The sequence below is a fragment of the Pseudomonas sp. ChxA genome, from assembly GCF_030263855.1.
Lineage (GTDB): Bacteria > Pseudomonadota > Gammaproteobacteria > Pseudomonadales > Pseudomonadaceae > Aquipseudomonas > Aquipseudomonas fluorescens_CB.
Window position 1 is genome coordinate 1,047,206 of record NZ_JARPMK010000001.1, and the last position, 57,671, is coordinate 1,104,876.

The following is a 57,671-nucleotide window of genomic DNA, read 5'->3' on the forward strand; positions in this document are numbered from 1 at the left end:
CCAGTTTCGCGTCTGCCCTGACCAGCAATCCGGTTTCATTTCCAGGGCTTGCACTTACAGTTCATGGCGTCGAGCTAAAATCTGATGATTCAGCCTTCGATGTCGCTCGGCGGGCGTCACGAAGCTGATTCGGCTATGGCGCCAAAAACCTTCGCTAAGGTAATTTGCTTTCTGGAATGCTTGAGCTCATTGGCGAGTATTTGTAGTTTTTAATGTAGGTCCAGCATTCTTCCTTTTTTGCCCACTCAGAGATCATCCTGCCTTGTGCTCCGCTATGTAAGGCCTCATCGACTTCTTTTGCCCAAACAACAATTTGCTTTGCCAATTCAGGTGATATTTTCTGATTTTGCCAGATCATTTCCAGATCGAAATTGGAGCCAACTTTGGCAGAGAAAAGTGACAGGGTATAAATCGTCACATTTCCTTGAAATGCAGGAAACAGGGGGCGTAAAAGCTTCTGAGCAGCTTTGAAGAGAATTACTTGTGCGATCATCCGCTTGAACTCTGTTGACTCAGGTACTTTTGACAGGCCCTTTTCTGCGCGGTTATCTACATCCAACATGAACGCGTCAAAATTCTTTTGTCCGCCAAGACTCGCCATGTGGGGGTTCTGTCCCCACGCGTTCAGGAACTTTGCAAAGTCTGTCTTGGTGATCTTGCGAGCAGGTGGAATAGCTGCTTGCAGCTTTTTGATCCGAGCAGGAGTTTTACCTTCTCGTTCAAGCATGACCTTATAGCTACCGCCAGACCGCTCGTAATACCAGCGTCCGACTCCATCCGGGCAATAGGTTCGGGCGGCCAGTGCTTCAATTTCCGTATGGAAGGGATGGTTTGCCGAAAGATCAGATGCTTTTACGGCGTTCTGACTGTTTGCATATTTAGAGATGTTGGAAATCAACAACTCTTCGCTTTCCGAGGAGCGTAATACGATGAGCTTGGCTGGTACTCGTACCTTGGACAAATCCGTATTTGGAAATTTTTTCTTGGTGAAGTAGAGAGATGCAGTGGTTTGTCCTCCATTGACAATCTGCATTCCTTTCAGCCAAAGGATACCAGGTGAACCATCTGCCGCTCGGTTCATTCCTATTTCATCGGCAACCAAAACAACACCGTTGTTGTAAGCCATGAATCGTTCCGGTTCTGTGCGTAGGCTGTCGCGAATGCCTTTATTGATTTTCCCGGTTGCACTTAAAAAGGAGCGCACGTTGGCTTCAAGAACTCGCGCGCCATATTTGTCGTAAATAAATCTTAGAGCCTCACCTGGAATCGCCGTCAAGGCATAATCATACTCACCTGCAACACCGGGGACCCATACACAAGGCAGAGCGCTTCCCGATATCTCATTGAAGTCAACTAAGACTTCATCCCTAGGGCGGTTCTGCTGGAGATGGTTGAACAACCGCTCTATATCCATCACTTCGAGCTGGATGGATTTTCCTTGGAATTCAGTGGGGGCAAATCCCCCCTTGTTCTTCAACCACAAATCGGTGATGACGAAGACCCTTAGTTTGACCAAGCCAGAGAAGAACTGTCTGACGCTGACAACTAGAGGATAAGCCTCATTTGTTTCATCCATGCTCTTCTCAAGCGTCCCATTGACGCAGTTCTTGAGAAAACGCATGCATTGGTTGGCGGATTTGACAATTTCCGTTTGTGGGAGCGGCTCAATTTCATCAACCCCCTTGTAGAGACTGACAAACAGGTCAAGCTGATCCGGAGCTTCGTCATCGTCTGAAGAACCGAACGAATAACCACTCAAACGCAGGGTAGAGGCGCCGGGTTGATCGTCGAAATAGCACAGTTGCGGCTCATTGGTCATGCCGATGTCGGACATGTGTTGCATGACCTTTTCGGCAAAAACTAATTCTGGATAGGGATATTTTTCCCCGGGTGAATCGAATGATAGCTCTGCCTCACGTATCTCAGCTTGTAGTTCTTTTAGATACTCAACAAGTTCCACTTTAAAAAACCCCTAATTCCTGCAATGCCTGATCTAGGCTAATTTTTTGAGATTGCACAAGTCCAAGGTCTATCTCATACCTTGCTCGCAACACACCCAGTGGTGTGTTGAAGGGAGTCAGGCGTGGAAAGTGTTCATCCACACGATGAATCACTAATTCAGTAAGTGCGAAGGCTCGTGTGTACCGGTTCTGGTGTGTGTCTAGGTAGCCGCCATGCACTAGGCAGTTGTCGAAGGCACGCAGGGCCGCTGGGTCTGAGGAAAATCCTTGGCGCAACAGATCAATATGCTGCACAAGATTTTTTCCTTCCTCGCTTAGATGCAACTTGACTCCCGCCAAAAAGAACGGGTAGCGCAACGAGTCGTCAAGTTGTTCCAGTGAGTCAATGCACGCTGGAAATCCTTCGCTTGCAATTGTTGTCTTGACCTCGATTGAACCGCTTCCCAGTTCAAAGTCATGAAGGCCGTCCAGCGGTCCTTTCCAAGCGTCTACTGAATTGAACAACGGCATTCCTGCTTCTATTAATTTGCTCAGAACATTCAGTTCCCCGACAAGTCCGAGCTCCTCTTCAGCAGAAAGACCTTCGTGTCCTCGGCGCATGAAGTCCTGCCATGCTCTGATTCTTCCCAGGTAGCGTTGGAATAGGAGTTCTTCCTTTGCATCCGAACTTGCTTGGACGGTGCTCAGTACATCGACCACCATGCTGCTGAACAGGTCTAGGCTGCCAGCAGGCTGGCGGACCAGCGCCAGCCAATTGAGCCCCCGGCCCACTTCACCCAATGTCGCCTTTTCCACCTTGAAACCGTGACCATTGGGCAATTGATTCATGGCGGGTAGTTTCAGGGATGGAAACCCAATCAGCAACGCTTCCTCATTACCCGGTGAGCTGCGTGCGGCGCGCAATCGACAGCCACCGCATTCGGCCATTGCAATGCTACGCCAGCCTTCATCGGGACTGTCACCTGCCAGAGGGCGCCAGATAGCTTGCATTTCTTCTTCAGTCACAAGCGCCATATTGCTGCTCCCAGCTTTGCCAATGAACGTTGTTGACCATGTATTCGACTTTGGTTTTGGAGTTACTGCCCGGGAAACTAATAGCGAAAGCAACTACAGGCGGAGTTCCTAGTGGGAAGTTTTCCTTCTCCGCTTTCTGAGGGTCCAGCAACGAGATAATCAGCAGCCCTGTCTCAGGGTGTGGGGCGACGCCGTCAGCGCCAAGCCCACGTACCCGTCGTATTGCGGCTCCACTCGGGACTGCTGGTAACTCATTCTTGTCTCGTCGCCCCTTGTCTGCTTGCCAAGCAGCTTGGGTCAACGCCAATGCTGCATTCCATGCGGAATCGTCCAGGTCCATTGCCTCATCCCGCGGGGATAACAAGCGTCCAATGGCATATCGGTCGATAAGATTTTTCCCTGTACGCTTCATCAGATTGACCGTTCTACCTCCAACTTGATGCGGGATCTCGCTGTCACCAGAGACGATTGCCACTGTCCATTGAGTTAGCTCCCCGTTGAGGCTCATCATTTCAATAAAACGGGCGAGCAACTTACTGTTGACCTTTAGCGACTCAGGATGGGTTTCGTATTCTCGGAGGAAAGTCGCAACCTTTTCGGCATCGATGTTTGCCCAATGAGCTCCTCGCCACTTATCAATTTTCCCTGTTCGTTTCTGTGCAGGTATCTCATTGGCCCCACCGAGTTTGTCCGTGAAGCGCTCGAACGCTGCAAGATTCTTGCTAAGAGCTTCACTCTCCTTGAAAAAGGCAACCGTTTCAGATATCTGCCCGCTGAATGACAGGTATAGAGGTTTCGCTGCCCGCATTTTCAGCCGTGAAGTTACCATGAGCACGGAGTGGGATTTGACCTTGAGTCCATAATCGATAGGCTTTCCGCCGCTTTCGCACATCATGTCGAATTCGTCACGTAGCTCCTCGGACGCGTCCGCAATATGCCCGAACCACTCGATCAGATCGCTGGTGGTGTAAAGGCGGCAGAGGTCAATATACCCATGACGGTAACCAAACCAGCGTCCCATCTGCATGAGCGTGTCGTACATTTTTGAGGCGCGCAGGAAGTAACTGACACTCAGTCCCTCAAGTGTTAGTCCCCGAGCGAGTTTGTCGCCACCGATGGCAATCACTTTTAGTCCCGTAGGTGTATCGGCGTAATCAAGAGCATCCTTGGCGGTGCCGTTGATCATTCGTACATCCACGCTCTCCAGTACATTGAGAAGCTGAGCACGAACATCAGCCCAGTCTGGAAGTTTGCATTCATCGGGGGTATCCAGCGACTCACTGACTTCGTTGCTGGTTGGTACAAAGTCTCTTTCCCATAAGGTCTTCAACTCAGAGAGCAATTTCTTTTCATCGATACCCAGCGACAGTCGCTGTTTAACATTGTTCACATAGGCTTGCACCTGTTCGTGCACGACCTTTTGTACCCTGTTGAATCGAGTTACATGCACCAGCATTGAGTTGTGCGCGTCACCTTGGCCTCTGAGTTGACGGGTAGCACAACTCAAAATGAAGGCGTTTATCGCTTCGACCAAGGAGTCCGGCATGCTATGTGGCCCTGAATGGACCGGGTGGAAGTTGCTCCTATGGCCATGCGGCATCCATCCCGTACGGCCATCCTCGTCGCAGTAATCCGAGACTGTTCGTACCAGCGGTAATCCACCCTCGCGCCCCTCTTCGGCTGAGAGGCCAAATACTCTTGTCGGCCCTACATACGAAGAAGGTGCGGCCAAGTTAGAGATGAACGCAGAGGGAAAGAGATCTGGCCCTTCTTCACCCGTCTCACCTTTGTCATGAATGAAAATATTGGCGAATGGGGTGGCGGTGTAGCCTACGTAGGCACTTCGGGTAAAGGTATGCAGGATTCGGCGAATCATCCGATTGATGGCGGTTGGTTCGTGTTCCAGATCAGGTAAACCGTCTGCACCAACAACTTGCTCGCCGGTATCGACAGAGGCTTGGTCCGACTCATCATCAATCACCAATACTGGCAGGTGAGTAATGAGTTTTCGACCGGTTTCATTATCCTGACTATTGGCTACATGATCGCGTAGCCAGACGAGCAGTCGTGTCAGCACTGACTTGTTTTTTTTGACAACAAACAGCCATGGCCGCTCTTCCGGGGATATGCCGAGGTTGCGGACGAATCCCATGTTGAAATCGCCGTTATTACTGCGATTTGTTGCATAGTGCGGTCGGATAGACGGGGAACCATCAATTTTTCCCACGCCGATCAAGCGGGTTGCACCCGGGGTGGGACCAGTCTCGAAGCCCAGGAAGCCCTCGTCCAGACGCATTTGAGTCTGTGAACGTAGATTGTTGTGCAGGCCTGCCAATACAATGATTATCTTGTAGCCCGCATCCGCTGCCTTGCAGACAAGCCCTGTAAAGTTCCCTGTTTTACCGGACTGTACGTGACCGACCACCAAGCCTCGTCGATCCCACGGACCATCTCGGGTTGGATCTTCCAGCATCGACAGAATGGAGTCGGTGGATTTGTCTACCGACTCGACCGCTGCCCAAGGCAATTTTCCTTCCTGCCACTCCCGATAGCGCTGCCAGTAACGCCAATCGGTTTTTCTTTCCTGGGTCAGCCACGGGACGTGCCCCGCGTTATCCATCAGCGTTGCATCTTCTCCCACCCAGATGCTGAAACGACGGATAAGCTCGTCGGTCACACCGTCCCGATCCAGTTCTTTGCCCCAATTAGGGTTCATGAATAGAACGCGATCAATCATTTCTCCAATCATGGACGGCGTTACGTCAGCGTCACCTTTTTGGGCGATCAGCAACTCCTGCACAATCTTGATGACACTGGTTTTGCTCTTTTCGGGGTCCGTCATTACTCACATCTCATCATTTAGAATCAAGGCTGATCGGGAAGAGCGGCTATTAATTCCGGGAAGTTATGGAAGGGTTCCATGTGCAAAAGCTTTTCACGCGCAGCCGCAGCCGAATATCCTTTGAGGCGTATTAGGTTGCCGTACATTATCTGAAGGATTGATTCGACTTCGGCTGCAGGCTCGCCAGCGAATCCCACCCGGGGAGTTTCCTTGTCTTCGGCGGTATCCACCCAGATGCGTTGTACCGGTACAGTCTCTTCGATCACCCTCAACATTGCTTTGATCTGAGGCATCAGTGCCCCCGCTTCGTCGAGGACTGCTCGCATGGCAGGATGTTCCAGATCAATCCGATATCGTGTGCCGCCGCTGAACTTGTCGGTTTTCCATGCTTCGATAATGGGCGGACCCTGAATTGCTCCAACAGGGCGTCCCCGGTGAGCGAACGCTCGTCGCGATCGCGAGCGTGTTTCCTCCGCTAAACGCGCGAGCCAGGATCGCAACGCGATAGGTGGGCGTGCGGTTGATTTACGAATGTCAATTTTCCAATCTACATCCGCATTGTTGGGGATATCCAAGCGGATGCGCGCCAGCCGATGGGCTTCATCCTTGGTCCAGGCTCGACCTGCACCCAGCCCCAGCCAGCTACCGGCGACAAGAAGTCGCTCGTTACGGTATATGTAAAAACCTTGTTGAGCTGCCCATCCTTCCGGGCCGGCCGCTTCTTCGTATTCTTTGTCCGTTAGGCGATCACGGTGGGGGAGAACATGGCACTGCGCAGAGATAGTTCGATTTATCGGGCACACGGCAACTGGGGGACTCCAGGCCTTCGAGGGATGCCCATTGAGGAAAGGGTCCCAAGCCTTAATCGGCTTGCCATTAAGCAGAAGACGTAAGCGGTTACTCGAAATATAGCGGTGAAAGACCATTCCCAAGTGCTGTTTGATTTGGGTCGCTAGGTCTAAGAATTCTTGAACCCTGAATCCGTTGGTAACGATGCGATCAAGTATTTCCCATAAAACCAGCGTGCCTTTGCCAGCTTCTACAAGAGGCTGAAAAAAAACCTCGGAGCCCTCGTGAGGCCCTTCCAAAAGATGCCAGCCCTGATCGGTACTGGCTGCCAGAACGTCAAGATCCCAACGTAGTGACTCCAAGCCGATTTCGTTGATCGTCGCAACTGTCAGGCGTCTACATTGAGAAAACGAGGCGGTTTTTAGTCCTAGTCCAAAACGCCCTAGGTCGTTTGAACCCCGCTCTTCAAGTGGATTACGCTCACCAAGACGCATGGCTTTGTCCAGCTCCGCTGACGACATGCCTCGGCCATTGTCGAGTACATAAATTCTACTGGCATTTTCTTTCCATTCGAAGTTTACATGAACTAAATCTGCGCCCGCGCCGATACTGTTATCTATGATGTCCGCTAGCGCAGTAGCAGTGTTATAACCTAGTCCGCGGAGTGCCTCGATCATCGCTCCCGCCCGGGGCGGGGCATGCCTTGATTTAGCCTGCATCACCTTCTCCTCGGTGATTTTCAGTCCATACAGATGACCATTCGCCCGTCGTGATAACATTCGCTACTACAGCGGCTATTTTTGATGCCAACAGAGGGGGTACAGCATTCCCGACCTGATGGAATTGTTGCGTCCGGTTGCCTTCAAAAAAATAGTTATCGGGGAACGTTTGCAGACGGGCCGCCTCACGTACCGTCAAACTGCGACACTGAAACGGATCGTAATGAATGAAGTAGTGCCCATCCTTGGATATGTGACTGGTGACAGTCGTTGATGGATAGTTCTCGAGCTGAACTCTGAAGCGATCACTGAACTTCCCTGATTCCCAGTTCTTATGCTCTGGAGCCAGCCCAGGCAGGCCGAAGTCTAGGTGACCTTTGGGGGAGCGTTTATGTGTCCGCGCGAAGATGGATGCGAATACATAGCGCTTGAGGTCTGATGGCATATGGCCTCTAGCTTCATGGTTCAGCCAGACGTCCAGCTTGTTATCCTTGTACCAGTGATCTAGATCAGTTGATTGCGTAGAGCCGTCCCCGGCGTTGCGCGGATAGCGTAATGCGCCAGTATTCAGAGAGCCGGTCATGAAGCTCGATCGGACTATTCTGATGTTTGCTTCGAGCCCGGGGTCTTTCTTGGGCAAGCCGGCTGCTGCATCCTGCAAGTTATCCAGTTGATTAATCAGTTCAAGATACCAAGACTGTGGGCTATCAGTGCTTCTGGAAAGACTACTGCGCAATCGCGGTAGTTTTCCAAGGATGCTGCCGGCAGATATTTCCGGGAAAGTTGGAAGTCGTTCGGGCTTTGGGGTTTGCCCTGCGGCGTCGATCGCGATGCCCAAGAGAATTACCCTGTGACGGGCCTGTGGAACACCGTGCTGCTCTGCACGTATGATGAAGTTTGTGGATTCTACTTCTGAGACATCATCGTCGGCACCAAAGGATTCATCACTCACAAGTGAGTAAATGCGGTATCGACGGCCAGAGCTTGGGTGGTTAAGTGCTACATCAGGATCGGACAAATCTTGAAGTATCTCGGGGAAGATTTCCTTACCCCCTACTTTGGCGGAAAGAATCCCTTTTACGTTCTCCATAACAAATATGGCAGGACGGTAGTGCTGGATGATTCGTAAGTAATCGCGATAGAGAAAGTGCCGATGGTCATCCTCAGGACGATAGTCGGTGTTCCCGCGGTTACGAGACCGGCCGACAAGCGAGTAAGCCTGACAAGGTGGACCTCCGATGAGCACCCAAGGACGGGTTCTGTCCAGCTTGTTAAGCAGGATTTCATCTAGCTCATCATCGCCCTCTTTGGAGCCCAGTGTTATGCACTTGGCCTCATCCCCAGACCGGATCCACTGTGCCTCACTGCGAGGGGACCAAGGGCGTTCGGAATGCCCGTTGCAGTAGTCATAGTAGTCATCCAGAGCACCGGGGTTGTGGCGTTTCAATAGGCGGTAGAACGCCCGAAGCCGCAGGGTCTTACGGGCTATTGGATCTTTTTCGGCCGAAACAATGATCTCGAAATCATTACCTTGGTTGTATGATGAGAACCCCTCACCCAAGCCTCCTGGCCCTGCGAAAAGATCTACTATCTGAATTGGTTGCACGCGATTCATGACGCCCTAACTCTGAGTTTCGCCCCTATTAAGCGGGAGAAGATGAAGATGGATACAGTCAGTAAGGAAATCCGCTCACGCATGATGTCCCAGATTGGGGGGAAGAATACCAGGCCCGAACTGAAAATTCGAAAATTGCTGCACGCCCAAGGCTTCAGGTTTCGACTCCACGTAAGGGCGTTGGTCGGGCAGCCAGATATTGTGCTCGCTAAGTACAAGGCATGCATCTTTGTACATGGCTGTTTCTGGCACCGCCATGAGGGTTGTCGATACGCCACAATGCCAGCTACTAGAGTAGAATTCTGGGCTGAGAAGTTCCGCGGTAATGTGATGCGCGATGCTCGGAACAGAGACCATCTGATTGCCGCGGGCTGGCGAGTCTTTGAAGTGTGGGAGTGTGATCTGAAGGAAGCAAATCCAAACCTTGAATGGTTATACCAAGCGATCAGACAGTCATGAGACAAATTAACCCCCGCAAATTACTAAATAATAGCCGCAAGTTTGAGGGCTTCTATCACGCCATTGTTCAAGCGCCAGACACTGTGAATAACGGAAACGTGCTCGCTTAGCGTGTGCAGGAGCATCTTGTTGACTTCGTCCACATCATGTTCAAGTTTGCGAGCCAGGTCTCGGCTATAGCCTTTGCCTGCAGATGCCAGCAGCGCGAGAATCTGCTTGCCGAGCGGTGGAAGACGAGATATTGCAGCAGCTTTGGCAAGATCTGCAACGGTAACGTCGGCATCTATCGTTAAATGCACAACTGGTTCTGCGAGAGGGTCAATTTGCTTGGTTCCGTGGGTCAACTGTGTCCGAATTTTAATTGTTGCGCTTCTGCTGAGTATTTCGTCAGTATCAGGCAATTGCAGTGTCGGTTTCGTAAGGGGTACGCCGGCCTCCTCTAAGCTGGCTTGCGGGCGAGGCCTTACTGCAAAAACACGGTCCCTTTCCAGATATTTCTCAAGGCAACCGTCCAACAAGGAAAGTAGGTCCATGTGATTGAGTTTCAGGGCATCCGCACCCTCATAGGTTTTTTGTCCTGGATTCTGGATGAAGTAGCGAAGCACTTGTTTTGCTTGGTCTGGCAAAGTAGGTATATCAGACAGCAGCGCCCAAACCTCTTTTTCGCCTTGGGAGGAGAGCATCTTGGGCATTGGGTCTATCGATTTCTTTCCCACCGCTGGATTGTGACTTTTAAACGCAGAATCAGACAGCAGGCTTAGCAGTTCCCGCTTTATAGAAAAGCCCCCCAAGCGGTCCCGCTCAATCCAATACCGCAGTCGTGTCCCTAGGGTACGATTCAAATCCGGTGGCCGCGTTTTCATAGCTCGCGCCAGTGTAGTGGCGTCACTTTTCGGATTAGCCCGAATAATACTGAGCAGTTCTTTGTCCTCTGGCTGTAATTTGAGGAGTTGGAAATCGAAATAACTTCTGCTTGCTTCTTGAGTCATCACTTCGAGACTTGATTGCCCCTCATTCAGATCAAGATCAATTGAGGGGCTAACATCGTTCGTTGAAAGGTCACCAATAGCGAGCTTTTCAGAGGCGGACGTCTGTGCTTCCGAAGAAAAAGAGCTGGAGAGGCGTTGCTCCCCATCATCCAGATCTATACACCACTCGATTGCCTTAGGTTCCACAGGCGTTGAACTGGAGATAAGCGCTTGGATCTCTACGGCTGCTTCGATGCATTCGTTATCATGAGTTGATTTTTGGAAGACGGGAGAGTCTTGCCAAACGAATAGGTCGAAATCACCTTCAGATCCAAAATTGTCGCTTTCCTGCGGGCTATCGTTTTGCGTAGTGACTTGCTTTTCGACCACTCCGGATATGTGAGTCTCGTGGGAGCATTGGAGCAGATAGACGCGACCAAGCAGTTCCAGAAGGTCGGAGTCTTGCTTCATTGCAATAGCCGCGTGAATGTTATCTATGGCTTCAGCAAAACGATCGGATGTGACCAAGTCACTTATCTTTTCGAGAAAAACAGTTCGTTCTTCGATGAGTGTTTGATGACCGTCTGCATGCGGGGTTTCGAATCGCAGCGACATCTGCAATCGGTGCTTGATTCGATCACTAAAAGGACTATTTTTCAGTGACTCGAGAAGCAGAGCTTGGAAGACATTCCTTGCATCAGCTTTATGAAGGACATCTAAAGCTTGAACAAGCCCATCGATAGGTTGATCTAATACACCAGACCTCAGATGAGCCTCGAAGGCATCACAGCCCTGTGAGTGGATGATTTCCCACAAGCTTTGAACAAGGGCTTCCCAGTCCATTCCAATTCCCGAACACGTAGGTGTTGCCAAGCCTTCAAATGGTCAGAATGCCATCATGGTGGCATAAATTTTAACACAGGCCATACATTTTTGTGGGCGTGAAAAAAGCACTTGTCAGGCAGGAACAGTGTTCCTAGTATGGCGCCAAGCCAAACGAAGCGGCACCCAACAGTGACGGAGCGGGACGACATGACCATCAAAAAGCAAGCCAAGCCTACTGAAGCACTTCTGAGCTTCGAGGTGTTCTATAACGGCGAGCTGTTTCAAACCGTCGAGTTTTCCAGCCTCCGCAAGTGCAACAACTGGCGCGAAAAGAACCTAGAGACACCGTTCCTTTATGTGATCAAAACGCCTAACTGCAACCGTGAGAGCTGCATCGAGCTGTCCAAGCGCTACTTCTCAACCAAACACCGCGTGTACCCGGATCTATTTGAACGCCCTGAGTGGGACGTCGTGACCGAGGCAGAACTGCAACAGCTTGCAGAGACTCGCATCGTGCGGGAAACCCGCGAACGCACAGGGGTACCGCTTTCTGTCCAAGTCGGCGGCGGTAAATACGACGTCACCATCGTCCACTTTGACAAGCCGATGCGTGACCGCGTTGAGATCATCAAGGGTAACCTGAGCCGCGAAGAAGCTTACGAATTCATTCGCAGCTATGGCAACGATGCCGTCACAAAAGTAGTGACACCAACCGAAGAGGAAGTGAGGCCGCTGACCAAAATGAATCAAGCCGAGCGCCAGCAGCTGATCCTTAGCACATTGCTGGACACCATCAAGCCAGAAAACACTGGCTGGAGAGAAATCGTCAAGGCCATTGAAGCACTGCACGTGGTCAAGCCAGGCGGCTGGCTGGAAGTGCGCGACGTGCTTCAATACGCCTTGGATCAAGGCCGCATCGCTCGCCCTAAGTTCGATCCGCATGCCGATGACGAGTATTACTTTGCAATTACCCCGGTTACCCCTGCCACCCCGAAAGCTGAGGAATAAGCACCGGTGGTAGGTGCTCGAAAAGAGAAAGAACCGGTGACGAATTTTGGTGTGTATCCGGGATACGGAACTGAAGACATGTACCCTCGAAAGCCAGACGCCTCATTGCACGACCCGTCCCCGGCCTACTTGCGTGGCCTTCTGGAGACGGCAGGCATCACTCAAGAAGCAGCAGCGACCGCGCTCGGCATCACTGACCGGGTTATGCGTTACTACTTGAGTAGCCAAGAGTCGGCCACCTACCGACCAGCGCCCTATGCAATCCAGTACGCGCTTGAACAGCTGGCGGCACACGCTGCGAATAAGCGAAGCGTTAAACGCACTTGAGTTCATAGATGGGCCGCCGGCCATCGCATACCCACCTGGCATTGGCAGCCGAGAGTTTCATGCGCACTTTTCAGCAGCTTCTTGCGCAGGTAAGTACGGAGGTCCAGAAATATACCTCGGTGCTGTTCTTGACCGGCGGCATGTCCCTAGAACCCTACGTGATTGAAGCGGTAAAGCAGGCCTTCCCGCAATGCGATATACACCCAGTGGAGCCTCACTGGGAGTCGTCGATGGACTGTCGGTGTACGCATCATTGACCCAGGATGTTCCGGTTCCCGAGCCCGCCTGAACACCCCGTAACTCTAAATGACCAAGGAACGTCATGATTGACTCAGTAGTTTCAATATCCGAACAAGCGTTTTTCAGTATCGTCACTTCAGCATTGGAGGCTTATAAACTGGAGCATGTTTTAACCTGCGGCGACTCTGCGGCGGGCGTAGAAACGTTCGGGCACCTGTGGGGGTACTGCCAGCCACTCATTGGCAGAAACATGATGCACAGGGTGGTATGGGCAGACACATCCACAGCCGTTGAAAGAGACCAGGGCTCAGTCTCCTATACCGATGAGGCGCAAGAACTGAAACAAGGCTTTATCGACACGTTTTTTCCTGAGGTCTGCTACCTGGGTGATTATCACAGTCACCCATACAGCCACGAAGATGACGAAATCAAAACCGAACTCGAGCTTGAGCGAGGTCACCTTTATCGATTTTCCGAAGGGGATTTCCGCTCGGTTAAATCTTTGCAGGATAAGGCACTGGACTACCGGGTTGGCCTTGTGGCCACCGTGTTCGAGCGTGAGCGGAAAGTGAAGCGATCACTGAAGAAACTGGACGGCGAAAGTTGCATCAGATTTCAGTACCTGAACATGACGATCTGGCTGAAGGCCTATGTCTGGACCTCGGACGACAACGATAACTATCGGCGCAAGGCGGACAAGATGGTACGTCTGGTGTGTCCAAGTTTGAATTTGTTGGCTGCGTGACGCGGTATGGGAGGTGTTCGGGTCGACAGGTCGGCAGCCTGATGCAGGTATTGCCAGGGCCGACCGCGTGTTCAAGGACTAGCAGGGCGGTTTGGTGGGGGCTACATCGGTATCCCGACCAACAGGTTTCGATGCTTGAGGCTGTAATTGACGTATGAAGCTTTGCCTTTCCCGCTAAACCCTCCGATCCAGCGATCTTTGATCGCGCCGATCGGAGGGTTCACTCGCTTTTTCTCGAAGCTACCGCGTTCCACTTTCTCCTTTCAGATTTGATTAGCGCAGCGCCTTCCTTTGCCCCTTAGCAACCGCCCGCGATCTCTATCGAGCGCAGCGCCTTTTCAGTGTCAGAGCGGATCTTTTCGTGGGGGTATGAATGTAGGTGTGGCGACAGCGGCGACAGCGGCGACAGCGGCGACAACGCACGTAGAACGTGGCGTGGAGCATGGCGACAAAACTGGCGACAGTCGCCACTTTTTTCACGCCTTGGTCGTGACGCTTGACCGCCTTTTCGAGTGGGTATAAAAATTGGCGCACGGATCGCTGTCGTTGACAGCACCTGCCCAGGTAGTCAGAACCTTTAAGGCTACGCCACTTGCGTGGTGGTTCTCCCGAAGTGCGATTAGCGTCCGGCGGCTCGCACGGTCACTCTCCAAGGGTGATGGATGCCTACTCGATTTATCTGCCCACTGCGGCAGACGATGGACCTTCCTCGCTGCGCTGCAGCAACCTCCTCCCTTGGCCTACCTCGCTGCGCCAGACTGCGCCCGTCTCTTTCTTCTGGAAAGAGACGGGCGCTCGTACCACTGCTGCAAGCCACGTCGTACAGGGCATTGCCGCAACTCTCCTCGTGACAATCGATCTGACAAATCCGACTCGTCGCCATCCGCAACGACATAGGCACCGGTGCCGCAGCCCATGGAAGTGCTGCACCTGACTGACAGTCAGGCATGCCCCAGGTGTCCATGTCTTTGCCTTCTCCTACCCAGGATCTCCAGGTGCCGAGTTCGTCAGTCGGCACAGCCTCCGCCCGCCCGCATCTTCGGATGCGCCAAGGAGGCCAGATTCATGGGTTCATGCCCTCGCTCCCGGTCGTAAGGAGCCGTTCGTTCCACGTCAGTGAACACCTCACAGGCCGCAGGGACCTTGATCCCTGATAACACTCAACAACCGTGGCGGGACTACGTGAGGACAACCAGCAATGAACGAGGAGAGGGCCCATGCAGCAGTTAGATCCGAAGCTTGTACTCCCACGACCGCCTCGACCGCTGATTGAGTCGAATCCAGTGGCCCAGCCTTATCCGGTGCACGCACTGGGTGGGATTCTTGGGCCTGCGGTGGAGCGCATGGCCGAGGTGATAGGCGTGCCCCAGGCACTGGCTGCGCAATCGGTGTTGGCTGCCTCGGCCCTGGCCACCCAAGGCCATGCGGGGTTACAACTCGACGGAAGAAATTATCCACTGTCGCTGTACCTGATCACCGTGGCCGCGTCCGGCGATCGCAAAACGGCGGCAGATCGATGTGCGTTACTGCCAGCACGGCAATGGGAGCGCGAGCAGTGGCAGCGCTACCGTGAACAGCTTGCCCGCTACCGCGCCGCACAGCGACAGGCGCAGCGTCTCAATCCTGCCGGTCCTGAGTCCGCGAACGGGGTGTCGCTCGAAGCAGAGCCCTCAGCCCCTAGGCTGATCACCACGGACCCGACTATCGAGGCCCTGATCAAGGGGCTCTGCCATGACTTGCCCAGCATGGGCCTGTTCTGTGACGAGGGCGGACAGTTCCTCGGCAGCAGCACCATGAGTCGGGATAACCGCTTGAAAGCGGTCACGACCTTATCGTCACTCTGGGATGGCAGCCCGATAGATCGCGCGCGCTCCATGGTTGGTGAAAGCCTGCGGGCTTATGATCGGCGCTTGAGCCTGCACCTGATGCTGCAGCCGTACTTGGCCATGCAGTTACTCAGTGATCCGTTGCTGCAGGGGCAAGGCATTCTCGGTCGCTGCCTGATGACCTGGCCCACCAGCCTGGCTGGACAACGCAGCTACCAGGCTGTCGACTTGTCCAAAGATGCCGCCCTAAAGCGCTATCACCACCGCCTTTCGGCGCTGTTTCATCAGCCCTGGTCACTTACCTCTGACGGTGCCTTGCGGCTGTCACCACTGAGCCTCAGTCCACTGGCTCGTCGTCGCTGGATTGATCTGCATGATGCCATCGAAGCCCAGTTGGGTGAGTTTGGTGAGCTGGCCAGCGTGCGCCCCAGCGGATCGAAGGCCGCCGACAACCTGCTGCGCGTCGCCGGCATCCTGGCCGTCGTGGAGGAGAGAAGTGCAGTGGAGGTCGACCATATCCAACGGGCCTCGGCCTTGGTTGGCTACTACCTCACCGAGATCCAGCGCCTGACCGAACAGGAACCGGTGTGCCGAGTAAAGGAGGAGGCGGACCGGCTGCTGCGCTGGCTGCAGGTCAAGGATTGGAAGCGCTTCAGTATTCGAGAGCTGAACCGCAACGGTCCCCGCTTTGCCCGTAAGAGCAGTCGTCATGCCGCCAAGCTGTTGGTCGAGTTGATTGATCATCAGTGGCTGATCACCGATGGCCACACCTTCGAGGTGCGCCATGTTCAATCTTGATGAAGCGCTGCGCCACCATCTGGCTCAGCGCCAAAAGGAGCCGAAAGCGCGGTTTGTCGCCGCGACTGTCGCCACTTTGTCGCCACGCTCAAAACCAGGCAGGACAAGGGTTGTCGCCGCTGTCGCCGATGTCGCCACCACCCGTAAAACTATCACCTCGACGACAGCCCTCATTCAATGGTTGGAAGAGGAGGGGGCGATCCTCTTCGTCATGAACAATTCGCTGTATTTTCGCCCGACTGATGGGGCCCAGCTCGCCATCGTGAGTGCGCACTGGCAAGCCCTCTTGCATGATCTCTCGGCAGTCGATCAGGAGCAGAGCAATGGCTCGGGTCGGTAAGCGAGCGGGGCGCAATTTCGGCTTTGGTCGTCAGCTCCGCTATGCCGGACCGCAGGCCCTGAAAGATCTGTTCGGCGACGGCCATTTTGCTACCGTCAAAGCCCATAGCGATCGCTGGCTGGCCTTCGTGCAATGGTGTCGATCCGAGGAAGGACCGGGACTCAACGACGCGCGACAGATCGACCGTGAGATCCTTATGCGGTACGCCTTCCATTTGCGCGAGCAGGTTGATCAGGGCAACGTTGGCATTGCCACCGCGCAGAACCGCCTGTCCAGCGTGAACCGAACGATGGCCGCGCTGCGCGGTGATCAGTACGTCAAAATCCCCAGTCCGAGCAAGGCGCTGGGCTTGCAGCGCTCAAGCGTGCGTAGTGAGGCCCCGCAAGGCCAAGACCGTGCGCAGGTCGAGTTGATCGCACGGGCACTGTCAGATCGTCAGCAATCGAGGGTAAGTGCCATTGTGCTCCTCGCCCGTGAGACTGGTATGCGCCTGCGCGAAGCGATCCTGGCCGATCTGCCCCGACTGCAACGTGAGGTTCGGCAACTGGGCAAGATCAACATCCAGGATGGCACCAAAGGTGGTCGATCAGGGGCCTCGGCACCGCGTTGGATTACGGTCACGGATCAAGTTCGCGATGCCCTGGATTGGGCCAGCGCGACCTCACCCAATGGCAGCCGGAATTTGTTGGCGGCCGACGAAAGCTACAAAGACTTTATGCAGGCAGTTGTGCGACCGGCACGGGACCTCCTGCATGAGCAGGGGTTGAAAGGTTTTCATGAGCTACGGGCGGCTTACGCCTGTGAGCGCTATGAGCAAATGACCGGCTTCCCTGCCCCCGTCAATGGCGGTCGTGTTCATCGAGAAGATCGGGAGCTTGATCAGCGTGCGCGACAGCAGATCAGCCATGAGTTGGGACATAACCGCATCGATGTGGTGAGTGCCTACATCGGAGGTCGGCGATGAAGTTTGAATTTGACATGGCGTTGTTTCTGAGCCCCGTGCTCAAAGGTGCGCATGCCACGCGGAAAAGGCACATCAGACAGGCAGAAAGGATGCACGAGGTAATTCGTGAGCGCTGGAGTTGCGCAACTCCTTGGTCCTGGAGGGACAAACACGTGAGATGGTTTCTGGAGCACTACTTGCGATGCTCAGCTCCAGCTACCGTCTACTACTACGAATTGACAGCAGGGTTGATCCGCCGCAGAAAGGCGCAACTCGTGGTTGCCTGATAGACCTTTTAAGCGTGAGCCCCTTAGTATGGGAACGCGGAGCCTTCCCATACTAAGGGGCTTGGCCGAAGAAGCGCAGGCATGCGAGAGATTTAGCGATAGTCGTCATTTCTGTCGTCATGCTCCACGACACGGATGGCATGGATTGTCGCCGGTGATGCTTAGCGTTTCGGCACCACGTTACGGTCCCTGGTTTGATTGATGGCAGATGCCGACAGGCTGCCGGTGGCCGCCTTCTGGATATGTTCACTCCACCAGGCCATCATCGGACGCCGGCGTTCGATGTAATCCGTCCGGTTGTAGGCGCTACGAACTTCGTCCTTGTCGACATGCGCCAGCGCGACCTCGATCAGCTCCGGATCCCAGCCATGCTCATTCAGGATGGTGCTCGCCATCGAGCGCAAGCCGTGGCTGACTAGACGGTCCTGAAAGCCCATGCGCTTCAACGCCATGTTGGCGGTCTGGCTATTGGCATGGGTGCGGGGGTTTCTATCTGAGGGGAACACGTACTCTCTGTTACCGCTGAGTTGCTTGAGCGTCTCCAGCAACGAAAGTGCCTGATCGGTAAGAGGGATTGTGTGCGGCCGACGCTTTTTCATGCGCTCTGGAGGAATGGTCCAAATGCGCTTGTCGAAGTCGATATCTGCCCATCGCGTGGTGGCTGCTTCGGCAGGGCGGGTCATCGTGTGCAGCTGCCATTCGATCAGGCAGCGGGTCGTGCGCTTGATGCTGGCGTTCGCGATTTCCATCATGAGCTCGGGAAGCTCCTCAGGTGGTAGCGCAGCCATGTTCTCTTTCTTGGGTTTCTTGAACACCGCCCGAATTCCATTGAGGGGGTTCGCAAATATCAGCCCGGAGTTGACCCCGTAGGTCATGATCTCGTTGAGTCGTTGGCTCAATCGTTTCACGGTTTCGAGGCTCCCTTTGGCCTCGATTGGGCGAAGGATCTTGATAACCATTGGAGCAGTGATTTGAGAGAGCGGCGTTGTTTTCATGCTTGGGAATACATGAAGCGTCAGCGATCGCCAAATGTCTTCGGCGTAGGCCTTGGTTACTGAGTCTTTCTTCAGCTCGAACCAGGCCGTGGCCACCTTCTCGAAAGTGTGTTCAGTCTCAGCAAGTTTGGCTTGCCTTACCTCATCACGCTGGGTTTTGGGATCAATGCCCAAAGCGAGCAACTCACGCGCCTCTGCGGCTTTCTTCCGGGCGTTGGCTAGCGAGAGGTCGGGGTACGGACCAAGCGCCATGTTGATACGGCTTCTGGTCAACGGCTCGCGGTAATTGAAATTCCACATCATCGAGCCGCTGGCGCGTACTCGAAGCTGCAAGCCATCGCCGTCGCTGAGGACGAAGTCTTTACCAGTTGCCTTGACTGCCTTGAGCTGGCGATCGGAGAGGCGGGTTGCGTTAGTAGGCATGGGGGCTACCTCCAGCACCGTTTTGGTATCCTGAAAATAGCATTTGGTAGTCCGGGATACCACCTGGGATACCAAAGCGCCTGGAACTCAGTAACTCTCCAAAGACCCCAAAGGCGCCTAACCCCCTGTATTCACTGGATTTCAGGCACAAAAAAAGACGTCCGTGGACGTCTTTAGATGATGAAGTGGTGGAGCCGGGGGGATTTGAACCCCCGTCCGCCAGTACTCCGCTGTCGGTACTACATGCGTAGCCGTTTCTATTAAGTTAACCCTCAGCGACCCGAAGGGCAGGGTGCTTTGGGCGAGTTGTGTAAGTTTTAGCCGCTTCGTCCACAACGTACTGCACGGCGATTCTGTTCTATATGACAATCACTTTGGGTTTACAGACATCCCCTGGTGATTGCTGGACCCGAAGGTACCAGAAGCTCAGGGCTAAGGCTGCTTACGCAGCGAGAGCGAATTCCTGGCCGTAGGTTTCGTCATTGGCAACTATAAGAAGTTGCAACAGTGGATTTACGAGTTCTGTTACCAACTCGGCATGCACCTAAAGTTTCGCGACCGGCGTCGAATCCTAAACGGCCCCGTGCTTGTAACTCGTTGTTTCTTAGTGAGTGACAAGCCTGTGCAGTGTACGCCAAACCGTCACGGAAGGCCAACCCGAAGGTTGGCCCTGCGTATCAGCAGCGCTTATTGGCCACCTTTCTCGCTGTTCTGCAGGTCTTGGATGGCCTTGGAGGTGATCTCGATGCATTTTTTGTCATCGCCAGCGGCGTGCGCGGCCTTGGCCTGGGACACGGCGGTGTCTATTTCGCCCTTTTTGCCACTGGTGTCGGTGGCGAGCAGGGCTTGGCCGTTGTTGATTTTGTCCAGGTTGATTTTGCACAGGTCCGGCTCGCCGGCAGCAAAAACAGGCGAGGCCAACATCGCAGCGGTGATGAACAAGCCAGCAAGAGCAGTACGCTTCATGGTGTATCTCCTTGAGCAAATAAGGCTCGATGCTGCGCCAAGGCGGGGCAGCCAGCGAGGTCACGGGTGAGCCTCGTTCGCCGAGGCCTATTCAAATGACTGCGCTGGCACGCAGGGGTTCTGTTTTATTTGCAGGTTTCATGTGCGCGGGCCTGGGTGACGCGGTCCACGAGGTACACCAGGCCGTGGTAATCGATACCGCCATGTTGGCTCAGGCCGATCTCGCAGGTGCGGCTGGTGGAAATGCCTTCGCTGCAATGTTGCACCGCGTCCTTGAGCGAGCGCAGTGAGTGGGCGTTGAGTTCCGGGGTGGTGAAGCCTTTGTCGCCGGCAAAGCCGCAGCAGTGAATGCCTTCCGGGATCACCACGGTAGTCGCGCAGCGCCGCGCAAGGTCGATCAAGGCCTGGCTTTCGCCCAGATGCTGGGTGCTGCAGGTGACGTGCACGGCGATGGGGGCTTGCTGTGGGGTGAAGTCGAGGCGGTCCATCAGGTGGGTGCGGATAAAGCGCACCGGGTCGTAGAGGTCCAGGCGGGTTTCGCCGAGGTCTTGCACCAGCCGCAGGGTGCAGGGGCTGGTGTCGCAGTAGATCGGGTCGAGGCCGCCACGGCTGGCGTGCAGCAGGGCGCCGATCAGCTCCTGGCGCTTGTGTTCGGCTTGTTCGGCGTAGCCTTTGGAGGCGAATGGCTGGCCGCAGCACAGGCTGTCCTGGTTGTCGGGAAACACGACTTGGTAACCGGCTTTTTCCAGCAGACCGCGGGTTTTGTCGTACAGCGACATCTGCTCTTTATCGTCGGCTGATGGGCCCATGGCGCGTGAGACGCAGGCGGCCAGGTAAACCACGCGCGGGCGCTCGTCTTCAACTGCCGGGCTGAAGCGGATGGCTTTTTCCGGCTGCGGCATGGCGTTGGTCCACTGCGGGATCTGCCCTTTGGACAGCTGTGTGATTTTGGCCGAGAGCTTCGTCAGGCGGGGCGCGCCCAGCAGCATGCGCGCGCCATTGGCGACATGCAGGGTAAAGCGCGCACCTTGCATGGCCGTGGCGAAATGGCCGGCCAGCCAGTCGGCGGTTTTCGTACGGTCGGCGTCGCGTGCGCGCAGCTTTTTCACCAGATCGCCGGTATTGATGCCAACCGGGCAGCGTTGTGCGCACAACCCGGTGGCGGCGCAGGTGTCGATACCTTGGTAGTGGTAGGCGGCTTCCAGTTCGGTGGTGTCGACGCCTGCGCGTCTCTTTGCCTGGATATCACGCCAGATCACGATGCGCTGGCGCGGGCTGAGCGTCAGGCCTTTGGAAGGACACACTGGCTCACAAAAACCACACTCGATGCACTTATCCACAAGCTCGTCGGCCGCAGGCAGCGGCTTAAGGTGCTTAAGGTGGATTTGCGGGTCTTCGCTCAGCACCACGTCGGGGTTAAGGATGCCGTTGGGGTCGAGCAGGCGTTTAAGCTGCCACATCAACTGGTAGGCATCGCTGCCCCATTCCAGTTCGACGAAAGGCGCCATATTACGGCCGGTGCCGTGTTCGGCTTTCAGCGAACCGCCGAATTCCACTGCTACAAGCTGTGCGACGTCGTCCATGAACGCCTGGTAGCGTGCGACTTCTTCCGCGCTGTTGAAGCCTTGGGTAAAGACAAAGTGCAGATTGCCTTCCAGGGCGTGTCCGAAAAGGATCGCTTCGTCGTAGTGATGTTTGTCGAACAGTTCGATCAAGCGGTTTACGCCGATGGCCAGTTGCTCGACCGGGAAGGTCACGTCTTCGATGATCACGGTGGTGCCGGTTTTACGCACGGCGCCGACGGCGGGGAAGGTGTCTTTGCGGATGGCCCACAGGCGGGCGTTTTCCAGCGGGTCTTGGGTGAAGTCGACCTGCTTTTCCACCGGGAAAGTGGCCAGGGAGGCCATGATCAGTGCCAGTTGTTCGTGAAGCAATGACGGCGACGCGGCACGGGATTCGATCAATAGCGCGCAGGCGTTTTCCGATAGCTGCTGCACGAAAGCCGGCATGCCCGGTTTGTCCTGCACCGAGCGCAGGCTGCGTCGGTCCAGCAGTTCAACGGCGGAGACAGGTTGGGTTTTGAGCACCGTCACGGCATTGCAGCAGGTTTCCACATCCGGGAACACAATCAGCGCTGAGGCCTTGTTCGGGTGGTCGATCACCGTGTCGTAGGTCACCGCGCTGATAAAGCCGAGGGTGCCTTCGGAACCCACCAGTAGATGGCTGAGGATATCCAGAGGGTCATCGAAATCCACCAAGGCGTTGAGCGACAGGCCGGTGGTGTTTTTCAGACGGTATTTGTGGCGGATTTTTGCAGCCAGTTCGGCATTTGCCCGCGTCTCCCGGCCCAACGTGGCCAGGCGCTCCAGCAACTCGCCATGCTGTTGGCGAAAGGCACTGACACTGGCCGCGTCCTCGGTATCCAGGCGGCTGCCGTCAGCCAGCACCAGGCGGATGCCGGCCAGGGTGTGATAAGTGTTTTGCGCGGTGCCGCAGCACATGCCGCTGGCATTGTTGGCGACGATGCCGCCGATCTTGCAGGCGTTGATCGAGGCCGGGTCCGGGCCGATCTTGCGACCGAACGGCGCCAGCCAGGCATTGGCCTGGGCGCCGATCACGCCGGGTTGCAGGCGAATCTGTGTGCCTTGGCCACGAATTTCGCGGCCGTTCCAATTGTCCCCCAGCACGATCAGCACCGAGTCGCTGATGGCCTGGCCGGACAAGCTGGTGCCGGCTGCGCGGAAGGTCACGGGCACGCGGTCGCGCTGGGCCAGATGCAGCAGCGCCACGACTTCGTCTTCTGACTCCACGCGAACCACCAGCTGTGGGATCAGTCGGTAAAAGCTGGCGTCAGTGCCGAAGGCGAGGGTGGAAAGAGGGTCGTCGAAGCGACGATCTTTCGGGATCAGTTGTGCGACGTCGCTCAGGAAAGCAGCAGGCAGGCTCATCGGTCCTCCAGAAATAGCTGACGCCGGCATCGTTGTCCGGCGTCGATTCTTACCCTATTACGCGCAGGTTTTAGTGCACCAGCATACCGGTGAACCAGTAGGCCTGCGCCAGCGTGATCAGCCCGACGATGGTGGCAAAAAACAGGCTGTGCTTGAGGGTAAAGCGGAACAGGTCGGACTCTTTGCCCACCAGGCCGGTGGCGGCGCAGGCGACGGCAATCGACTGTGGCGAGATCATCTTGCCGGTCACACCGCCGCTGGTGTTTGCTGCGACCAGCAAGGTGTCGTTGACGCCGATCTGATGCGCCGTGGTGGCTTGCAGCGAGCTGAACAGGGCGTTGGATGAGGTGTCGGAGCCTGTCAGGAAAACCCCCAGCCAGCCGAGGAACGGCGAGAAGAACGGGAACGCAGCGCCGGTGCCGGCCAATACCAGGGCCATGGTCGAGGACATGCCGGAGTAGTTGGTGACGAAGGCGAACGCCAACACCATACCAATCGACAGGATCGGCCAGCGCAGTTCGTAGAAGGTCTCTTTTAAAGTGGTCAGACCAGTCTTTAGGTCGATTTTCAGCACCAGCATCGAAATCAGTGCCGAGAAGAAAATCGCGGTGCCGGTGGCTGAAATCGGGTCCAGTTTGAACACGGCCGGAATCGCTGTGGGGTTGGTGACGATCGGGGCGACCTTGACCACCAGTTGATCCAGGTGCGGGATCGCGAAGTTGAACACCCAGCTGTACATCGAGCCTCCCGCAGCGAACATCGCTTTGAAGGGCTTGAGCGTCCAGATAGTGACCAGCACGGTGAGGATCAGGAACGGCGACCAGGCTTTGAAGATCTGCCCCAGGCTGTAAGGCGAGGCGACGGTTTGGCGTGGCTGACCGAAGCCGCCCGCGCTGGCGGTGACCGCTGCGCCGGAGGTGGCGCCGGCAATCTGTGCGCCAGCGCTACGTTTGGGCTGCCAGACTTTCAGGAACAGGGTAAGCGCTACCAGGCTAGCCAGGGCTGAGGTGATGTCCGGCAGCTCCGGGCCGATGAAGTTGGAGGTGAAGTATTGGGTGACGGCAAAACTCAGGCCCGCGACCAGTGCGGCTGGCCAGGTTTCGCGAACGCCGCGCAGGCCGTCCATCATGAACACCAGCCAGAACGGCACGAACAGCGACAGCAGCGGCAACTGGCGGCCGGCCATGGCGCCGATCTTGAACGAGTCAATGCCAGTCACTTGCCCGGCGACGATGATCGGGATGCCCAGCGCGCCGAAAGCCACCGGTGCGGTGTTGGCGATCAGGCACAGGCCGGCGGCGTACAGCGGGTTGAAACCCAGGCCGACCAGCAGTGCGGCAGTAATTGCCACGGGTGCCCCAAAACCGGCTGCGCCTTCAAGGAAGGCGCCAAAGCAGAAACCAATCAACAGCACCTGCAAGCGCTGGTCATCGGTAATCGACAGGACCGAGCTGCGGATGATTTCAAACTGCCCGCTCTTGACCGTCAGCTTGTAGAGGAATACGGCAGCGACGATGATCCAGGCGATGGGCCACAGGCCGTAGGCAAACCCGTAACCGGCGGCGGCCAGCGCCATGTCTACCGGCATCTGGAAGGCAAAAATGGCCACCAGGATCGACAGCGCCAGGGTGATGCTGCCTGCCACGTGACCTTTGAGGCGGAACACGGCCAGTGCCAGGAAGAAAAATACGATCGGGATAACGGCGGCCAGTGCGGACAGGCCGAGGCTGCCGAGTGGGCTGTAGAGCTGTTGCCAGGTTTGCATAATGGGGTGGCCCCTGATTGTTGTTGTTTGATCAGCTTGGATAATTGGTAATACCAATTTACAGTCGCTGTCGGCTAGAGTAAAAGCCTTGGCAGGGGTGTGTCAATTTGCCGCCCACGAAACTTTGGTCGTAGCGGTGTGGGTGAGGTGTTCTGGTTGGGTGAATCGAAGGCGTTCTGATAGGTGCCGCAAGTGCGGCGATAGGCGAGAATAGAGGGCCTGGCGAATGGTCGGGTTTGTGGAGAGTGAGTTATGGGGTTTGATCAGGTGCGTCAGCGCCGTTTGTCTGACGATATTGTCGAGCAGCTTGAGGGCATGATCCTCGAGGGTACGCTCAAGTCGGGCGAACGCTTGCCAGCCGAGCGCGCTTTGGCTGAGCAGTTTGGCGTGTCGCGCCCTTCGCTGCGGGAGGCGATCCAGAAGCTTGCGGCCAAGGGGTTGTTGGTCAGCCGTCAGGGCGGCGGTAACTATGTGGCGGATTCTCTGGGTTCGACCTTCAGTGATCCGTTGCTGCACCTGCTGGAAAATAACCCGGAGGCTCAGCGGGATTTGCTGGAGTTTCGTCAGACCCTGGAAGCGTCCTGTGCTTATTACGCAGCATTGCGTGCCACTGAGGTCGACCGCGAGCGGCTGACCGCAGCGTTTGAGGCGCTACAGGATTGCTACACCCGCGCCGATGAAGTCAGCCGGCTGGAAGAGGGCGCGGCGGATGCACGCTTTCACCTGGCCATCGCCGAGGCCAGCCATAATGCGGTGTTGCTGCACACCATTCGTGGCCTGTTCGATCTGCTCAAGCGCAACGTGGTGACCAATATCGGTGGCATGTACCAGCAGCGCACAGAAACCCGTGACATGTTGATCAGCCAGCATCGGGATTTGTATTTGGCAATTATCGAAGGGCGAGCCGAGCAGGCGCGGGAAGTCTCAACACGTCACCTGCTGTACGTGCAGGAAGTATTGGAAGAGGTGCGGCAGGAGGTCCAGCGCGTGGCTCGGGCGGAGCGACGTAAAGGGATGTAGCCCGCGTGGGGCTACACCGTCACAAGGATTACTCTTCCTTGCCCTTGTTGCGCACGGCGCGATGCAACTCACGGTTGGAGTCGCGCTCACGCTCGGTATCGCGCTTGTCGTATTCCTTCTTGCCCTTGCCCAGCGCGATTTCGCACTTGACCAAGTGCTTGCTCCAGTACCAGGACAGGCAGATGCAGGCATAGCCTTTCTGCTGTACGGCGGCAGCGAGCTTTTCCAGTTCGCGGGCGTTGAGCAGCAGCTTGCGCGTGCGCACCGGGTCGGCAATCACGTGGGTGCTCGCGGTGGTCAGCGGGGTGATATGACTGCCCAGCAGCCATGCCTCGCCATCTTTGAGCAATACGTAACTGTCGACCAGTTGCAGCTTGCTGGCGCGCAGACTTTTTACTTCCCAGCCGGCCAGGACCAGACCAGCCTCGAACCGATGTTCGATGAAGTAATCGTGTCGCGCCTTTTTATTTTGCGCGATGGTCCCTGTGGGGTGTTTCTTTTGTTTAGCCATAGGGGCGGCATTATAGGGAGTTGCGAGCGTGTCGGCTACGGTCAACCTGCGTGCTTGAGCGTGTTGGACGAATCCCGGACAATACCGGCAGTTCTCTGGTTTTTTTCTCTCGCGGATTGGGCTGTTCTTTCGCGATGTTTGCCTCAAGCAGTGGAAGTAACGCTCACATGACGACGCATATTCAACGTTCGGCTTTATTGCCTTATCCGGCGCAGGCGCTCTACGACCTGGTCAATGACGTAGTGCGTTACCCGGAATTCCTGCCTTGGTGCTCAACCGCTGAAGTACTGGAAAACAGTGATGAGCATATGGTCGCCAGTGTCGGGGTGGCCAAGGGCGGGCTTAGCCAGCATTTTGTAACGCGCAATGTGTTGGTGCCGGGCAAATCCATTGAGATGAACCTGCAGGAAGGGCCGTTCACCCAGTTGCATGGGGTATGGGTATTCAAGGCGCTGACCGACAAGGCCTGCAAGATCAGCCTGGACCTGTCCTTTGATTACGCCGGCCCGATTGTGCGGGCCACCTTGGGGCCTTTGTTCAACCAGGCGGCCAATACCCTGGTGGATGCATTCTGCCAGCGGGCCAAACAACTGCATGGTTGAGATTGAAGTGGTGTACGCCGCCGAGGCTCACCAGGTGTTGCTGGCGGTGACGGTGCCTGCGGGGACTAGCCTCAGGGCTGCGGTGCTGGCGTCGGGGATTGCTCAGCAGTTTCCAGGCTTGGTATTAGCGGATTGCCCGCTGGGCATATTCGGCAAAGTGGTTGCCGACGCTGACGTGCGTGTTGCGCAGCCGGGTGATCGAATCGAGATTTACCGGCCCTTACTGGCAGACCCCAAGGAAGTGCGCAGGCTGCGTGCGGCCAAGGCGGCCTTGGCGCGGCAGCAGAACCCATAAGGCTGCCAATCGGCAGGCAACAAAAAGCCCGGCATGCCGGGCTTTTTATCGAGCGCCGCAAAATTACTGCGGGCTGGTGTCCAGAGGCTGTGGCGTCGGGACTGGAACAGTTTGCACGCCGTCGACGTCCTTCTGGATCTGATCCAGCAAGGAGCCTGGCTTGGCCGGTACTTCAGACTTCGGCTTCTCTGCTTCCTGCGCTGGCGCAGTCACATTGGTGCCGTTGTCCTTGCCGAGCAAGGCTTCATCACGGCTTACGCCGGGCATGAAGTCACCGGACAGGCTCACAAGCTGGTCATTGCCATTGAAGATGACACTGACGCGCTCCTGCTGGCGTTCACCGCCACCTGGCTGGATGCTATAGAGATAATCCCAGCGATCGGCATGAAAAGTGTCGGTCAGCAGGGGGTTGCCCATAATAAACCGTACTTGCCGTCGGGTCATTCCCGGGCGTAACTGGTCTATCATGTCCTGCGTGACGACATTGCCCTGCTGGATGTCGATTTTGTAAACCCCGGGGAATGAACAACCGGCGAGTGCGAGCAGTCCCACAAGGGTGAAACTGGTTAGCAAGAGCTTGGTGTTTTGCATCGGTGGGCGACTTCCACTATCTTGGCTGGGACAACGTAAACGCCGATCATACCCGTATTAAGAGAAGCTGCGAAGCAGCATCCGCGAGAAAGCTAACCATGGTTGAAAATAGCGAACTACGCAAAGCCGGTCTTAAAGTGACTCTGCCACGAGTCAAGATTCTACAAATGCTCGATTCTGCTGAGCAGCGCCACATGAGTGCCGAGGATGTTTACAAGGCGCTGATGGAGTCTAACGAGGACGTTGGCCTGGCCACGGTTTACCGTGTGCTGACCCAGTTTGAAGCCGCAGGGCTGGTGGTTCGTCATAATTTCGACGGCGGTCATGCAGTGTTCGAATTGGCTGACGGTGGTCATCACGATCACATGGTTGACCTGGATACCAATGAGGTTATCGAGTTCACCAGTCCGGAAATCGAGAAGCTCCAGCACCAGATCGCTGAGCAGCATGGATTCGATTTGGTGGACCATAATCTGGTCCTGTACATCCGTAAGAAAAAGTAAAAATCGACACAGATTTGCTCTGTGAAACGATAGAAGGCGACCCTAGGGTCGCCTTCGTGCTTTCTATAAGAGAGAAAATAGAGCGAAAAAAGCTCGGTTCAAGCCTTTGCGGCGACCACCATCTTTTTCGCGTGGGCCAGGGACTCTTTCGTCAGGTCGATGCCACCCAACATCCGCGCCACTTCTTCTACCCGTTCCGATTTGTTCAGCTTGGACACGGCGGTATGTGTCGCATCGCTGCCGCGCACTTTATGTACAAATAAATGCTGATGCCCTTGGGCGGCCACTTGCGGCAAGTGAGTCACGGTGAGCACCTGGCCACGCTCGCCGAGGCGGCGCAGCAGTTGGCCGACAATCTCCGCCGTCGGCCCGCCAATGCCCACGTCCACTTCGTCGAATACCAACGTGGGTACCCGTGAGGTCTGGGCAGTAATAACCTGAATCGCCAGGCTGATCCGCGACAGCTCGCCACCGGATGCCACTTTCGCCAGTGCCTTGAGCGGCTGGCCAGGGTTGGCGCTGACCAGCAACTCCACCTGTTCCAGGCCATGGGGTTGCAGTTCGTTGCTGGTGTTGGCGTGCAACTCAATGGTGAAGCGCCCGCCGGGCATGCCCAGGCGCTGAATTTCCTGCTCTACGGCACTGGCCAGGCTGGTAGTGGCTTGCTGGCGCAGGTCGCTGAGTTCGCGGGCCTTTTCCTGGTAGTGGCGGGCGAAGGAGGCGAGTTCATCGCCCAGCCGTTCAATCGATTCGTCGTTGGCGTTGAGGGTTTCGATCTCATCCAGCAGCTTTTGCTGCATCGTCGCCACTTCGGTCGGCTGGATACGGTGTTTGCGCGCCAGGGTATAGATAGTGTCCAGACGCTCTTCGATTTCTTGCAGGCGCGCCGGGTCGGCGTCGAAGTGATCGAGGAAGCGATTCAGTTCGCCAACGGCTTCTTCTACCTGGATCTGCGCACTGGTCAGCAGGGTGGTGGCCTCACTCAAGGAGCCCGACCCGCTGTTCACGCTCGATAGACGATTGAGGCTGGCGGTCAATGCGTTGAGTACATTGCCCGAATCACTTTCGCTGCATTGCTCCACCACTTGCCGGCAGATACCCAGCAGGGTTTCGGCGTTGGTGAGGTTCTTGTGTTCCTGCTCCAGTTGTTCCAGCTCGGTTTCGCCAAGGCCCAGGCTTTCCAGTTCTTCCAGCTGATAGCTGAGCAACTGATGGCGAGCGCGTTGTTCGTCGCCGGAATTGGAGAGTCGCTCCAGTTCCTGGCGGGTTTGCCTCCAGCGCTGGGCGGCAAGCTGTACCTGGCGCGCCAGGTCGGTGGCACCGGCGTATTCGTCGAGCAGGCGGCGATGGGTGTCGGTTTTCAGCAGGGATTGGTGTTCGTGCTGGCTGTGGATATCGATCAGCAGTTCGCCCAGGGCTTTTAAATCGCCAAGCGGGCAGGGTGTGCCATTGATGTAGCCGCGTGAACGGCCTTCCGCCGTGATAACCCGGCGCAGTATGCACGGGCCTTCATTATTAAGGTCGCGCTCGGCCAGCCAGGTTTCGGCCTCGGGAATATCCGCCAGATCGAAGGTGGCGAGAATGTCGGCTTTGTCTGCGCCGGGACGCACCACGCCACTGTCGGCGCGGTCGCCCAGGGTAAGGCCCAGGGCGTCGAGCATGATCGATTTGCCGGCGCCGGTTTCGCCTGTGATTACGCTCATCCCGCGATCCAGTTCGAGGTCCAGATGTTCAACGATGGCGTAGTTATGTACGGACAGGTGCACCAGCATGACGGCCGCTCCCAGGCTTTAGGTCTGGTTATTTATACAGTGTTTTGTTTGGGGCTGACAATCCTGATGCTTAGCTCGATTTGCTTGAATGGGCGGATTTTTAAGCGCAATGCGGAATGAGCGCGCAGGAATTGATCCAGCGCAAGCGAAAGACTTTTGGTAACGCCTGCGCCCTTGAACCTGAAAATTGTGGCCCCATATACCGGAACAGAAGCGCGAGTTGAGTTCGCGCATGATTTTGAAAGGAGAAATCTATGGCTGACGAACAGACGCAGGATACGCAAACTCCAGACGCCAATTCGGCTGCCGGTGATGAACTGGCAACTCGTGTGCAAGTGCTCGAAGAGCAATTGGCCGCTGCGCAGGATCAATCTTTGCGTGTTGCCGCTGATCTGCAGAACGTCCGCCGCCGTGCCGAGCAGGATGTCGAAAAAGCTCACAAATTTGCGCTGGAAAAATTCGCTAACGACTTGCTGCCGATTATCGACAGCCTGGAGCGTGGCCTTGAGTTGTCCAACCCGGACGACGAAAACATCCGTCCGATGCGCGAAGGGATCGAGCTGACCCTGAAAATGTTCCAGGACACCCTGAAGCGTTATCAGTTGGAAGCCATCGATCCGCAAGGCGGTGAGCCGTTCAATGCTGAGCATCACCAAGCCATGGCCATGCAGGAAAGCCATGACCTGGAGCCGAACAGCGTATTGAAAGTGTTCCAGAAGGGTTATGTGCTCAACGGTCGCTTGCTGCGCCCGGCGATGGTGGTGGTGAGCAAGGCTCCTGCACCCGTTGCACCTTCTATTGATGAGCAGGCTTGAAATCAGTCGTAACGGCCCCATCTATAAGTCAAGCGTTTAAGTGCTACCGCAGTTAGCCACCACTGCTGCGGCAACCAAATTAAAGTTTCGGGAGAGTAAATCATGGGCAAAATTATCGGTATCGACCTGGGGACTACCAACTCCTGCGTCTCCGTGCTGGAAAACGGCGTTGCTAAAGTTATCGAAAACGCCGAAGGCGCGCGTACCACGCCGTCGATCGTTGCTTACGCCAACGACGGTGAAATCCTCGTAGGTCAGTCGGCCAAGCGCCAGGCTGTGACCAACCCGCACAACACTCTGTACGCGGTTAAGCGTCTGATCGGTCGTAAGTTCGACGAAGAAGTCGTACAGAAAGACATCAAGATGGTCCCTTACAAAATCGCCAAGGCTGACAACGGTGACGCCTGGGTTGAAGTGAACGGCCAGAAAATGTCGCCGCCGCAAATCTCGGCTGAAATCTTGAAAAAGATGAAGAAAACCGCCGAAGACTACCTCGGTGAAGCAGTGACTGAAGCGGTGATCACCGTTCCGGCCTACTTCAACGACAGCCAGCGTCAGGCGACCAAAGACGCCGGCCGCATCGCGGGCCTGGACGTAAAACGTATCATCAACGAACCTACCGCAGCCGCTCTGGCTTACGGTATGGACAAGGCCAAGGGCGACCACACCGTGATCGTTTATGACCTGGGTGGTGGTACTTTCGACGTCTCCGTCATCGAGATCGCTGAAGTTGACGGCGAGCACCAATTCGAAGTGTTGGCCACCAACGGCGACACCTTCCTGGGTGGTGAAGACTTTGACATTCGTCTGATCGACTACCTCGTTGACGAATTCAAGAAAGAAAGCGGCATGAACCTTAAAGGTGACCCGCTGGCGATGCAGCGCCTGAAAGAAGCTGCTGAAAAAGCCAAGATCGAGCTGTCTTCCGCTCAGTCGACCGACGTGAACCTGCCGTACATCACTGCAGACGCCACCGGTCCTAAGCACTTGAACGTGAAGATCTCGCGTTCCAAGCTGGAAGCGCTGGTTGAAGACCTGGTTCAACGCACCATCGAGCCTTGCCGCATCGCGCTGAAAGACTCCGGTATCGACGTTGGTTCGATCAACGACGTGATCCTGGTTGGCGGTCAGACCCGTATGCCACTGGTTCAGAAGCTGGTCACCGAGTTCTTCGGTAAAGAAGCACGTAAAGACGTGAACCCGGACGAAGCGGTTGCCATGGGTGCTGCTATCCAAGGCGCGGTATTGGCCGGTGACGTGAAAGACGTACTGCTGCTGGACGTCAGCCCGCTGACCCTGGGTATCGAAACCATGGGCGGCGTGATGACTGCGCTGATCGAGAAAAACACCACGATTCCTACCAAAAAATCGCAAGTGTTCTCGACGGCCGACGACAACCAGGGCGCTGTGACCATTCACGTGCTGCAAGGTGAGCGCAAGCAAGCCACTCAGAACAAGTCCCTGGGCAAGTTCGACCTGGCTGAGATTCCACCAGCACCACGTGGCGTGCCACAAATTGAAGTGACCTTCGACATCGATGCCAACGGTATCCTGCACGTAGGTGCCAAAGACAAGGCGACCGGCAAAGAGCAGAAGATCACCATCAAGGCCAACTCCGGTCTGTCTGATGAAGAAATTCAACAGATGATTCGTGATGCTGAAACCAACGCCGAGGCTGACAAGAAGTTTGAAGAGCTGGCCGCTGCCCGTAACCAGGGTGATGCACTGGTTCACTCGACACGCAAAATGATCTCCGAAGCGGGCGACAAAGTAACCGCAGAAGAGAAAACCGCGATCGAAGCTGCTGTGGTTGCCCTGGAAGCCGCCGTTAAAGGTGACGACAAGGCTGCCATCGAAGCCAAGGTTGAGGAGCTGTCGAAAGTCTCCGCACCGGTTGCCCAGAAAATGTACGCCGAGCAAGGCCAGCCGGCAGAAGGCGCTGCACAGCACGCAGAGCCTGAAGCCAAGCACGACGATGTTGTCGATGCCGAGTTCGAAGAAGTCAAAGACCAGAAGTAAGTTGGTCGCCCGGTTGACCGCTATCCAGCGGTGACTGGTAGGATGTCGCCGCGCGGGAGCTTGCTCCCGCGTTGGCGTGTCTGGGGTATACGAATTTTTACAGCATGCGACAAGGTTCGGGTGCTGGCGGTGTGATCGGGAATGCTCCTGCTTTCCGAGCAGTAAATACCGCATCTTTGGCCGGGTCCCTGGCTAAAAAGTAGTTATGACCAGGATCGTTGAATTGACGTGAGTTGGGTCCGGGCCTGTATTGGGGCTCAACGAGTTTGGCAAGGCTCAGGAGGGCCGGGCTGAACGTCCTTAAGAGTGCAAAGACTTATGGCAAAGCGTGACTATTACGAAGTGTTGGGTGTGGAACGCAGTTCCAGCGAGGCGGACCTGAAAAAGGCTTACCGTCGCCTGGCAATGAAGCACCACCCGGACCGTAATCCGGATAGCAAAGAATCCGAAGAGATGTTCAAAGAGGCCAACGAGGCCTACGAATGCCTGAGTGATCCCAACAAGCGTGCGGCCTACGACCAGTATGGCCATGCCGGTGTCGACCCGAGCATGGGTGGCGGCGGTGCCGGTTTTGGTGGTCAGAACTTCTCCGATATTTTCGGCGACGTGTTCAGTGACTTCTTTGGTGGCGGCCGTGGCGGTCAGCGCGGCGGAGCCCAGCGTGGCAGCGACTTGCGCTACACGCTGGAGCTGAACCTGGAAGAAGCTGTACGTGGTACCACGGTCAATATCCGTGTGCCGACGTTGGTCAACTGCAAGCCGTGCGACGGTTCGGGGGCCAAGAAAGGTTCTTCGCCGATCACTTGCCCAACCTGTGGCGGTATTGGTCAGGTGCGCATGCAGCAGGGCTTCTTCTCGGTGCAGCAGACCTGCCCGCGCTGCCATGGCCAGGGCAAGATCATTTCCGACCCGTGCGACTCCTGCCACGGCGAAGGCCGTGTCGAAGAGTACAAGACCCTTTCGGTGAAAGTGCCGGCGGGTGTTGATACCGGTGACCGTATTCGCCTGTCGGGCGAAGGCGAGGCGGGCACCCAGGGCGGCCCGACTGGCGACCTGTACGTGGTGATCAATGTGCGCGAGCACTCGATCTTCCAACGTGACGGCAAGCACCTGTTCTGTGAAGTGCCGATCAGCTTTGTCGACGCGGCATTGGGTGGCGAGCTGGAAATTCCGACCCTGGATGGTCGAGTCAAGCTCAAGATCCCGGAAGGCACCCAGACCGGTAAGCAGTTCCGCATTCGTGGCAAAGGCGTTGCGCCGGTGCGCGGTGGCGGTGCTGGCGACTTGATGTGCCGTGTGGCGGTAGAGACGCCCGTCAACCTCGGCCGTCGTCAGCGTGAACTGCTTGAGGAGTTCCGTAGCTCGTTGGAAGGCGATGACTCCCATTCGCCGAAAACCACCGGTTTCTTCGATGGCGTGAAGCGCTTCTTCGGCGACTTGTAAGGACGTGAATATGCGACGTATAGCCGTAATGGGCGCTGCCGGGCGCATGGGCAAGACGCTGGTCGAGGCGGTGCAGCAGCGCTCGCCGGCCTCTGGGCTGACGGCGGCGATCGTTCGCCCTGGCAGCACGCTGATCGGTGCGGATGCCGGTGAGCTGGCCTCGCTGGGTCGCATCGGCGTTTCGCTGTCGGGCAACCTGGAGCAGGTGGCTGACGAGTTTGATGTGCTGATCGACTTCACCTTGCCGGAGGTGATGCTGAAAAATCTGGCGTTCTGCCGTAAGGCGGGCAAGGCCATGGTCATCGGCACCACAGGCTTGAATGCCGAGCAAAAGCAGTTGCTGGTGGAGGCGGGCAAGGACATTCCGATTGTCTTCGCCGCCAACTTCAGCGTCGGCGTGAACCTGTCGCTCAAGTTGCTGGACCTGGCCGCGCGCGTATTGGGCGATGAGGCGGATATCGAGATCATCGAAACCCACCATCGCCACAAGATCGATGCGCCGTCGGGTACTGCGTTACGTATGGGCGAGGCGATTGCCGATGCTCTGGGGCGCGACCTGTCGAAAGTCGCTGTTTACGGGCGTGAAGGCCATACCGGTGCGCGTGCGCGTGACACCATCGGCTTTGCCACTGTGCGCGGTGGTGATGTAGTCGGTGATCACACCGTGCTGTTTGCCAGTGAAGGCGAGCGCCTGGAGATCACACACAAGGCCTCCAGCCGCATGACATTCGCCAAGGGCGCAGTGCGTGCGGCGCTCTGGCTGGAAGGCCGTGAGCCTGGTCTGTATGACATGCGCGACGTGCTGGATCTGCACTAATCGGTAGCTAAAACCGGGCCTCAAGCTTATGCTTAGGCCCCGTTTTTACCCGCTAAGCGACGTCCTGTCGCATTCCCCTGCCTTTAAGGCTCATTAGCGGTGGACCAAAAAAGCCTTTTTCTGTAAGCTACAGCTTTAGTGTGTCCACTAAAAGCGCGCAGAATAATTCAGTGAAGAAGCGGGGTGACGTGTCCATACGTCACTCCGCTTTTTTACAACCTGCGATCGCCCTTTCAGGCTTTATTTACGGGAGGTCTTCTTGACTAAGCCAGCCATACTCGCCCTTGCTGATGGCAGCATTTTTCGCGGCGAAGCCATTGGAGCCGACGGTCAAACCGTTGGAGAGGTAGTGTTTAACACTGCCATGACCGGCTATCAGGAAATCCTTACCGATCCTTCCTACGCCCAACAGATCGTAACCCTGACCTATCCGCACATCGGCAACACCGGTACTACACCGGAAGACGTCGAGTCTGATCGTGTCTGGTCGGCCGGTCTGGTGATTCGTGACCTGCCACTGGTTGCGAGCAACTGGCGTAACACGATGTCGCTGTCCGATTACCTGAAAGCCAACAACGTTGTGGCGATCGCCGGTATCGATACGCGCCGCCTTACACGCATCCTGCGTGAAAAAGGCTCGCAGAACGGCTGCATCATGGTCGGTGACAGTATCTCCGAAGAGGCGGCGATTGCCGCTGCGCAAGGTTTCCCAGGCCTGAAAGGCATGGACCTGGCAAAAGTTGTCAGCGTCAAAGAGAAGTACGAGTGGCGCTCCACTGTCTGGGACTTGAAGACCGACAGTCACGCGACCATCGAGGCCAGCGAGCTGCCATACCATGTTGTGGCCTACGACTACGGCGTCAAGTACAACATCCTGCGCATGCTGGTTGAGCGCGGCTGCCGCGTGACCGTGGTGCCTGCACAAACGCCTGCGAGCGACGTGTTGGCCCTGCAACCGGACGGCGTGTTCCTGTCCAACGGCCCGGGTGACCCTGAGCCTTGCGACTACGCCATCCAGGCCATCAAGGACGTGCTGGAAACCGAGATTCCGGTATTCGGCATCTGCCTCGGTCACCAACTGCTGGCTCTGGCCTCCGGCGCCAAGACCCTGAAAATGGGCCACGGCCACCATGGCGCCAACCACCCGGTACAAGACCTGGACACTGGCGTTGTGATGATCACCAGCCAGAACCACGGTTTTGCGGTGGATGAAGCAACCCTGCCGAGCAACGTTCGCGCCATTCACAAGTCGCTGTTCGATGGCTCCTTGCAAGGCATCGAGCGCACCGACAAGAGCGCGTTCAGCTTCCAGGGCCACCCTGAAGCCAGCCCTGGCCCGAACGACGTTGCGCCGCTGTTCGACCGTTTCATCAATGAGATGGCCAAGCGACGCTGACTGAGTGGCCTGCGGGCGGCCCCGAACCTCGGTGGCCCCCGCAGGCTCTTCAACGATTGTTCAAGACGGCTTGCCGACTGACCTGCGGATTTGAGTGACAAACCCATGCCAAAACGTACAGACATAAAAAGCATCCTGATTCTCGGCGCTGGCCCGATCGTGATCGGCCAGGCCTGCGAATTCGACTACTCCGGCGCCCAGGCCTGTAAGGCCCTGCGCGAAGAGGGTTACCGCGTCATCCTGGTGAACTCCAACCCGGCCACCATCATGACCGACCCGGACATGGCCGACGCCACCTACATCGAGCCGATCAAGTGGCAGACCGTTGCCAAGATCATCGAAAAAGAGCGTCCGGACGCACTGCTGCCAACCATGGGTGGTCAGACCGCACTGAACTGCGCCCTGGACCTGGAGCGCGAAGGCGTTCTGGAGAAGTTCGGCGTAGAGATGATCGGCGCCAACGCCGACACCATCGACAAAGCTGAAGACCGTTCGCGTTTCGACAAGGCCATGAAGTCCATCGGCCTTGACTGCCCGCGCTCCGGTATCGCCCATAGCATGGAAGAGGCCAACGCGGTTCTCGAAAAGCTGGGCTTCCCGTGCATTATCCGTCCGTCCTTCACCATGGGCGGCACCGGTGGCGGTATTGCTTACAACCGTGAAGAGTTCGAAGAAATCTGCGCCCGTGGCCTGGACCTGTCGCCGACCAAAGAGCTGCTGATCGACGAATCCCTGATCGGCTGGAAAGAGTACGAGATGGAGGTTGTCCGCGACAAAAAGGACAACTGCATCATCGTCTGCTCCATCGAAAACTTCGACCCGATGGGCGTGCACACCGGCGACTCGATCACCGTTGCTCCAGCGCAGACCCTGACGGACAAGGAATACCAGATCATGCGTAACGCCTCGTTGGCGGTACTGCGTGAGATCGGCGTTGAAACCGGCGGCTCCAACGTTCAGTTCGGCATCTGCCCGGACACTGGCCGCATGGTCGTCATCGAGATGAACCCGCGTGTGTCGCGTTCTTCGGCGCTGGCATCGAAAGCAACCGGTTTCCCGATTGCGCGCATCGCTGCCAAGCTGGCGATCGGTTACACCCTGGACGAGTTGCAAAACGAAATCACCGGCGGTGCTACGCCGGCGTCTTTCGAGCCGTCTATCGACTACGTTGTGACCAAGCTGCCGCGCTTTGCTTTCGAGAAATTCCCGAAAGCCGACGCGCGCCTGACCACGCAGATGAAGTCTGTTGGTGAAGTCATGGCCATCGGCCGGACCTTCCAGGAATCCCTGCAGAAAGCTCTGCGCGGCCTGGAAGTAGGGGTTTGCGGCCTGGACGAGAAGCTCGACCTGAGTAACCCGGAAAGCATGAGCGTGCTCAAGCGTGAGCTGACCGTGCCGGGCGCCGAGCGTATCTGGTACGTGGCCGATGCTTTCCGCGCGGGCATGACCGTTGAAGATATCTTCGGCATGAACATGATCGATCCGTGGTTCCTGGTACAGATCGAAGATCTGATCAAGGAAGAAGAGAAGGTCAAGACCCTCGGTCTGTCCTCCATCGACCGCGACCTGATGTTCCGCCTCAAGCGCAAAGGTTTCTCCGACCAGCGCCTGGCCAAGCTGCTGGGTGTGACCGAGAAGAACCTGCGCACCCATCGCCACAAGCTGGATATTTTCCCGGTCTACAAGCGTGTTGACACCTGCGCTGCCGAGTTCGCCACCGACACTGCGTACCTGTACTCCACTTACGAGGAAGAGTGCGAAGCTGCGCCGTCGGGCCGCGACAAGATCATCATCCTGGGCGGCGGTCCGAACCGTATCGGCCAGGGCATCGAGTTCGACTACTGCTGCGTACACGCCGCCCTCGCTCTGCGCGAAGACGGGTACGAGACCATCATGGTCAACTGCAACCCGGAAACCGTTTCCACTGACTACGACACGTCCGACCGTCTGTACTTCGAACCGGTAACCCTGGAAGACGTGCTGGAAATCTGCCGCGTCGAGAAGCCAAAAGGCGTGATCGTGCAGTACGGCGGCCAAACCCCGCTGAAACTGGCGCGTGCCCTGGAAGCTGCCGGCGTGCCGATCATCGGCACCAGCCCTGACGCCATCGACCGTGCTGAAGACCGTGAGCGCTTCCAGCAAATGGTTGAGCGCCTGAACCTGCGTCAGCCGCCAAACGCCACTGTGCGCAGCGAAGATGAAGCCATCCGCGCTGCCAGCAAGATCGGCTACCCGCTGGTGGTGCGTCCGTCCTACGTATTGGGCGGCCGGGCGATGGAAATCGTCTACGAAGAAGAAGAACTCAAGCGCTACCTGCGTGATGCGGTGAAGGTGTCCAACGACAGCCCGGTGCTGCTGGATCACTTCCTCAACTGCGCCATCGAAATGGACGTGGACGCGGTGTGCGACGGTACCGACGTGGTGATCGGCGCGATCATGCAGCACATCGAACAGGCTGGGGTTCACTCCGGTGACTCCGCTTGCTCGCTGCCGCCATACTCGCTGCCGGCGCACATCCAGGACGAGATGCGTGAGCAGGTCAAGAAAATGGCCCTGGAGCTCGGCGTGGTCGGCCTGATGAACGTACAGTTGGCGCTGCAAGGCGAAGACATCTACGTGATCGAGGTGAACCCGCGTGCTTCGCGTACCGTGCCATTTGTTTCCAAGTGCATTGGTGTGTCCCTGGCCATGATCGCTGCCCGCGTGATGGCGGGTAAGACCCTGAAGGAAATCGGCTTCACCAAGGAAATCATTCCGAACTTCTACAGCGTGAAAGAGGCGGTGTTCCCATTCGCCAAATTCCCTGGCGTGGATCCGATCCTGGGCCCAGAGATGAAGTCCACCGGTGAAGTGATGGGCGTGGGCGATACCTTCGGTGAAGCGTTCGCCAAGGCCCAGATGGGCGCCAGCGAAGTGCTGCCGACCGGCGGTACTGCGTTTATCAGCGTGCGTGATGATGACAAACCACTGGTTGCAGGCGTGGCCCGTGATCTGATCAACTTGGGCTTTGAAGTCGTGGCTACTGCCGGGACCGCCAAGCTGATTGAAGCTGCCGGCCTGAAAGTACGTCGCGTGAACAAGGTGACGGAAGGCCGTCCGCACGTGGTCGACATGATCAAAAATGACGAAGTCACCCTGATCATCAACACCACCGAAGGTCGCCAGTCGATCGCGGACTCCTACTCCATTCGTCGTAATGCCTTGCAGCACAAGATCTACTGCACCACCACCATTGCTGCTGGCGAAGCCATCTGCGAAGCGCTCAAGTTCGGTCCGGAAAAGACCGTGCGTCGCTTGCAGGATCTACACGCAGGATTGAAGGCATGACCAAATACCCAATGACTGTCCAGGGCGCCAAAGCCCTGGAAGAAGAACACGCCCATCTGACCAAGGTCGTCCGCCCGAAGCTGAGCCAGGACATCGGTACGGCCCGCGAGCTGGGTGACTTGAAGGAAAACGCCGAATACCACGCTGCTCGTGAGCAGCAAGGTATGGTCGAGGCGCGGATCCGTGATATCGAGGGGCGCATGCAGAATGCGGTCATCATCGATGTCACGACCATCCCGAAGACCGGCAAAGTGATTTTCGGCACGACCGTGGAAATCGCCAACGTCGAGACTGACGAGCGCGTGGTTTACCACATCGTCGGTGAAGACGAGGCTGACTTCAAACTCGGTAAAATCTCTGTTGGCTCGCCACTGGCCCGCGCCTTGATTGCCAAGGAAGAGGGTGACGTGGTGGCTGTGAAAACGCCCGGTGGCGTAATCGAGTACGAGATTGTCGAAGTTCGTCACGTCTGAAAGACGGCGCCCGCTTCGTGCGGGCGCCATGCTTTGGCAGCTTGCCCAGATGCTGTGGGTGGGCGGCCTGTGGTTGTTGCACATCGGTGTGTTGCCGGTGTTGGGCCTGATTGGCCTGGCGCCGCTACTGATCGATGAGCTCAACGGAATGCTGAGTGCGCTGCTGGTGGGTTTTGCGGCGGCGTGCGTGACGCTCCAGGCATTGGTGCTGGTCAAGGCCGAGGGGTTGGAGAGTTTGTGGCGGGATATTCGCGGCCAACTGCTGTTGATGGCGCTGTATGCGTGCGCAATGTTTTGCGTGGTGCATGTCTGGCTGCCGCAAGCGTTGCGCTGGCAGCTATTCAGCTATCTTGTGCTAGGGTTCTCCGGCCTGGTGCTGGTTATACAGCCGGCACCGGGATGGAGCGGCAGGGCGCGCGAAGCACGCCCGTGACCCTTGCTGTCATTTGACAGCTATTACTTGAAGCGGTGTACGTTCGACAGCTGCTTGTTGACGCTGAAGTTCTTGCGATACAGCAGTGCCATCTTACCGATGACCTGTACCAGGTCCGCTTTGCCGACCTTGCACAGTTCTGCAATGGCGGCCAAACGCGCTTCGCGGTCAAGGATGTTGACCTTGATCTTGATCAGTTCGTGATCGCCCAATGCGCGTTCCAGTTCGGCTAAAACACCTTCAGTCAAACCGTTGTCTGCCACAATCAGAACTGGTTTCAGATGGTGGCCAATGGATTTGTACTGTTTCTTCTGCTCTTGAGTGAGCGGCATAATCTGACCCCTGCGTCTGATCTTGTAAAAAGCGGCGGCCAGTTTACCCGAGCGAGTCCGGGACCGCCCAGTTAATCACGACCCGTTTTATTTTTCGAGGTGGCCCGTGGCCCGTTCCAAAACCAGCCTTAAGTGGCTACAAGAACACTTCAACGATCCTTACGTCAAAAAGGCGCAAAAGGACGGCTACCGTTCCCGGGCCAGCTACAAACTGCTGGAGATCCAGGACAAGGACAAATTGATTCGTCCAGGTATGAGCGTGATCGACCTTGGCGCAGCCCCTGGTGGCTGGTCCCAAGTGACCAGTCGTCTGATTGGTGGGCAAGGTCGGTTGATCGCTTCAGACATCCTTGAGATGGACAGCATCCCGGATGTGACCTTTGTACACGGCGACTTCACCCAGGACACGGTCTTGGCCGAGATCCTCGAGGCTGTGGGAAATTCGCAGGTAGACCTTGTGATTTCCGACATGGCCCCCAATATGAGTGGATTACCGGCCGTTGATATGCCGCGAGCCATGTTCCTGTGCGAATTGGCACTGGATCTGGCGGGTCGGGTTTTGCGTCCGGGCGGTGATTTCCTGGTGAAAGTCTTCCAGGGCGAAGGTTTTGACGAGTACCACAAGAACATCCGCAAATTGTTCGATAAGGTACAGACGCGCAAACCTGACTCTTCGCGGGACCGGTCACGCGAACAATACCTGCTGTGCCGCGGCTTCCGTGGTGTCGAAGGTGCGGCGAGCGAAGAGCGTTTTTGAGGAATTCGAGGAGGGCGATAGGTTTTTTTATATCGCTTTCGTCACGAAGCTTTACGAATATTGTGTAGTCAAAGTTTCACAAAGGGTTACAGACGGCGCCTGCCAGAGTTGTAGGTAATGTAGTAAGTTAGGCCGGTGAATATCATGCGAAGCGCGCGCCAGTAGCGGAGCTTGCTTCAGAGGGTAGTTAATTGAACGATATGGCAAAGAATCTGATCCTGTGGTTGATCATCGCGGCTGTCCTGGTGACGGTGATGAACAACTTCTCCAGCCCTAACGAGCCGCAGACCCTCAACTATTCCGACTTCATCCAGCAAGTTAAGGATGGCAAGGTCGAGCGCGTAGCGGTTGATGGCTACGTGATCACCGGCAAGCGCAACGATGGCGACAGCTTCAAGACCATTCGTCCGGCAATCCAGGACAACGGTCTGATCGGCGACTTGGTGGATAACCATGTAGTGGTTGAAGGCAAACAGCCTGAGCAGCAGAGCATCTGGACTCAGCTGTTGGTAGCGAGCTTCCCGATCCTGGTGATTATCGCCGTGTTCATGTTCTTCATGCGCCAGATGCAAGGCGGCGCGGGAGGCAAGGGCGGGCCGATGAGTTTCGGCAAGAGCAAGGCGCGTCTACTGTCTGAAGACCAGGTGAAAACCACCTTGGCTGACGTCGCAGGTTGTGATGAAGCCAAGGAAGAAGTCGGTGAGCTGGTTGAATTCCTGCGCGATCCGGGCAAGTTCCAGCGCCTGGGTGGCCGCATTCCTCGCGGCGTGCTGATGGTCGGTCCTCCGGGTACCGGTAAAACCTTGCTGGCCAAGGCGATTGCCGGTGAAGCCAAGGTGCCGTTCTTCACCATTTCCGGTTCTGACTTCGTCGAAATGTTCGTCGGCGTGGGTGCCAGCCGTGTTCGCGATATGTTCGAACAGGCCAAGAAGCACGCACCGTGCATCATCTTCATCGACGAAATCGATGCCGTGGGTCGTCATCGCGGCGCCGGCATGGGTGGTGGTCATGATGAGCGCGAGCAGACCCTCAACCAATTGCTGGTTGAGATGGACGGCTTCGAAATGAATGACGGCATCATCGTCATCGCCGCGACTAACCGTCCGGACGTGCTTGACCCTGCGTTGCTGCGTCCAGGCCGTTTCGACCGTCAGGTTGTGGTTGGCCTGCCGGATATCCGCGGTCGCGAACAGATCCTGAAAGTACACATGCGCAAAGTGCCAATGGGTGACGACGTGGCTCCGGCCGTGATTGCCCGTGGTACGCCAGGCTTCTCCGGTGCCGACCTGGCCAACCTGGTCAACGAGGCTTCGTTGTTCGCTGCCCGTACCGGCAAGCGCATTGTTGAAATGAAAGAGTTCGAACTGGCCAAAGACAAGATCATGATGGGCGCCGAGCGCAAATCCATGGTCATGTCCGAGAAAGAGAAGCAGAACACCGCTTATCACGAAGCCGGTCACGCCATTGTTGGTCGCGTTGTGCCTGAGCATGACCCGGTCTACAAAGTGTCGATCATTCCTCGTGGCCGAGCACTGGGCGTGACCATGTTCCTGCCGGAAGAGGATCGTTACAGCCTCTCCAAGCGTGCACTGATCAGCCAGATCTGTTCTCTGTATGGCGGTCGGATTGCTGAAGAAATGACGCTGGGCTTCGACGGTGTGACCACCGGCGCTTCCAACGACATCATGCGTGCCAGCCAGATCGCACGGAACATGGTGACCAAGTGGGGCTTGTCGGAGAAACTCGGTCCTTTGATGTATGCCGAGGAAGAAGGCGAAGTGTTCCTGGGTCGTGGTGGTGGCGGTCAAGCTGCCAGCTTCTCGGGTGAGACGGCCAAGCTGATCGACTCCGAGGTGCGCAGCATCATTGACCAGTGCTACGGCACGGCCAAGCAGATCCTGACGGATAACCGCGACAAGCTCGATGCAATGGCTGATGCGCTGATGAAGTACGAAACCATTGATGCCGATCAGATCGACGACATCATGGCGGGTCGCGCACCACGTGAGCCTCGTGATTGGGAAGGTGGTTCGGGCACTTCGGGCACCCCGCCTGTGGTGCAGAACGAACGCCCTGAAGCCCCGATCGGCGGCCCGGCAGCTGACCACTAAGGTTTGAAATGACTTCTGCGCTGTCCTCCACCCGGTTGCCTTGCGGCAACCGGGTTCTTGATTTGGCCCATACACATGTCATGGGCATTCTTAATGTAACCCCCGATTCTTTTTCTGACGGCGGCCGCTTTAGCCAGCAGGATGCCGCGTTGCGCCATGCCGAGGCGATGGTGGCGGCGGGCGCGACCTTGATTGATGTTGGTGGTGAGTCAACCCGGCCCGGCGCTCGTGTAGTTTCCCCTTTGGAGGAGCTTGAGCGGGTCGCACCAATCGTCGAGCGGATCGCCCGTGAGCTGGATGTAATCATCTCGGTGGATACCTCCACTCCTGCCGTAATGCGCGAGACGGCGCGCCTCGGTGCCGGGCTGATCAACGATGTGCGCTCGCTTCAGCGTGATGGTGCGCTGGATGCGGCGGCGGCAACCGGACTGCCGGTGTGCCTTATGCATATGTTGGGCGAGCCCGGCAATATGCAGGACAGCCCGCACTACGACGATCTTGTGGGTGAGGTGAGTGGGTTTCTTGCGCAAAGAATGGCTGAGTGCACCAAGGTGGGCATCGCCGCCGATAAGATTATCCTGGATCCCGGTTTTGGCTTCGCCAAGACCCTGCAACACAACTTGAGCCTGTTCAAGCATATGGAAGCCTTGCACGCGCTCGGTCGGCCCCTGTTGGTCGGCGTGTCGCGCAAGAGCATGATAGGGCTGGCCCTGAATCGCCCGGTGGGTGAGCGGTTGTACGGTGGCCTTGCGTTGGCGGCACTTGCCGTGACCAAGGGCGCGCGTATTTTGCGGGTGCATGACGTCGCCGAGACGGTTGATGTGGTGCGCATGCTGGCCGCGGTAGAATCATCCGAATAAGAATGATGGAGCACTTATGACTAAAAAATATTTTGGCACCGACGGTATTCGTGGCCGGGTCGGCGAATTCCCGATTACTCCTGATTTTATGCTCAAGCTGGGTTGGGCCGCCGGTATGGCGTTCCGCAGCATGGGCGCTTGCCGCATCCTGGTGGGCAAAGACACCCGCATCTCGGGCTACATGTTCGAGTCTGCGCTGGAGGCGGGTCTGTCCGCTGCAGGCGCCGATGTGATGCTGCTGGGGCCCATGCCGACACCGGCAATCGCTTACCTCACGCGTACGTTCCACGCTGAAGCCGGTATCGTGATCAGTGCCTCGCACAATCCCCATGATGACAACGGCATCAAGTTCTTCTCGGGCCAGGGCACCAAGCTGCCGGACGAGATCGAGCTGATGATCGAAGAGTTGCTGGATGCGCCGATGACGGTGGTTGAGTCCAGCAAGCTGGGCAAGGTCTCGCGTATCAATGACGCCTCGGGCCGTTACATCGAGTTCTGCAAGAGCAGCGTGCCGACCAGCACCAATTTTGCCGGCCTCAAAATTGTTGTCGACTGCGCTCACGGTGCAACCTACAAGGTGGCGCCCAGTGTATTCAAGGAGCTGGGCGCCGATGTGACGGTACTCTCGGCCCAGCCAAATGGTTTGAATATCAACCATAACTGCGGCTCGACGCATATGGAGCAACTGCAGGCTGCTGTCCTGGCCGAGCACGCTGACCTCGGTATTGCCTTCGATGGCGATGGTGATCGGGTGTTGATGGTCGACCACACCGGTGCCGTGGTGGATGGTGATGAGTTGTTGTTCATCATTGCCCGCGACCTGCATGAGCGTGACAAGCTGCAAGGCGGTGTGGTTGGCACGCTGATGAGCAACCTTGGGCTTGAGTTGGCTTTGGCCGAGCTGGGGATTCCGTTTGTACGCGCCAATGTCGGTGACCGCTATGTCATCGCCGAGCTGTTGGAGCGTAACTGGCTGGTGGGCGGTGAGAACTCGGGGCATGTGGTTTGCTTCCAGCACACCACCACGGGCGATGCCATTATTGCTGCGCTGCAGGTATTGCTGTCCTTGCGTCGTCGCAAAGAGAGTCTTGCGCAAGCGCGCCAGGCGCTGCGCAAATGCCCGCAAGTTCTGCTGAATGTGCGCTTTGCCGGTGGCGAAAACCCTATCGAGCACCCTGCTGTCAAAGACGCCTGCGAGCGTGTGACCCTGGCAATGGCGGGGCGTGGCCGCGTTTTGTTGCGCAAGTCCGGCACAGAGCCGCTGGTGCGTGTCATGGTCGAAGGCGAGGACGAAACACAGGTTCGCGGCCATGCCGAAGACCTGGCAAAACTGGTAACTGAAATTTGCGCCTGAATTCGGCTTGCCAGTGATGATGTGGTTGGGTAACATCTGCGCCCACTTTGACCGACGAGGTACAGCATGCGTCGCACTATGGTAGCTGGTAACTGGAAGATGCACGGTACCCGCGCCAGTGTCGCTGAGCTGATCAATGGCCTTCGTCACTTGGCCTTGCCTAGCGGTGTTGATGTTGCGGTTTTCCCGCCTTGCTTGCATATCAACCAAGTGGTTGATGGCTTAAAAGGCAAGTCGATTCAGGTCGGCGCGCAGAACTCTGCGGTGGAACCCATGCAAGGTGCGTTGACCGGTGAGATTTCGCCGAGTCAGCTGGTTGATGCGGGTTGTTCCTATGTGCTTGTCGGGCACTCCGAGCGCCGTCAGATGATGGGCGAGCGTGATGGGACACTCAACCGCAAGTTCGCAGCGGCACAGGCTTGTGGCTTGATTCCAGTGTTGTGCATAGGGGAGACCCTGGAGCAGCGTGAATCGGGCAAGACTCTTGAAGTTGTCTCGCGTCAGTTGGGCAGCATCATCGAGGAGCTGGGTGTTGGTGCATTTGCAAAGGCAGTAATCGCTTACGAGCCGGTCTGGGCCATTGGCACCGGGCTGACTGCTACACCGCAACAAGCGCAGGATGTGCATGCAGCCATTCGCGCGCAGTTAGCGGCAGAGAATTCTGAGGTCGCACAAGGTGTGCGGCTTCTATACGGCGGCAGCGTGAAGGCGGCCAATGCGGTCGAACTGTTCGGCATGCCGGATATCGATGGGGGGCTCATTGGTGGAGCTTCCCTGAATGCAGATGAGTTCGGTGCGATCTGTCGCGCCGCGGGAAACTGAAAAAATGCTGGAAACAGTCGTAGTCGTTTTTCATCTGTTGGCTGCCCTGGGCGTAGTTGCCCTGGTTTTGTTGCAACAGGGTAAAGGTGCGGATGCTGGTGCGTCTTTCGGTGCAGGTGCTTCAAATACTGTGTTCGGAAGCCAAGGTTCCTCTACCTTTCTTAGTAAGTTTACTGCTATACTTGCCGCCGGTTTCTTCATAACCAGCTTGGGGTTAGGTTACTTTGCTAAAGAGAAAGCTCATGTGCTGACTCAAGTAGGTCTCCCAAACCCAGCAGTGTTGGAAGTACCAAAAGCAAAACCGGCTTCTGATGATGTCCCGGTGCTTCAAGAGCAAAAGTCGGCTACTCCAGCGACTGACGTACCTCCAGCTCAAGAGCAGAAGTAAGAAGGGTTGTAAACGCTGTATTGCCGAGGTGGTGGAATTGGTAGACACGCAACCTTGAGGTGGTTGTGCCCATAGGGTGTAGGGGTTCGAGTCCCCTTCTCGGTACCAATTATCAGGAGAGCCCGCTGTTGCGGGCTTTCTTGTAGGTGGAAGGTTACATTGACCCTGTAAGGGATCGGTCGTATACTTCCGCCCCAGCTTTGTCGCGGGGTGGAGCAGTCTGGTAGCTCGTCGGGCTCATAACCCGAAGGTCGTCGGTTCAAATCCGGCCCCCGCAACCAGTTTTAGCGGAGCCCCTTTTAAGGGGCTTTTTGTTAGCTGGACACTTTCAACGCCGCTGTTCGACGGCGTTTCAAGGATGGGCGTTTAGCCCATTTTTTTATTTTGCACAGCATGCACATACATGCACGAGGGGGTTCAGGTGTCGAGCAAGCTAGAAGAGTTGCAGGCCTTGCTGGCCCCGGTGGTCGTGGCCCTAGGCTATGAATGCTGGGGTATTGAGTTTTCGGCTCAAGGTCGCCACTCAATGTTGCGCGTTTATATCGATAAAGAGGGCGGCGTGCTGGTGGACGATTGTGCCATTGTCAGCCGTCAGATCAGCGGTGTGCTGGATGTTGAAGATCCAATCGCCGTTGAATACACCCTCGAAGTTTCCTCGCCAGGCATGGAACGCCCACTGTTCACTATTGATCAGTTTGCAAAATTTGCCGGTGAACAAGTGAAGATCAAGCTGCGCTCTCCCTTTGAAGGGCGACGCAACTTTCAGGGCCTTCTGCGCGGTGTAGAAGAACAGGATGTCGTGGTGCAGGTAGAAGACCATGAGTTCCTGTTGCCGATCGATATGATCGACAAGGCCAACATTATTCCCAGTTTTGACTGAGACGCGGATCCCGCGGATCCAATGGCTTGCGAAAGGCGAGGCGTACGATGAGCAAAGAAGTACTGCTGGTTGTTGAGTCGGTATCCAATGAAAAGGGCGTACCGGCAAACGTGATTTTTGAAGCGCTGGAGCTGGCCCTGGCCACTGCTACCAAAAAGCGTTTTGAAGACGAAGTTGATCTGCGTGTGGAAATCAACCGCCACACCGGTGCCTATGAGACTTTCCGTCGCTGGACGGTCGTCGAAGAAGCCGATCTTGATGATCCGGCCATCGAAACCTGGCCGAGCAAGGTTGCGCAAACGCATCCGGGCGCCCAGGTCGGTGACGTCGTTGAAGAAAAGATCGAGTCGATCGAGTTCGGCCGCATTGCTGCACAGACTGCCAAGCAAGTCATTGTGCAGAAGGTTCGCGAAGCCGAGCGCGCTCAAGTCGTTGACGCTTATCGCGAGCGCCTGGGTGAAATTATCTCCGGCACCGTGAAAAAAGTGACCCGCGACAACGTGATCGTCGACCTGGGCAACAACGCTGAAGCGTTGCTGGCCCGCGAAGACATCATCTCTCGCGAAACCTTCCGTGTCGGCGTGCGTCTACGTGCGCTGCTCAAGGAAATCCGCACCGAGAACCGCGGCCCTCAGCTGATCCTGTCGCGTACCGCGCCGGAAATGCTGATTGAGCTGTTCCGCATCGAAGTGCCGGAAATCGCCGAAGGCCTGATCGAAGTCATGGCTGCGTCCCGCGACCCGGGTTCGCGCGCCAAGATCGCGGTCCGCTCCAAGGACAAGCGCATTGATCCGCAAGGTGCTTGCATTGGTATGCGCGGTTCGCGCGTCCAGGCAGTGTCGGGCGAATTGGGCGGTGAGCGTGTGGATATCGTGCTGTGGGACGATAACCCGGCGCAGTTCGTGATCAATGCCATGTCGCCAGCTGAAGTGGCGGCAATTATCGTTGACGAAGATGCCCATGCAATGGACATCGCCGTTGGCGCAGACAATCTGGCTCAGGCCATTGGTCGTGGTGGTCAGAACGTGCGTCTGGCCAGCCAACTGACCGGCTGGACCCTGAACGTGATGACCGAATCGGACATCCAGGCTAAGCAGCAAGCTGAAACCGGTGACATCCTGCGCAACTTCATCGACGAGCTGGAAGTCGACGAAGACCTGGCGCAGGTGCTGGTAGATGAAGGCTTCACCAGCCTGGAAGAGATTGCCTACGTACCGTTGGAAGAAATGCTCAACATCGACGGCTTTGACGAAGACACCGTCAACGAGCTTCGCGCTCGGGCCAAGGATCGCTTGTTGACTAAAGCCATCGCTACTGAGGAAAAGCTGGCAGACGCCCATCCGGCCGAAGACCTGCTCTCGCTTGAGGGTATGGACAAGGATTTGGCGATGGAACTGGCGGTGCGCGGCGTAATTACCCGCGAAGACCTGGCCGAGCAGTCTATTGACGATCTGCTCGACATCGACGGCATTGACGATGATCGTGCCGGCAAGTTGATCATGGCCGCCCGAGCCCATTGGTTCGAGTAACTAGGCGCGGCCTGAGGAGAGAAGTGCATGACGCAAGTCACGGTGAAACAACTGGCCGATGAGGTCAAAACACCGGTAGAGCGCCTGTTGCAGCAGATGCGTGAGGCAGGTCTGCCGCACACCGCCGCCGATGAAGGTGTGAGCGATAGTGAGAAGCAGTCTTTGCTGACTCACTTGAAGAGCAGCCACAAGGCGAAAGTGGAAGAACCGCGCAAGATTACATTGCAGCGCAAAACCACCAGCACCCTGCGTGTTGCTGGTAGCAAAAGCATCAGCGTTGAAGTGCGCAAGAAGAAAGTCTTCGTACAGCGCAGCCCGGAAGAAATCGAAGCCGAGCGCAAACGCGAGCTGGAAGAACGTCGCGCAGTAGAAAATGCTGCACGTCAGAAGGCTGAAGAAGAAGCCAAGCGTCGCGCCGAAGAAGAAGCGCGTCGCCAGCCTGCTACTGCGCAACCTGCTGCCACTGAAGCAGTCGCTGCGCCTAGCGCGCCAGTAGAAGCTGTGCGTGAGGCCGCTCCGGTTGCCGCCGCACCAGCTCCTGCAGCTGACGCTCGCAAGCGCGACGAACCTCGTCGTCCGGACAAGCCACGTGCAGACGATAACAATCGTCGCGGTGGCGGCGGCGATGGCGAGCGTAAAAACGCTCCGCATCGTGCCTCGGTCAAAGAGAAAGCGCCTGCTCCACGCGTTGCCCCACGTACTACCGACGAAGAAAGCGATGGCTTCCGTCGTGGTGGTCGCGGCAAGGCCAAGCTGAAAAAACGCAACGCCCACGGTTTCCAGAGCCCAACCGGCCCTGTCGTGCGTGAAGTGAAGATCGGCGAGACCATCACTGTTGGCGATCTCGCCCAGCAGATGTCGGTCAAGGCAGCTGAAATCATCAAGTTCATGTTCAAGCTGGGCACTCCAGCCACCATCAACCAGGTACTGGACCAGGAAACTGCCCAGTTGGTTGCTGAAGAGCTGGGCCACAAAGTGACCCTGGTCAGCGACACCGCCCTGGAAGATTCCCTGGCCGAGTCCCTGAAGTTTGAAGGTGAGGCAGTTTCCCGTGCACCGGTTGTGACCGTAATGGGCCACGTTGACCATGGTAAAACTTCCCTGCTCGACTACATCCGTCGTGCCAAGGTTGCTGCAGGCGAAGCCGGCGGCATTACCCAGCACATCGGCGCGTACCACGTTGAAACCGAGCGTGGCATGGTGACCTTCCTCGACACCCCTGGTCACGCTGCGTTTACCGCAATGCGTGCCCGTGGTGCCAAGGCCACCGACATCGTGATCCTGGTAGTTGCAGCGGACGACGGCGTGATGCCGCAAACCATCGAAGCCGTTCAGCACGCGAAAGCGGCTGGCGTACCGCTGGTGGTTGCAGTGAACAAAATCGACAAGCCGGGCGCTGATCTCGATCGCATCCGTAGCGAACTGTCGGTTCACGGCGTGACTTCTGAAGAGTGGGGTGGCGAGACGCCATTCGTGTCGGTATCCGCGAAAATGGGTACTGGCGTTGACGAACTGCTCGAAGCTGTTCTGTTGCAAGCCGAAGTACTCGAGTTGACCGCTACTCCATCGGCCCCTGGTCGTGGTGTTGTAGTTGAATCGCGTCTGGACAAGGGCCGTGGCCCGGTTGCGACCGTTCTGGTTCAAGACGGTACCCTGCGCCAAGGCGACATGGTGCTCGTTGGTTCGAACTACGGCCGTGTACGTGCCATGCTCGACGAGAACGGCAAGCCAATCAAGGAAGCCGGCCCGGCTATCCCGGTCGAGATCCTCGGCCTGGACGGCACCCCGGACGCTGGCGACGAGATGAGCGTAGTTGCCGACGAGAAGAAAGCCCGTGAAGTGGCTCTGTTCCGTCAAGGCAAGTTCCGCGAAGTCAAGCTGGCCCGTGCTCACGCCGGCAAGCTGGAAAACATCTTCGAGAACATGGGCCAGGAAGAGAAGAAGACGCTTAACATCGTCCTCAAATCTGACGTTCGTGGTTCCCTCGAAGCGTTGAACGGCGCCTTGAACGGCCTGGGTAACGACGAAGTGCAAGTGCGCGTTGTCGGTGGCGGTGTCGGTGGTATCACCGAATCCGACGCCAACCTGGCACTGGCTTCCAACGCTGTACTGTTCGGTTTCAACGTGCGTGCCGATGCTGGCGCTCGCAAGATCGTCGAGCAGGAAGGCCTGGACATGCGTTACTACAACGTCATCTACGACATCATCGAAGACGTCAAGAAAGCCCTTACCGGCATGCTTGGCAGCGATGTCCGGGAGAACATCCTGGGTGTTGCCGAGGTGCGTGACGTGTTCCGCTCGCCGAAATTCGGTGCGATCGCCGGTTGCATGGTTATCGAAGGTACTGTGTACCGTAACCGCCCGATCCGTGTACTGCGTGAAGACATCGTTATCTTCGAAGGCGAGCTGGAATCCCTGCGCCGCTTCAAGGATGACGCTTCCGAAGTACGTGCCGGCATGGAATGCGGTATCGGCGTCAAGAGCTACAACGACGTCAAGGCTGGCGACAAGATCGAAGTCTACGAGAAGGTCCAGGTTGCTCGCAGCCTCTAACTCGCGCACTTCCGGAGCCACGCCGCGTGTGGGCATGCAAATGCCCCGCGCAGCGTACGGACTCTAAACGCAACGCCCGGTCTGGCTTTTGTCAGGCCGGGCGTTTGCCGCTTTCAGACCCCACGGGTTTCACCGTGTGGCAGTAACAGGTAACAAGACATGGCAAAAGAATACAGCCGTACCCAACGTATCGGCGATCAGATGCAGCGTGAGCTGGCCCAACTGATCCGTCGCGAAGTCAAAGACCCGCGCGTTGGCCTGGTCACCATCACCGCCGTTGAAGTGAGCCGTGACGTGGGTCACGCCAAGATCTTCATCACCGTGATGGGGCAGGACAACAGCGAAGAGATCGCGCAAAGCATCAAGGTGCTCAATTCGGCTGCTGGCTTCCTGCGCATGCAGTTGGCCCGTGAAATGAAGCTGCGCAGTGTTCCCCAGTTGCACTTCCACTACGACGAAAGCGTCGTGCGTGGTGCGCACCTGTCGGCATTGATCGAGCGCGCCGTGGCTGAAGACAGCCAGCACCCGTCCACACCTGAAGACGCCAAGGAGTAAGCGGTGGCTCAGGTCAAACGTATCCGTCGCAACGTCAGCGGCATCATTCTGCTCGACAAGCCCATTGGCTTTACCTCCAATGCCGCGCTGCAGAAAGTTCGCTGGCTGCTCAATGCCGAGAAGGCCGGGCACACCGGCAGCCTCGACCCATTGGCCACCGGTGTGCTGCCGTTGTGCTTTGGCGAGGCCACCAAGTTCTCGCAATACCTGCTCGATTCCGACAAGGGTTACGAAACCCTCATGCAACTGGGCAAGACCACTACCACGGCGGATGCCGAAGGTGATGTTCTGCAGGTTCGCGACGTGACCGTTGGTCGTGCTGATATCGAGGCCGTTTTACCCGCTTTTCGTGGGCAAATCAGTCAGATACCGCCGATGTACTCAGCGCTCAAGCGTGATGGCCAGCCTCTTTACAAGCTGGCACGTGCGGGCGAAGTAGTGGAGCGCGAACCGCGTTCTGTTACTATTGCGCGGCTTGAATTGCTCGCCAGTGAAGGCGACACCGCACGATTGTCGGTGGACTGCAGCAAAGGCACCTATATTCGTACCCTGGTGGAAGATATCGGTGAGCAACTGGGCTGTGGTGCATACGTTGCAGAGTTGCGACGTACTCAAGCCGGACCTTTCACCCTGGCCCAGACGGTCACGCTGGAAGAGTTGGAAGCGGTACACGCCGAAGGCGGCAATGAAGCAGTTGATCGCTTCCTGATGCCATCGGACAGCGGTTTGCTGGATTGGCCATTGCTGCACTTTTCGGAGCACAGCGCGTTTTACTGGCTCAACGGCCAACCGGTACGTGCCCCGGACGCTCCAAAGTTCGGTATGGTGAGGGTACAGGATCATAACGGTCGCTTTATCGGTATCGGTGAAGTGAGCGAAGACGGGCGCATCGCGCCGCGTCGACTGATTCGGTCAGAATGACCGGAACCAGTTTGTGGTAAAAGCGTAGCGAGCGAAGGTAAGACAAGGAAAAAACAGGCGAGGAAGCGGAGTTAACTGCTGTTAATGAGCATTCCGAGCCGGTTTTTGACGCAGGATTACCGAGCGCAGTAGCTTTTAAGCAAACTGGGACGAGTGTGGCTGTTAACAGGCACGGTCAACACTCATTTTTAGATACAGGGATTTGTCCCTGGCCTGTTGAAACTGCCCTCTGGGTGGTTTCCCGATAAAAGGATTGCCTCATGGCTCTCGACGTTCAAGAAAAAGCACAAATCGTTGCTGACTATCAGCAAGCTGTTGGTGACACTGGTTCGCCAGAAGTGCAAGTTGCACTGCTGACCCACAACATCAACAAGCTGCAAGGTCACTTCAAGGCCAACGGTAAAGATCACCACTCCCGTCGTGGTCTGATCCGCATGGTAAACCAGCGCCGTAAGCTGCTGGACTACCTGAAAGGCAAGGATCTGGGTCGTTATCAGGCTCTGATCGGTCGCCTGGGTCTGCGTCGCTAATAAGCGATTGCGCTAGAGGTTGGTTGTCTGCCGTGTGTCAGTGGGATTCCCGCTGGCCCATGGCAGGCTCCCAGCCTCAAGTTTTATCTGGATACACGTTTTACCCTGGACGAGCGTCGGGCCGATTCCCGGCATTGCCCAAGAATTTCGCAAGAAGACAAGTTCCCCCAAGAGCCACAAAGAAGGTAGGACACCGTGAACCCGGTTATCAAAAAATTCCAGTTCGGTCAGTCGACCGTTACCCTTGAGACAGGCCGTATCGCCCGTCAAGCCTCCGGCGCAGTGCTGGTTACCGTTGACGACGACGTTACCGTATTGGTGACCGTTGTTGGCGCCAAGACCGCTGACCCGAGCAAAGGCTTCTTCCCTCTTTCCGTTCACTACCAGGAAAAGACTTACGCTGCCGGTAAGATCCCTGGCGGTTTCTTCAAGCGTGAAGGCCGTCCTTCCGAGAAAGAAACCCTGACTTCCCGACTGATCGACCGTCCGATCCGTCCGCTGTTCCCAGAAGGCTTCATGAACGAAGTGCAGGTTGTCTGCACCGTCGTTTCCACCAGCAAGAAGACCGATCCGGACATCGCTGCGATGATCGGTACCTCGGCTGCCCTGGCTATCTCCGGCATTCCTTTCGATGGCCCGATTGGCGCAGCGCGCGTGGCTTTCCACGAAAGCACCGGCTACCTGCTGAACCCGACTTACGAGCAACAGAAAGCGTCGAGCCTGGACATGGTCGTTGCCGGTACCTCGGAAGCCGTACTGATGGTTGAATCGGAAGCCAAAGAGCTGACCGAAGACCAGATGTTGGGCGCCGTACTGTTTGCTCACGACGAGTTCCAGTCGGTGATCAAGGCCGTTAAAGAACTGGCTGCCGAAGCTGCCAAGCCAACGTGGGCCTGGGCTCCACAAGCTGAAGCGACTGAACTGCTGGGTGCTATCCGCTCCGAGTTCGGTGCTGCCATCTCCGACGCCTACACCATCACCGTCAAGGCCGACCGTTACGCGCGCCTGGGCGAGCTGAAGGATCAGGTTGTAGCCAAGCTGTCCGGTGAAGAAGGCCAGCCTTCTTCCAGCGAAGTCAAAGCGGCCTTCGGCGAAATCGAATACCGTACCGTTCGCGAAAACATCGTTAACGGCAAGCCACGTATCGACGGTCGCGACACTCGCACCGTGCGCCCACTGAACATCGAAGTCGGCGTTCTGCCGAAGACTCACGGTTCGGCGCTGTTCACCCGTGGCGAAACCCAGGCTCTGGTCGTTGCAACACTGGGTACTGCCCGTGATGCACAGCTGCTGGACACCCTGGAAGGCGAGAAAAAAGACCCGTTCATGCTGCACTACAACTTCCCTCCGTTCTCGGTGGGCGAGTGTGGTCGCATGGGTGGCGCTGGTCGTCGCGAAATCGGTCACGGCCGCCTGGCTCGTCGTTCGATCGCTGCGATGCTGCCTGCTGCCGACGTGTTCCCGTACACCATCCGTGTTGTGTCGGAAATCACTGAGTCCAACGGTTCCAGCTCCATGGCTTCCGTTTGCGGTGCTTCCCTGGCACTGATGGACGCTGGTGTACCGATGAAGGCACCGGTTGCCGGTATCGCCATGGGCCTGGTTAAAGAAGGCGAGAAGTTCGCCATCCTGACCGACATCCTGGGCGACGAAGACCACCTGGGCGACATGGACTTCAAAGTAGCCGGTACCGCTAAAGGTGTTACCGCGCTGCAGATGGACATCAAGATCAAAGGCATCACCGAAGAAATCATGGAGATCGCTCTGGGCCAAGCCCTGGAAGCGCGGCTGAACATCCTCGGTCAGATGAACCAGATCATCGGTCAGTCCCGCACCGAACTGTCGGAAAATGCTCCGACCATGATCGCGATGAAAATCGACACCGACAAAATCCGTGATGTTATCGGTAAAGGCGGCGCGACCATCCGTGCGATCTGTGAAGAAACCAAGGCTTCGATCGACATCGAAGACGACGGCTCGATCAAGATCTTCGGCGAAACCAAGGAAGCGGCTGAAGCTGCCCGTCAGCGCGTTCTGGGCATCACCGCTGAAGCCGAGATCGGCAAGATCTACGTAGGTAAGGTTGAGCGCATCGTCGACTTCGGCGCATTCGTCAACATCCTGCCGGGCAAAGACGGTCTGGTGCACATCTCCATGCTGAGCGACGCTCGTGTTGAGAAAGTCACCGACATTCTCAAAGAAGGCCAGGAAGTGGAAGTGCTGGTACTGGACGTGGACAACCGCGGCCGTATCAAGCTGTCCATCAAGGACGTAGCAGCAGCCAAGGCTTCGGGCGTTTAATCACCCGCTGGCTTTACGCTGAAAAAGAGGACTCTTCGGAGTCCTTTTTTTATGCCCGAGGGAAAGTGCCGGGAAATCAGTCGCTTAGTAAATCCCAAAAACCGCAACTTGCATGCAGGCACGATCGACTTCATGCAAGATGCACGATTTCGAAAATTACCTATTTTCATAAGTTGTTGTTTATAAAGGATTTAATTCGTCTTGGCGACTTGGCACACTGCCTGCAATAACCCTGTTAACGCTGCAGCATCAAGGTTTACACGCTGCAGACTTTTAATAAAACAGGAGTTACTCGTATGAAGAAGTTCGCTCTCGCTACTGCTACCGCTCTGACTCTGGCCATGGGTGCTAACGTAGCCTTTGCTCAGACTTCCCAAGCCCCAATGACCCTGGCGGCCGGTGAAATGACCAAGGCTAAAGAGTCCACTTCGGACACTTGGATCACCACCAAAGTAAAAGCTGATCTGCTGACCGAGAAAGGCATTCCTGGTTCGGACATCAAGGTTGAAACCAACAAAGGCGTGGTTTCCCTGTCCTCCACAGTCGCTATCTCTGACTCCCAGAAAGCCACTGCTGTAGCGATCACCAAGAAAATCAAAGGTGTTACCGCTGTTTCCGCTGACGGCCTGCTGGCTGGCGGCGCGGTTAAAGCCGACAACGTCGACAAAGCCAAGACCAGCACTTCGGACACCTGGATCACCACTAAAGTGAAATCCGATCTGGTCACCGAGAAAGGTATTCCTGGTACCGACATCAAAGTCGAAACCAACCACGGTGTAGTGTCGCTGTCGTCTACTGCTGCTGTGACCCAGGCTCAGAAAGACACTGCAGTTGCGATCACCAAGAAAATCAAAGGCGTTAAATCTGTATCGGCTGATGGTTTGACCGTTCAGTAACGCTGAAGGAATCGTCTGAGCTAGACGGCGGCGGCTTAGGGTGAGTTAGATATCCACCCGAT

47 protein-coding genes, 2 tRNA genes, 1 other RNA gene and 1 pseudogene (1 of these 51 cut by a window edge) are annotated in these 57,671 nt (G+C 56.6%); 35 read left to right on the plus strand and 16 right to left on the minus strand.

What is annotated here, in order from left to right; all coding sequences use genetic code 11:
• From P5706_RS04625 to P5706_RS04650, 6 genes and pseudogenes are all read right to left on the minus strand, one after another.
• Nucleotides 1-141 (minus strand): annotated as a pseudogene (locus P5706_RS04625) (IS3 family transposase) (its annotated part extends 33 nt beyond the left edge of the window); the annotation flags it as partial.
• Nucleotides 142-154: 13 nt separating this feature from the next.
• Nucleotides 155-1,960, minus strand: coding sequence for an AIPR family protein (locus tag P5706_RS04630; protein WP_150640980.1), 1,806 nt, complete (start codon nucleotides 1,958-1,960; stop codon nucleotides 155-157).
• A gap of 1 nt (nucleotide 1,961) precedes the next feature.
• Nucleotides 1,962-2,975 (minus strand): PD-(D/E)XK motif protein, encoded by a 1,014-nt coding sequence (locus tag P5706_RS04635; RefSeq protein WP_150640981.1) that lies wholly within the window; start codon nucleotides 2,973-2,975, stop codon nucleotides 1,962-1,964.
• Nucleotides 2,959-5,817, minus strand: coding sequence for a Z1 domain-containing protein (locus P5706_RS04640; RefSeq protein WP_150658716.1), 2,859 nt, complete (start codon nucleotides 5,815-5,817; stop codon nucleotides 2,959-2,961). Before P5706_RS04640 ends, P5706_RS04635 begins: the two co-directional genes overlap by 17 nt.
• A gap of 23 nt (nucleotides 5,818-5,840) precedes the next feature.
• Complete coding sequence (locus P5706_RS04645; protein WP_285678654.1) at nucleotides 5,841-7,283, minus strand: ATP-binding protein; 1,443 nt, start codon at nucleotides 7,281-7,283, stop codon at nucleotides 5,841-5,843.
• 31 nt (nucleotides 7,284-7,314) lie between these two features.
• A complete protein-coding gene (locus P5706_RS04650) occupies nucleotides 7,315-8,940 on the minus strand; it encodes a DNA cytosine methyltransferase (RefSeq protein WP_169917067.1) in 1,626 nt (541 codons plus the stop codon).
• A gap of 48 nt (nucleotides 8,941-8,988) precedes the next feature.
• Between P5706_RS04650 and P5706_RS04655 the strand changes: the two genes are divergently transcribed.
• Nucleotides 8,989-9,399, plus strand: a complete 411-nt coding sequence (locus tag P5706_RS04655; RefSeq protein WP_047296720.1) for a very short patch repair endonuclease — start codon at nucleotides 8,989-8,991, stop codon at nucleotides 9,397-9,399.
• Nucleotides 9,400-9,422: 23 nt separating this feature from the next.
• Here P5706_RS04655 and P5706_RS04660 read toward each other — a convergent pair whose 3' ends face one another.
• The gene (locus P5706_RS04660) at nucleotides 9,423-11,210 is read right to left on the minus strand and encodes a hypothetical protein (RefSeq protein WP_169917066.1); all 1,788 of its coding nucleotides are present in this window, start codon (nucleotides 11,208-11,210) and stop codon (nucleotides 9,423-9,425) included.
• 189 nt (nucleotides 11,211-11,399) lie between these two features.
• Between P5706_RS04660 and P5706_RS04665 the strand changes: the two genes are divergently transcribed.
• The 6 genes from P5706_RS04665 (at nucleotide 11,400) to P5706_RS04690 (ending at nucleotide 17,706) form a co-directional block, all read left to right on the plus strand.
• Nucleotides 11,400-12,200, plus strand: coding sequence for a hypothetical protein (locus P5706_RS04665; RefSeq protein WP_285678655.1), 801 nt, complete (start codon nucleotides 11,400-11,402; stop codon nucleotides 12,198-12,200).
• Between the two features lie 649 nt (nucleotides 12,201-12,849).
• The gene (locus P5706_RS04670; protein ID WP_047296674.1) at nucleotides 12,850-13,512 is read left to right on the plus strand and encodes a hypothetical protein; all 663 of its coding nucleotides are present in this window, start codon (nucleotides 12,850-12,852) and stop codon (nucleotides 13,510-13,512) included.
• A gap of 1,217 nt (nucleotides 13,513-14,729) precedes the next feature.
• Complete coding sequence (locus P5706_RS04675; protein WP_169917064.1) at nucleotides 14,730-16,136, plus strand: YfjI family protein; 1,407 nt, start codon at nucleotides 14,730-14,732, stop codon at nucleotides 16,134-16,136.
• Nucleotides 16,123-16,476, plus strand: a complete 354-nt coding sequence (locus P5706_RS04680; RefSeq protein ID WP_150658722.1) for a hypothetical protein — start codon at nucleotides 16,123-16,125, stop codon at nucleotides 16,474-16,476. The genes P5706_RS04675 and P5706_RS04680 overlap by 14 nt, the downstream gene beginning before the upstream one ends.
• Complete coding sequence (locus tag P5706_RS04685; RefSeq protein WP_169917063.1) at nucleotides 16,460-17,440, plus strand: integrase domain-containing protein; 981 nt, start codon at nucleotides 16,460-16,462, stop codon at nucleotides 17,438-17,440. Before P5706_RS04680 ends, P5706_RS04685 begins: the two co-directional genes overlap by 17 nt.
• Complete coding sequence (locus P5706_RS04690; RefSeq protein WP_256352327.1) at nucleotides 17,437-17,706, plus strand: hypothetical protein; 270 nt, start codon at nucleotides 17,437-17,439, stop codon at nucleotides 17,704-17,706. Before P5706_RS04685 ends, P5706_RS04690 begins: the two co-directional genes overlap by 4 nt.
• Nucleotides 17,707-17,867: 161 nt before the next feature.
• Here the strand turns inward: P5706_RS04690 and P5706_RS04695 are convergent, their stop codons facing one another.
• The 5 genes from P5706_RS04695 to P5706_RS04715 form a co-directional block, all read right to left on the minus strand.
• Complete coding sequence (locus P5706_RS04695; RefSeq protein WP_169917062.1) at nucleotides 17,868-19,124, minus strand: integrase domain-containing protein; 1,257 nt, start codon at nucleotides 19,122-19,124, stop codon at nucleotides 17,868-17,870.
• A gap of 186 nt (nucleotides 19,125-19,310) precedes the next feature.
• Nucleotides 19,311-19,707, minus strand: a transfer-messenger RNA (tmRNA) gene (ssrA, locus tag P5706_RS04700).
• Between the two features lie 104 nt (nucleotides 19,708-19,811).
• Nucleotides 19,812-20,090, minus strand: coding sequence for a PA2433 domain-containing protein (locus P5706_RS04705; RefSeq protein WP_200431500.1), 279 nt, complete (start codon nucleotides 20,088-20,090; stop codon nucleotides 19,812-19,814).
• Nucleotides 20,091-20,215: 125 nt separating this feature from the next.
• Nucleotides 20,216-23,038, minus strand: coding sequence for an FAD-binding and (Fe-S)-binding domain-containing protein (locus P5706_RS04710; protein ID WP_285678656.1), 2,823 nt, complete (start codon nucleotides 23,036-23,038; stop codon nucleotides 20,216-20,218).
• 70 nt (nucleotides 23,039-23,108) lie between these two features.
• Nucleotides 23,109-24,803: a lactate permease LctP family transporter gene (locus P5706_RS04715; RefSeq protein ID WP_285678657.1), complete on the minus strand. Its 1,695-nt coding sequence runs from the start codon at nucleotides 24,801-24,803 to the stop codon at nucleotides 23,109-23,111.
• A gap of 252 nt (nucleotides 24,804-25,055) precedes the next feature.
• Here P5706_RS04715 and P5706_RS04720 point away from each other — a divergent pair, with 252 nt between their 5' ends.
• Nucleotides 25,056-25,823 carry a GntR family transcriptional regulator gene (locus P5706_RS04720; RefSeq protein ID WP_017139269.1) on the plus strand — a complete coding sequence of 256 codons (768 nt, stop codon included), beginning with the start codon at nucleotides 25,056-25,058 and terminating at the stop codon, nucleotides 25,821-25,823.
• 28 nt (nucleotides 25,824-25,851) lie between these two features.
• On the opposite strand, the gene smpB is transcribed toward P5706_RS04720, so the two are convergent.
• The gene (gene smpB, locus P5706_RS04725; RefSeq protein WP_003176160.1) at nucleotides 25,852-26,334 is read right to left on the minus strand and encodes an SsrA-binding protein SmpB; all 483 of its coding nucleotides are present in this window, start codon (nucleotides 26,332-26,334) and stop codon (nucleotides 25,852-25,854) included.
• 167 nt (nucleotides 26,335-26,501) lie between these two features.
• Between smpB and P5706_RS04730 the strand changes: the two genes are divergently transcribed.
• The gene (locus P5706_RS04730) at nucleotides 26,502-26,936 is read left to right on the plus strand and encodes a type II toxin-antitoxin system RatA family toxin (protein WP_285678658.1); all 435 of its coding nucleotides are present in this window, start codon (nucleotides 26,502-26,504) and stop codon (nucleotides 26,934-26,936) included.
• Nucleotides 26,929-27,231, plus strand: a complete 303-nt coding sequence (locus P5706_RS04735; RefSeq protein WP_200431503.1) for an RnfH family protein — start codon at nucleotides 26,929-26,931, stop codon at nucleotides 27,229-27,231. The genes P5706_RS04730 and P5706_RS04735 overlap by 8 nt, the downstream gene beginning before the upstream one ends.
• A 63-nt stretch (nucleotides 27,232-27,294) precedes the next feature.
• Here P5706_RS04735 and P5706_RS04740 read toward each other — a convergent pair whose 3' ends face one another.
• Complete coding sequence (locus P5706_RS04740; protein ID WP_017139267.1) at nucleotides 27,295-27,822, minus strand: outer membrane protein assembly factor BamE; 528 nt, start codon at nucleotides 27,820-27,822, stop codon at nucleotides 27,295-27,297.
• Nucleotides 27,823-27,920: 98 nt separating this feature from the next.
• On the opposite strand from P5706_RS04740, the gene fur reads away from it, so the two are divergent.
• Complete coding sequence (gene fur / locus P5706_RS04745; RefSeq protein WP_017139266.1) at nucleotides 27,921-28,325, plus strand: ferric iron uptake transcriptional regulator; 405 nt, start codon at nucleotides 27,921-27,923, stop codon at nucleotides 28,323-28,325.
• Nucleotides 28,326-28,423: 98 nt separating this feature from the next.
• Here fur and recN read toward each other — a convergent pair whose 3' ends face one another.
• On the minus strand, nucleotides 28,424-30,097 hold the full coding sequence (gene recN, locus P5706_RS04750) for a DNA repair protein RecN (RefSeq protein ID WP_285678659.1): 1,674 nt from the start codon (nucleotides 30,095-30,097) through the stop codon (nucleotides 28,424-28,426).
• Between the two features lie 254 nt (nucleotides 30,098-30,351).
• Between recN and grpE the strand changes: the two genes are divergently transcribed.
• The 8 genes from grpE (at nucleotide 30,352) to P5706_RS04790 (ending at nucleotide 40,820) form a co-directional block, all read left to right on the plus strand.
• Nucleotides 30,352-30,912 carry a nucleotide exchange factor GrpE gene (gene grpE, locus P5706_RS04755; protein WP_099487057.1) on the plus strand — a complete coding sequence of 187 codons (561 nt, stop codon included), beginning with the start codon at nucleotides 30,352-30,354 and terminating at the stop codon, nucleotides 30,910-30,912.
• 102 nt (nucleotides 30,913-31,014) lie between these two features.
• Complete coding sequence (dnaK, locus tag P5706_RS04760; RefSeq protein ID WP_200431506.1) at nucleotides 31,015-32,931, plus strand: molecular chaperone DnaK; 1,917 nt, start codon at nucleotides 31,015-31,017, stop codon at nucleotides 32,929-32,931.
• Between the two features lie 318 nt (nucleotides 32,932-33,249).
• Complete coding sequence (dnaJ, locus tag P5706_RS04765) at nucleotides 33,250-34,374, plus strand: molecular chaperone DnaJ (RefSeq protein ID WP_138813803.1); 1,125 nt, start codon at nucleotides 33,250-33,252, stop codon at nucleotides 34,372-34,374.
• Nucleotides 34,375-34,384: 10 nt separating this feature from the next.
• Entirely contained in the window at nucleotides 34,385-35,191 is an 807-nt protein-coding gene (gene dapB, locus P5706_RS04770) for a 4-hydroxy-tetrahydrodipicolinate reductase (RefSeq protein ID WP_069786508.1), read from the plus strand.
• A gap of 259 nt (nucleotides 35,192-35,450) precedes the next feature.
• Nucleotides 35,451-36,587, plus strand: coding sequence for a glutamine-hydrolyzing carbamoyl-phosphate synthase small subunit (carA, locus tag P5706_RS04775; protein ID WP_200431508.1), 1,137 nt, complete (start codon nucleotides 35,451-35,453; stop codon nucleotides 36,585-36,587).
• Nucleotides 36,588-36,692: 105 nt separating this feature from the next.
• Entirely contained in the window at nucleotides 36,693-39,914 is a 3,222-nt protein-coding gene (gene carB / locus P5706_RS04780; protein WP_064454179.1) for a carbamoyl-phosphate synthase large subunit, read from the plus strand.
• Nucleotides 39,911-40,387, plus strand: coding sequence for a transcription elongation factor GreA (greA, locus tag P5706_RS04785; protein WP_200431509.1), 477 nt, complete (start codon nucleotides 39,911-39,913; stop codon nucleotides 40,385-40,387). The genes carB and greA overlap by 4 nt, the downstream gene beginning before the upstream one ends.
• A gap of 28 nt (nucleotides 40,388-40,415) precedes the next feature.
• Nucleotides 40,416-40,820, plus strand: coding sequence for a hypothetical protein (locus P5706_RS04790; RefSeq protein ID WP_056858278.1), 405 nt, complete (start codon nucleotides 40,416-40,418; stop codon nucleotides 40,818-40,820).
• Between the two features lie 23 nt (nucleotides 40,821-40,843).
• Here the strand turns inward: P5706_RS04790 and P5706_RS04795 are convergent, their stop codons facing one another.
• On the minus strand, nucleotides 40,844-41,152 hold the full coding sequence (locus P5706_RS04795) for a YhbY family RNA-binding protein (protein ID WP_017139256.1): 309 nt from the start codon (nucleotides 41,150-41,152) through the stop codon (nucleotides 40,844-40,846).
• Nucleotides 41,153-41,258: 106 nt separating this feature from the next.
• On the opposite strand from P5706_RS04795, the gene rlmE reads away from it, so the two are divergent.
• The 16 genes from rlmE (at nucleotide 41,259) to P5706_RS04875 (ending at nucleotide 57,609) form a co-directional block, all read left to right on the plus strand.
• Nucleotides 41,259-41,909: a 23S rRNA (uridine(2552)-2'-O)-methyltransferase RlmE gene (gene rlmE / locus P5706_RS04800; RefSeq protein ID WP_065892263.1), complete on the plus strand. Its 651-nt coding sequence runs from the start codon at nucleotides 41,259-41,261 to the stop codon at nucleotides 41,907-41,909.
• A gap of 200 nt (nucleotides 41,910-42,109) precedes the next feature.
• Nucleotides 42,110-44,020 (plus strand): ATP-dependent zinc metalloprotease FtsH, encoded by a 1,911-nt coding sequence (gene ftsH, locus P5706_RS04805; protein WP_032865933.1) that lies wholly within the window; start codon nucleotides 42,110-42,112, stop codon nucleotides 44,018-44,020.
• A gap of 8 nt (nucleotides 44,021-44,028) precedes the next feature.
• Nucleotides 44,029-44,880 (plus strand): dihydropteroate synthase, encoded by an 852-nt coding sequence (gene folP / locus P5706_RS04810; protein WP_285678661.1) that lies wholly within the window; start codon nucleotides 44,029-44,031, stop codon nucleotides 44,878-44,880.
• 16 nt (nucleotides 44,881-44,896) lie between these two features.
• Complete coding sequence (gene glmM, locus P5706_RS04815; protein ID WP_200431511.1) at nucleotides 44,897-46,234, plus strand: phosphoglucosamine mutase; 1,338 nt, start codon at nucleotides 44,897-44,899, stop codon at nucleotides 46,232-46,234.
• 66 nt (nucleotides 46,235-46,300) lie between these two features.
• Nucleotides 46,301-47,056: a triose-phosphate isomerase gene (gene tpiA, locus P5706_RS04820; protein WP_003194193.1), complete on the plus strand. Its 756-nt coding sequence runs from the start codon at nucleotides 46,301-46,303 to the stop codon at nucleotides 47,054-47,056.
• A 4-nt stretch (nucleotides 47,057-47,060) separates the two neighbouring features.
• Nucleotides 47,061-47,444, plus strand: a complete 384-nt coding sequence (gene secG / locus P5706_RS04825) for a preprotein translocase subunit SecG (protein ID WP_010206600.1) — start codon at nucleotides 47,061-47,063, stop codon at nucleotides 47,442-47,444.
• Nucleotides 47,445-47,466: 22 nt separating this feature from the next.
• Nucleotides 47,467-47,552, plus strand: a tRNA-Leu gene (locus tag P5706_RS04830).
• A 96-nt stretch (nucleotides 47,553-47,648) separates the two neighbouring features.
• Nucleotides 47,649-47,725 (plus strand) — tRNA-Met (locus P5706_RS04835).
• Between the two features lie 140 nt (nucleotides 47,726-47,865).
• The gene (rimP, locus tag P5706_RS04840) at nucleotides 47,866-48,324 is read left to right on the plus strand and encodes a ribosome maturation factor RimP (protein WP_032865935.1); all 459 of its coding nucleotides are present in this window, start codon (nucleotides 47,866-47,868) and stop codon (nucleotides 48,322-48,324) included.
• A gap of 47 nt (nucleotides 48,325-48,371) precedes the next feature.
• Complete coding sequence (gene nusA / locus P5706_RS04845) at nucleotides 48,372-49,853, plus strand: transcription termination factor NusA (RefSeq protein WP_071485563.1); 1,482 nt, start codon at nucleotides 48,372-48,374, stop codon at nucleotides 49,851-49,853.
• A 27-nt stretch (nucleotides 49,854-49,880) separates the two neighbouring features.
• Nucleotides 49,881-52,406, plus strand: a complete 2,526-nt coding sequence (gene infB / locus P5706_RS04850; protein WP_285678662.1) for a translation initiation factor IF-2 — start codon at nucleotides 49,881-49,883, stop codon at nucleotides 52,404-52,406.
• 159 nt (nucleotides 52,407-52,565) lie between these two features.
• Nucleotides 52,566-52,961 (plus strand): 30S ribosome-binding factor RbfA, encoded by a 396-nt coding sequence (gene rbfA / locus P5706_RS04855; protein WP_003176137.1) that lies wholly within the window; start codon nucleotides 52,566-52,568, stop codon nucleotides 52,959-52,961.
• A gap of 3 nt (nucleotides 52,962-52,964) precedes the next feature.
• Nucleotides 52,965-53,882: a tRNA pseudouridine(55) synthase TruB gene (gene truB, locus P5706_RS04860; protein WP_017139248.1), complete on the plus strand. Its 918-nt coding sequence runs from the start codon at nucleotides 52,965-52,967 to the stop codon at nucleotides 53,880-53,882.
• A 260-nt stretch (nucleotides 53,883-54,142) separates the two neighbouring features.
• Nucleotides 54,143-54,412 carry a 30S ribosomal protein S15 gene (rpsO, locus tag P5706_RS04865; protein ID WP_003176135.1) on the plus strand — a complete coding sequence of 90 codons (270 nt, stop codon included), beginning with the start codon at nucleotides 54,143-54,145 and terminating at the stop codon, nucleotides 54,410-54,412.
• Between the two features lie 195 nt (nucleotides 54,413-54,607).
• Entirely contained in the window at nucleotides 54,608-56,713 is a 2,106-nt protein-coding gene (gene pnp / locus P5706_RS04870) for a polyribonucleotide nucleotidyltransferase (protein ID WP_056858281.1), read from the plus strand.
• A 296-nt stretch (nucleotides 56,714-57,009) separates the two neighbouring features.
• Nucleotides 57,010-57,609 (plus strand): BON domain-containing protein, encoded by a 600-nt coding sequence (locus tag P5706_RS04875; RefSeq protein ID WP_200431513.1) that lies wholly within the window; start codon nucleotides 57,010-57,012, stop codon nucleotides 57,607-57,609.
• The last annotated feature ends 62 nt before the right edge of the window (nucleotides 57,610-57,671 follow it).

Excerpts from the sequence above, each read along its gene's own strand:
- P5706_RS04635 (WP_150640981.1), bottom strand. The coding sequence starts at position 2,975 with ATGGCGCTTGTGACTGAAGAAGAAATGCAAGCTATCTGGCGCCCTCTG.
- P5706_RS04640 (WP_150658716.1), bottom strand. The coding sequence starts at position 5,817 with ATGACGGACCCCGAAAAGAGCAAAACCAGTGTCATCAAGATTGTGCAG.
- P5706_RS04645 (WP_285678654.1), bottom strand. The coding sequence starts at position 7,283 with ATGATCGAGGCACTCCGCGGACTAGGTTATAACACTGCTACTGCGCTA.
- P5706_RS04650 (WP_169917067.1), bottom strand. The coding sequence starts at position 8,940 with ATGAATCGCGTGCAACCAATTCAGATAGTAGATCTTTTCGCAGGGCCA.
- P5706_RS04655 (WP_047296720.1), top strand. The coding sequence starts at position 8,989 with ATGGATACAGTCAGTAAGGAAATCCGCTCACGCATGATGTCCCAGATT.
- P5706_RS04660 (WP_169917066.1), bottom strand. The coding sequence starts at position 11,210 with ATGGACTGGGAAGCCCTTGTTCAAAGCTTGTGGGAAATCATCCACTCA.
- P5706_RS04665 (WP_285678655.1), top strand. The coding sequence starts at position 11,400 with ATGACCATCAAAAAGCAAGCCAAGCCTACTGAAGCACTTCTGAGCTTC.
- P5706_RS04670 (WP_047296674.1), top strand. The coding sequence starts at position 12,850 with ATGATTGACTCAGTAGTTTCAATATCCGAACAAGCGTTTTTCAGTATC.
- P5706_RS04675 (WP_169917064.1), top strand. The coding sequence starts at position 14,730 with ATGCAGCAGTTAGATCCGAAGCTTGTACTCCCACGACCGCCTCGACCG.
- P5706_RS04680 (WP_150658722.1), top strand. The coding sequence starts at position 16,123 with ATGTTCAATCTTGATGAAGCGCTGCGCCACCATCTGGCTCAGCGCCAA.
- P5706_RS04685 (WP_169917063.1), top strand. The coding sequence starts at position 16,460 with ATGGCTCGGGTCGGTAAGCGAGCGGGGCGCAATTTCGGCTTTGGTCGT.
- P5706_RS04690 (WP_256352327.1), top strand. The coding sequence starts at position 17,437 with ATGAAGTTTGAATTTGACATGGCGTTGTTTCTGAGCCCCGTGCTCAAA.
- P5706_RS04695 (WP_169917062.1), bottom strand. The coding sequence starts at position 19,124 with ATGCCTACTAACGCAACCCGCCTCTCCGATCGCCAGCTCAAGGCAGTC.
- P5706_RS04705 (WP_200431500.1), bottom strand. The coding sequence starts at position 20,090 with ATGAAGCGTACTGCTCTTGCTGGCTTGTTCATCACCGCTGCGATGTTG.
- P5706_RS04710 (WP_285678656.1), bottom strand. The coding sequence starts at position 23,038 with ATGAGCCTGCCTGCTGCTTTCCTGAGCGACGTCGCACAACTGATCCCG.
- P5706_RS04715 (WP_285678657.1), bottom strand. The coding sequence starts at position 24,803 with ATGCAAACCTGGCAACAGCTCTACAGCCCACTCGGCAGCCTCGGCCTG.
- P5706_RS04720 (WP_017139269.1), top strand. The coding sequence starts at position 25,056 with ATGGGGTTTGATCAGGTGCGTCAGCGCCGTTTGTCTGACGATATTGTC.
- smpB (WP_003176160.1), bottom strand. The coding sequence starts at position 26,334 with ATGGCTAAACAAAAGAAACACCCCACAGGGACCATCGCGCAAAATAAA.
- P5706_RS04730 (WP_285678658.1), top strand. The coding sequence starts at position 26,502 with ATGACGACGCATATTCAACGTTCGGCTTTATTGCCTTATCCGGCGCAG.
- P5706_RS04735 (WP_200431503.1), top strand. The coding sequence starts at position 26,929 with ATGGTTGAGATTGAAGTGGTGTACGCCGCCGAGGCTCACCAGGTGTTG.
- P5706_RS04740 (WP_017139267.1), bottom strand. The coding sequence starts at position 27,822 with ATGCAAAACACCAAGCTCTTGCTAACCAGTTTCACCCTTGTGGGACTG.
- fur (WP_017139266.1), top strand. The coding sequence starts at position 27,921 with ATGGTTGAAAATAGCGAACTACGCAAAGCCGGTCTTAAAGTGACTCTG.
- recN (WP_285678659.1), bottom strand. The coding sequence starts at position 30,097 with ATGCTGGTGCACCTGTCCGTACATAACTACGCCATCGTTGAACATCTG.
- grpE (WP_099487057.1), top strand. The coding sequence starts at position 30,352 with ATGGCTGACGAACAGACGCAGGATACGCAAACTCCAGACGCCAATTCG.
- dnaK (WP_200431506.1), top strand. The coding sequence starts at position 31,015 with ATGGGCAAAATTATCGGTATCGACCTGGGGACTACCAACTCCTGCGTC.
- dnaJ (WP_138813803.1), top strand. The coding sequence starts at position 33,250 with ATGGCAAAGCGTGACTATTACGAAGTGTTGGGTGTGGAACGCAGTTCC.
- dapB (WP_069786508.1), top strand. The coding sequence starts at position 34,385 with ATGCGACGTATAGCCGTAATGGGCGCTGCCGGGCGCATGGGCAAGACG.
- carB (WP_064454179.1), top strand. The coding sequence starts at position 36,693 with ATGCCAAAACGTACAGACATAAAAAGCATCCTGATTCTCGGCGCTGGC.
- greA (WP_200431509.1), top strand. The coding sequence starts at position 39,911 with ATGACCAAATACCCAATGACTGTCCAGGGCGCCAAAGCCCTGGAAGAA.
- P5706_RS04790 (WP_056858278.1), top strand. The coding sequence starts at position 40,416 with ATGCTTTGGCAGCTTGCCCAGATGCTGTGGGTGGGCGGCCTGTGGTTG.
- P5706_RS04795 (WP_017139256.1), bottom strand. The coding sequence starts at position 41,152 with ATGCCGCTCACTCAAGAGCAGAAGAAACAGTACAAATCCATTGGCCAC.
- ftsH (WP_032865933.1), top strand. The coding sequence starts at position 42,110 with ATGGCAAAGAATCTGATCCTGTGGTTGATCATCGCGGCTGTCCTGGTG.
- folP (WP_285678661.1), top strand. The coding sequence starts at position 44,029 with ATGACTTCTGCGCTGTCCTCCACCCGGTTGCCTTGCGGCAACCGGGTT.
- glmM (WP_200431511.1), top strand. The coding sequence starts at position 44,897 with ATGACTAAAAAATATTTTGGCACCGACGGTATTCGTGGCCGGGTCGGC.
- tpiA (WP_003194193.1), top strand. The coding sequence starts at position 46,301 with ATGCGTCGCACTATGGTAGCTGGTAACTGGAAGATGCACGGTACCCGC.
- secG (WP_010206600.1), top strand. The coding sequence starts at position 47,061 with ATGCTGGAAACAGTCGTAGTCGTTTTTCATCTGTTGGCTGCCCTGGGC.
- nusA (WP_071485563.1), top strand. The coding sequence starts at position 48,372 with ATGAGCAAAGAAGTACTGCTGGTTGTTGAGTCGGTATCCAATGAAAAG.
- infB (WP_285678662.1), top strand. The coding sequence starts at position 49,881 with ATGACGCAAGTCACGGTGAAACAACTGGCCGATGAGGTCAAAACACCG.
- rbfA (WP_003176137.1), top strand. The coding sequence starts at position 52,566 with ATGGCAAAAGAATACAGCCGTACCCAACGTATCGGCGATCAGATGCAG.
- rpsO (WP_003176135.1), top strand. The coding sequence starts at position 54,143 with ATGGCTCTCGACGTTCAAGAAAAAGCACAAATCGTTGCTGACTATCAG.
- P5706_RS04875 (WP_200431513.1), top strand. The coding sequence starts at position 57,010 with ATGAAGAAGTTCGCTCTCGCTACTGCTACCGCTCTGACTCTGGCCATG.